55 protein-coding genes, 1 other RNA gene and 2 pseudogenes (2 of these 58 only partly in view) are annotated in these 56,612 nt (G+C 73.5%); 24 read left to right on the forward strand and 34 right to left on the reverse strand.

All coding sequences use genetic code 11. The annotated features are described in order from the left end of the window. A protein-coding gene (locus BCL65_RS07445) for a DUF4349 domain-containing protein (RefSeq protein ID WP_106286519.1) crosses the window boundary here: on the forward strand, nt 1-503 show its 3' portion. Its footprint begins 472 nt before the window's first position; the window shows 503 of its 975 coding nt (coding positions 473-975); its start codon lies beyond the left edge, outside the window; the stop codon is at nt 501-503. Nucleotides 504-508: 5 nt separating this feature from the next. Here the strand turns inward: BCL65_RS07445 and BCL65_RS07450 are convergent, their stop codons facing one another. The 13 genes and pseudogenes from BCL65_RS07450 to BCL65_RS07510 form a co-directional block, all read right to left on the reverse strand. Continuing rightward, entirely contained in the window at nt 509-925 is a 417-nt protein-coding gene (locus BCL65_RS07450) for a RidA family protein (protein WP_106266666.1), read from the reverse strand. Next, nucleotides 922-2,082 carry an alanine racemase gene (locus BCL65_RS07455; protein ID WP_106266668.1) on the reverse strand — a complete coding sequence of 387 codons (1,161 nt, stop codon included), beginning with the start codon at nt 2,080-2,082 and terminating at the stop codon, nt 922-924. The genes BCL65_RS07450 and BCL65_RS07455 overlap by 4 nt, the downstream gene beginning before the upstream one ends. Beyond that, a complete protein-coding gene (locus BCL65_RS07460) occupies nt 2,079-3,680 on the reverse strand; it encodes an N-acyl-D-amino-acid deacylase family protein (protein WP_106266670.1) in 1,602 nt (533 codons plus the stop codon). Before BCL65_RS07460 ends, BCL65_RS07455 begins: the two co-directional genes overlap by 4 nt. Then, entirely contained in the window at nt 3,677-5,455 is a 1,779-nt protein-coding gene (locus tag BCL65_RS07465; protein ID WP_106266672.1) for a beta-N-acetylhexosaminidase, read from the reverse strand. Before BCL65_RS07465 ends, BCL65_RS07460 begins: the two co-directional genes overlap by 4 nt. Before the next feature lie 37 nt (nt 5,456-5,492). Then, nucleotides 5,493-7,223 carry a BCCT family transporter gene (locus tag BCL65_RS07470; protein ID WP_106266674.1) on the reverse strand — a complete coding sequence of 577 codons (1,731 nt, stop codon included), beginning with the start codon at nt 7,221-7,223 and terminating at the stop codon, nt 5,493-5,495. Between the two features lie 126 nt (nt 7,224-7,349). Continuing rightward, entirely contained in the window at nt 7,350-9,905 is a 2,556-nt protein-coding gene (hrpB, locus tag BCL65_RS07475) for an ATP-dependent helicase HrpB (protein ID WP_106266676.1), read from the reverse strand. A 92-nt stretch (nt 9,906-9,997) separates the two neighbouring features. After that, nucleotides 9,998-10,364, reverse strand: a transfer-messenger RNA (tmRNA) gene (gene ssrA, locus BCL65_RS07480). Nucleotides 10,365-10,502: 138 nt separating this feature from the next. Further along, nucleotides 10,503-11,006 (reverse strand): SsrA-binding protein SmpB, encoded by a 504-nt coding sequence (smpB, locus tag BCL65_RS07485; protein WP_106266678.1) that lies wholly within the window; start codon nt 11,004-11,006, stop codon nt 10,503-10,505. 114 nt (nt 11,007-11,120) lie between these two features. Continuing rightward, nucleotides 11,121-12,602 (reverse strand): M23 family metallopeptidase, encoded by a 1,482-nt coding sequence (locus BCL65_RS07490; RefSeq protein ID WP_279340811.1) that lies wholly within the window; start codon nt 12,600-12,602, stop codon nt 11,121-11,123. 4 nt (nt 12,603-12,606) lie between these two features. After that, nucleotides 12,607-13,518, reverse strand: coding sequence for a permease-like cell division protein FtsX (ftsX, locus tag BCL65_RS07495; RefSeq protein ID WP_106266680.1), 912 nt, complete (start codon nt 13,516-13,518; stop codon nt 12,607-12,609). Between the two features lie 297 nt (nt 13,519-13,815). Then, a pseudogene (ftsE, locus tag BCL65_RS07500) lies at nt 13,816-14,493 on the reverse strand (cell division ATP-binding protein FtsE); the annotation flags it as partial. Between the two features lie 330 nt (nt 14,494-14,823). Continuing rightward, a complete protein-coding gene (gene prfB, locus BCL65_RS07505) occupies nt 14,824-15,933 on the reverse strand; it encodes a peptide chain release factor 2 (RefSeq protein ID WP_106266953.1) in 1,110 nt (369 codons plus the stop codon). Nucleotides 15,934-15,955: 22 nt separating this feature from the next. After that, on the reverse strand, nt 15,956-16,321 hold the full coding sequence (locus tag BCL65_RS07510) for an ankyrin repeat domain-containing protein (RefSeq protein WP_106266683.1): 366 nt from the start codon (nt 16,319-16,321) through the stop codon (nt 15,956-15,958). A gap of 116 nt (nt 16,322-16,437) precedes the next feature. Between BCL65_RS07510 and BCL65_RS18520 the strand changes: the two are divergent. Beyond that, a pseudogene (locus tag BCL65_RS18520) lies at nt 16,438-16,632 on the forward strand (transposase); the annotation flags it as partial. 91 nt (nt 16,633-16,723) lie between these two features. Here BCL65_RS18520 and BCL65_RS17785 read toward each other — a convergent pair. Continuing rightward, nucleotides 16,724-17,086: a hypothetical protein gene (locus tag BCL65_RS17785; protein WP_125206508.1), complete on the reverse strand. Its 363-nt coding sequence runs from the start codon at nt 17,084-17,086 to the stop codon at nt 16,724-16,726. Nucleotides 17,087-17,830: 744 nt separating this feature from the next. On the opposite strand from BCL65_RS17785, the gene BCL65_RS07520 reads away from it, so the two are divergent. Then, nucleotides 17,831-18,358 (forward strand): putative glycolipid-binding domain-containing protein, encoded by a 528-nt coding sequence (locus tag BCL65_RS07520; protein WP_106266685.1) that lies wholly within the window; start codon nt 17,831-17,833, stop codon nt 18,356-18,358. A 17-nt stretch (nt 18,359-18,375) separates the two neighbouring features. Here BCL65_RS07520 and BCL65_RS07525 read toward each other — a convergent pair whose 3' ends face one another. The 7 genes from BCL65_RS07525 to BCL65_RS07555 are packed head-to-tail and all read right to left on the reverse strand — an operon-like array spanning nt 18,376 to nt 22,974. Next, complete coding sequence (locus BCL65_RS07525; RefSeq protein WP_106266687.1) at nt 18,376-18,807, reverse strand: hypothetical protein; 432 nt, start codon at nt 18,805-18,807, stop codon at nt 18,376-18,378. A 29-nt stretch (nt 18,808-18,836) separates the two neighbouring features. Continuing rightward, on the reverse strand, nt 18,837-19,283 hold the full coding sequence (locus BCL65_RS07530) for a pilus assembly protein TadE (RefSeq protein WP_106266689.1): 447 nt from the start codon (nt 19,281-19,283) through the stop codon (nt 18,837-18,839). Continuing rightward, nucleotides 19,280-19,723, reverse strand: coding sequence for a TadE family protein (locus BCL65_RS07535; protein WP_106266691.1), 444 nt, complete (start codon nt 19,721-19,723; stop codon nt 19,280-19,282). Before BCL65_RS07535 ends, BCL65_RS07530 begins: the two co-directional genes overlap by 4 nt. Beyond that, nucleotides 19,695-19,907: a hypothetical protein gene (locus BCL65_RS07540; protein WP_106266693.1), complete on the reverse strand. Its 213-nt coding sequence runs from the start codon at nt 19,905-19,907 to the stop codon at nt 19,695-19,697. The genes BCL65_RS07535 and BCL65_RS07540 overlap by 29 nt, the downstream gene beginning before the upstream one ends. An 18-nt stretch (nt 19,908-19,925) precedes the next feature. After that, the gene (locus tag BCL65_RS07545; protein WP_106266695.1) at nt 19,926-20,858 is read right to left on the reverse strand and encodes a type II secretion system F family protein; all 933 of its coding nucleotides are present in this window, start codon (nt 20,856-20,858) and stop codon (nt 19,926-19,928) included. Further along, a complete protein-coding gene (locus BCL65_RS07550; protein WP_106266696.1) occupies nt 20,855-21,712 on the reverse strand; it encodes a type II secretion system F family protein in 858 nt (285 codons plus the stop codon). Before BCL65_RS07550 ends, BCL65_RS07545 begins: the two co-directional genes overlap by 4 nt. After that, complete coding sequence (locus BCL65_RS07555; protein WP_243400863.1) at nt 21,712-22,974, reverse strand: CpaF family protein; 1,263 nt, start codon at nt 22,972-22,974, stop codon at nt 21,712-21,714. Before BCL65_RS07555 ends, BCL65_RS07550 begins: the two co-directional genes overlap by 1 nt. A gap of 391 nt (nt 22,975-23,365) precedes the next feature. Between BCL65_RS07555 and BCL65_RS07560 the strand changes: the two genes are divergently transcribed. Next, nucleotides 23,366-23,923: a hypothetical protein gene (locus BCL65_RS07560; protein ID WP_106266698.1), complete on the forward strand. Its 558-nt coding sequence runs from the start codon at nt 23,366-23,368 to the stop codon at nt 23,921-23,923. A gap of 42 nt (nt 23,924-23,965) precedes the next feature. On the opposite strand, the gene BCL65_RS07565 is transcribed toward BCL65_RS07560, so the two are convergent. Further along, entirely contained in the window at nt 23,966-24,562 is a 597-nt protein-coding gene (locus BCL65_RS07565) for a DUF998 domain-containing protein (protein WP_106266700.1), read from the reverse strand. Nucleotides 24,563-24,630: 68 nt separating this feature from the next. Here BCL65_RS07565 and BCL65_RS07570 point away from each other — a divergent pair, with 68 nt between their 5' ends. Further along, nucleotides 24,631-25,842, forward strand: coding sequence for an aminotransferase class I/II-fold pyridoxal phosphate-dependent enzyme (locus BCL65_RS07570; protein WP_106266702.1), 1,212 nt, complete (start codon nt 24,631-24,633; stop codon nt 25,840-25,842). Nucleotides 25,843-25,989: 147 nt separating this feature from the next. Here BCL65_RS07570 and BCL65_RS07575 read toward each other — a convergent pair whose 3' ends face one another. After that, entirely contained in the window at nt 25,990-26,604 is a 615-nt protein-coding gene (locus BCL65_RS07575) for a LysE/ArgO family amino acid transporter (protein ID WP_106266704.1), read from the reverse strand. 73 nt (nt 26,605-26,677) lie between these two features. Between BCL65_RS07575 and BCL65_RS07580 the strand changes: the two genes are divergently transcribed. Then, nucleotides 26,678-27,607, forward strand: a complete 930-nt coding sequence (locus BCL65_RS07580; protein WP_106266706.1) for a LysR family transcriptional regulator ArgP — start codon at nt 26,678-26,680, stop codon at nt 27,605-27,607. Between the two features lie 10 nt (nt 27,608-27,617). On the opposite strand, the gene BCL65_RS07585 is transcribed toward BCL65_RS07580, so the two are convergent. From BCL65_RS07585 to BCL65_RS07595, 3 genes are all read right to left on the reverse strand, one after another. Continuing rightward, nucleotides 27,618-28,853, reverse strand: a complete 1,236-nt coding sequence (locus BCL65_RS07585; RefSeq protein WP_243400862.1) for an LCP family protein — start codon at nt 28,851-28,853, stop codon at nt 27,618-27,620. Between the two features lie 94 nt (nt 28,854-28,947). After that, entirely contained in the window at nt 28,948-31,227 is a 2,280-nt protein-coding gene (locus BCL65_RS07590; protein ID WP_106266708.1) for an esterase-like activity of phytase family protein, read from the reverse strand. Between the two features lie 77 nt (nt 31,228-31,304). Next, complete coding sequence (locus tag BCL65_RS07595) at nt 31,305-32,534, reverse strand: multidrug effflux MFS transporter (protein WP_106266959.1); 1,230 nt, start codon at nt 32,532-32,534, stop codon at nt 31,305-31,307. A 108-nt stretch (nt 32,535-32,642) separates the two neighbouring features. Here BCL65_RS07595 and BCL65_RS07600 point away from each other — a divergent pair, with 108 nt between their 5' ends. Then, a complete protein-coding gene (locus BCL65_RS07600; RefSeq protein WP_106266710.1) occupies nt 32,643-33,428 on the forward strand; it encodes an SOS response-associated peptidase in 786 nt (261 codons plus the stop codon). Between the two features lie 7 nt (nt 33,429-33,435). On the opposite strand, the gene BCL65_RS07605 is transcribed toward BCL65_RS07600, so the two are convergent. Then, the gene (locus tag BCL65_RS07605; RefSeq protein WP_106266712.1) at nt 33,436-34,176 is read right to left on the reverse strand and encodes a class I SAM-dependent methyltransferase; all 741 of its coding nucleotides are present in this window, start codon (nt 34,174-34,176) and stop codon (nt 33,436-33,438) included. A gap of 99 nt (nt 34,177-34,275) precedes the next feature. Between BCL65_RS07605 and BCL65_RS07610 the strand changes: the two genes are divergently transcribed. The 3 genes from BCL65_RS07610 to BCL65_RS07620 all read left to right on the forward strand — a co-directional run bounded on the left by BCL65_RS07610 (nt 34,276) and on the right by BCL65_RS07620 (nt 35,813). Next, nucleotides 34,276-34,536 carry a type II toxin-antitoxin system Phd/YefM family antitoxin gene (locus BCL65_RS07610; RefSeq protein ID WP_106266714.1) on the forward strand — a complete coding sequence of 87 codons (261 nt, stop codon included), beginning with the start codon at nt 34,276-34,278 and terminating at the stop codon, nt 34,534-34,536. Further along, nucleotides 34,533-34,940 carry a type II toxin-antitoxin system VapC family toxin gene (locus BCL65_RS07615; protein WP_106266716.1) on the forward strand — a complete coding sequence of 136 codons (408 nt, stop codon included), beginning with the start codon at nt 34,533-34,535 and terminating at the stop codon, nt 34,938-34,940. The genes BCL65_RS07610 and BCL65_RS07615 overlap by 4 nt, the downstream gene beginning before the upstream one ends. A gap of 63 nt (nt 34,941-35,003) precedes the next feature. Beyond that, nucleotides 35,004-35,813, forward strand: coding sequence for a crotonase/enoyl-CoA hydratase family protein (locus tag BCL65_RS07620; RefSeq protein WP_106266718.1), 810 nt, complete (start codon nt 35,004-35,006; stop codon nt 35,811-35,813). Here BCL65_RS07620 and BCL65_RS07625 read toward each other — a convergent pair. Continuing rightward, complete coding sequence (locus tag BCL65_RS07625; RefSeq protein ID WP_106266720.1) at nt 35,798-36,832, reverse strand: adenylate/guanylate cyclase domain-containing protein; 1,035 nt, start codon at nt 36,830-36,832, stop codon at nt 35,798-35,800. The two genes, BCL65_RS07620 and BCL65_RS07625, sit on opposite strands and share 16 nt — an antisense overlap. 19 nt (nt 36,833-36,851) lie before the next feature. After that, entirely contained in the window at nt 36,852-37,730 is an 879-nt protein-coding gene (locus BCL65_RS07630) for a biotin--[acetyl-CoA-carboxylase] ligase (RefSeq protein ID WP_106266961.1), read from the reverse strand. Nucleotides 37,731-37,860: 130 nt separating this feature from the next. On the opposite strand from BCL65_RS07630, the gene BCL65_RS07635 reads away from it, so the two are divergent. From BCL65_RS07635 to BCL65_RS07690, 12 genes are all read left to right on the forward strand, one after another. Next, nucleotides 37,861-39,438 (forward strand): acyl-CoA carboxylase subunit beta, encoded by a 1,578-nt coding sequence (locus BCL65_RS07635; RefSeq protein WP_243400861.1) that lies wholly within the window; start codon nt 37,861-37,863, stop codon nt 39,436-39,438. 20 nt (nt 39,439-39,458) lie between these two features. Next, a complete protein-coding gene (locus BCL65_RS07640; protein WP_106266722.1) occupies nt 39,459-40,004 on the forward strand; it encodes a hypothetical protein in 546 nt (181 codons plus the stop codon). Further along, complete coding sequence (locus tag BCL65_RS07645) at nt 40,001-40,240, forward strand: acyl-CoA carboxylase epsilon subunit (RefSeq protein WP_106266724.1); 240 nt, start codon at nt 40,001-40,003, stop codon at nt 40,238-40,240. Before BCL65_RS07640 ends, BCL65_RS07645 begins: the two co-directional genes overlap by 4 nt. Beyond that, nucleotides 40,237-40,797 (forward strand): hypothetical protein, encoded by a 561-nt coding sequence (locus BCL65_RS07650; protein ID WP_125206507.1) that lies wholly within the window; start codon nt 40,237-40,239, stop codon nt 40,795-40,797. Before BCL65_RS07645 ends, BCL65_RS07650 begins: the two co-directional genes overlap by 4 nt. Next, nucleotides 40,794-41,501: a phosphoribosylglycinamide formyltransferase gene (purN, locus tag BCL65_RS07655; protein WP_207767688.1), complete on the forward strand. Its 708-nt coding sequence runs from the start codon at nt 40,794-40,796 to the stop codon at nt 41,499-41,501. Before BCL65_RS07650 ends, purN begins: the two co-directional genes overlap by 4 nt. A gap of 65 nt (nt 41,502-41,566) precedes the next feature. After that, nucleotides 41,567-41,788 carry a DUF6458 family protein gene (locus BCL65_RS07660; RefSeq protein ID WP_106266728.1) on the forward strand — a complete coding sequence of 74 codons (222 nt, stop codon included), beginning with the start codon at nt 41,567-41,569 and terminating at the stop codon, nt 41,786-41,788. 105 nt (nt 41,789-41,893) lie between these two features. Then, a complete protein-coding gene (locus tag BCL65_RS07665) occupies nt 41,894-43,636 on the forward strand; it encodes a DUF885 domain-containing protein (RefSeq protein ID WP_243400860.1) in 1,743 nt (580 codons plus the stop codon). Nucleotide 43,637: 1 nt separating this feature from the next. Continuing rightward, complete coding sequence (locus BCL65_RS07670) at nt 43,638-44,561, forward strand: AEC family transporter (protein ID WP_106266730.1); 924 nt, start codon at nt 43,638-43,640, stop codon at nt 44,559-44,561. 88 nt (nt 44,562-44,649) lie between these two features. Next, the gene (locus BCL65_RS07675) at nt 44,650-45,282 is read left to right on the forward strand and encodes a YitT family protein (protein WP_106266732.1); all 633 of its coding nucleotides are present in this window, start codon (nt 44,650-44,652) and stop codon (nt 45,280-45,282) included. Between the two features lie 34 nt (nt 45,283-45,316). Continuing rightward, entirely contained in the window at nt 45,317-46,009 is a 693-nt protein-coding gene (locus BCL65_RS07680; RefSeq protein WP_243400859.1) for a Maf family protein, read from the forward strand. A 159-nt stretch (nt 46,010-46,168) separates the two neighbouring features. Then, nucleotides 46,169-47,959 (forward strand): acetyl/propionyl/methylcrotonyl-CoA carboxylase subunit alpha, encoded by a 1,791-nt coding sequence (locus BCL65_RS07685; RefSeq protein WP_106266737.1) that lies wholly within the window; start codon nt 46,169-46,171, stop codon nt 47,957-47,959. Next, nucleotides 47,956-48,477 (forward strand): NUDIX domain-containing protein, encoded by a 522-nt coding sequence (locus BCL65_RS07690; protein WP_374956674.1) that lies wholly within the window; start codon nt 47,956-47,958, stop codon nt 48,475-48,477. Before BCL65_RS07685 ends, BCL65_RS07690 begins: the two co-directional genes overlap by 4 nt. Before the next feature lie 46 nt (nt 48,478-48,523). On the opposite strand, the gene BCL65_RS07695 is transcribed toward BCL65_RS07690, so the two are convergent. Further along, nucleotides 48,524-50,032 (reverse strand): NAD(P)H-quinone dehydrogenase, encoded by a 1,509-nt coding sequence (locus BCL65_RS07695; RefSeq protein ID WP_106266741.1) that lies wholly within the window; start codon nt 50,030-50,032, stop codon nt 48,524-48,526. Here BCL65_RS07695 and BCL65_RS07700 point away from each other — a divergent pair. Further along, nucleotides 50,031-50,882, forward strand: a complete 852-nt coding sequence (locus tag BCL65_RS07700; protein ID WP_106266743.1) for a purine-nucleoside phosphorylase — start codon at nt 50,031-50,033, stop codon at nt 50,880-50,882. The genes BCL65_RS07695 and BCL65_RS07700 overlap by 2 nt on opposite strands. 13 nt (nt 50,883-50,895) lie before the next feature. Beyond that, the gene (locus BCL65_RS07705; protein ID WP_106266745.1) at nt 50,896-52,662 is read left to right on the forward strand and encodes a phospho-sugar mutase; all 1,767 of its coding nucleotides are present in this window, start codon (nt 50,896-50,898) and stop codon (nt 52,660-52,662) included. A 24-nt stretch (nt 52,663-52,686) separates the two neighbouring features. Here the strand turns inward: BCL65_RS07705 and BCL65_RS07710 are convergent, their stop codons facing one another. The 4 genes in view from BCL65_RS07710 to deoC are tightly spaced (at most 59 nt apart) and all read right to left on the reverse strand, a layout consistent with a single transcriptional unit that may run on beyond the window. After that, nucleotides 52,687-53,469 carry a siderophore-interacting protein gene (locus BCL65_RS07710; protein WP_106266747.1) on the reverse strand — a complete coding sequence of 261 codons (783 nt, stop codon included), beginning with the start codon at nt 53,467-53,469 and terminating at the stop codon, nt 52,687-52,689. A 25-nt stretch (nt 53,470-53,494) separates the two neighbouring features. Then, nucleotides 53,495-55,216, reverse strand: a complete 1,722-nt coding sequence (locus tag BCL65_RS07715) for a hypothetical protein (protein ID WP_106266749.1) — start codon at nt 55,214-55,216, stop codon at nt 53,495-53,497. Continuing rightward, nucleotides 55,213-55,875 (reverse strand): ABC transporter ATP-binding protein, encoded by a 663-nt coding sequence (locus tag BCL65_RS07720; protein WP_106266751.1) that lies wholly within the window; start codon nt 55,873-55,875, stop codon nt 55,213-55,215. Before BCL65_RS07720 ends, BCL65_RS07715 begins: the two co-directional genes overlap by 4 nt. A gap of 59 nt (nt 55,876-55,934) precedes the next feature. After that, nucleotides 55,935-56,612: the 3' portion of a deoxyribose-phosphate aldolase gene (gene deoC, locus BCL65_RS07725; protein WP_106266753.1), read on the reverse strand. The gene runs 42 nt beyond the window's last position; only the last 678 of its 720 coding nucleotides appear in the window; the start codon falls outside the window, past its right edge; the stop codon is at nt 55,935-55,937.

Consider the following 56,612-nt stretch of genomic DNA (forward strand, 5'->3'; position numbering starts at 1 on the left):
GCCAGGACCTCGACGCCCGCATCTCCGCCCTCACCACGTCCACCGACCGGCTCAGCGAGCTGCTGGCCTCGGCGGGGTCCACGGAGGACCTGCTCGAGGTGGAGCGCGAGCTCTCGCAGCGCCAGGCCGAGCTCGACTCGCTCGCGGCGCAGCGCGACGCCCTGAGCGACCAGGTCGCCATGTCCACGCTGTACGTGCGGATCGACGCCCCGGCGGCACAGCTCACCGCCCCCCGCGGCGGCTTCACCGGCGGACTGGCCACCGGGTGGAACACGCTGGTCGCCAGCGTGGAGACGATCGTGCTGGTGCTCGGGTTCCTCCTGCCGTGGCTGGTGGTCGCCGCCGTCGTCTTCACCGGGTACCGGCTGGTGCGCCGCCGGCGGCGCACCGACGCCCCGCCGAGCGGGCCCGCCGGGGGCACCGGCGGACCGGGCTCCGGACCCGACGGCGACACCGACGGGCCCACGAGCGAGTCGCGGCGCGAGCCCCAGCTGACGCGCTGACCCGGTCAGGCGCCCGCCGAGGTCACCGCCAAGGCATCGATCTCCACGAGCATCTCGGGTCGCGGCAGACCGACCATCACCGTGGTCCGGCTCGGGAGCACGCCCGACGGGCAGTGCTGCGTGACGAACGCGCCGTACGCCTCGTTCATCGCCGCGAAGTCCTCGCGCGACGTGAGGTAGACGCGCAGCATGACGACGTCGTCGAAGGTGGCGCCCGACGCCTCGACGATCGCGCGGACGTTCTCCAACGTCCGCGTCGTCTGTGCCGCGACGTCGCCGGGGTGCAGGTACTCCCCCGTCGCCGGGTCGACCGGTCCCTGGCCCGAGACCTGGACGAACGGCCCCTTGCGCACCCCCTGGTGGAAGGTGTGCGCCGGAGCGGGCGCGTCCGGCGTGCTGATCGCCGTCTTGGTGGTGGTCATCGATCCTCCGTGAGCTCGAACGTCAGGGTGCCGACGACGTCGTCGCCGTCGGTGAGCAGGCCCGTGCGGTACTTGTCGAACGTGGTGCACGGGTGCGAGATGCCGAACCCGACGACGTCGCCCGGAGCGAGATCGTCGTCGGAGACGTGCAGGTACGCGTGCTGGTCGTCCAGCGCGGTCACACGGGCGTCCAGCGCCCGCGCACGCCCGAGCCGGCCGACGGCGTCCGTCCCGCGGGCGACCAGCGGCAGGGGCAGGTCGAGGTCGAACGACACGTCCCGGCGCCCCATCCCGCACACCGCCAGGCCGGGCTCCGGCGCGGAGAGCACCGACGCCCACACGGTGATCGCGGGGCGCAGCGGCGCGACCCCGAGCCGGGTCCAGGGGTCGGCGTGCGCGTAGTGCCCGTGGTCGTGGGCGACGTAGGCACCCGAGCGGACCACGACGCGCGCCCCCGGCGCCGTGGTCAGCCGGCGCACCACGACGTCCGCGAAGGCGCTCCCCCCGGCCGACAGGACCACAGGGCCGTCGACCCGGTGCGCGACGGCGGCGCCCGCCTCCCGCAGCAGCCCGCACCAGCGGGCGACGGCGTCCAGCTCGGCCGGGGTGGTTCCCGACGCGACCGGCCCCTCGTAACCGCTGACGCCCACCAGCCGGAGCCCGGCGTCGGCGACGGCTGCCGCGAGCGCCGCCACCCCCTCGACCGTCCGGACCCCGGTGCGCCCGCCGTCGACCCCCAGCTCGACGAGCACGCCGAGCCGGCGGTGCGTGGTGCCGTCGAACGCGGCGGCCAGCACCTCGACGCCGCGGGGTGAGTCCACGCAGACCCAGACCTCGTCGGCCTCGCCCGCGTCGAGCGCGGTGCGCAGCCGTGCGGCGTCGCGCGGGTCGACGAGCTCGTTGGCCAGCAGCACGCGCCGCGCCGTGCCCCACCCCAGCACGGTGCGCAGCTGGGCCGGCGTCGCGACCGTCGCCCCCCACGCGCCCGCGGCGCGCTGGCGTTCCCAGAGCTCACGGGACATGTGCGTCTTGACGTGCGGGGCGTGCTCGACGCCGGCCGTGGCCAGCGCCGTCGCCACGGTGGCGACGTTGTGCTCGACGGCGGCACGGTCGAGCGTGAGCAGCGGCCAGGACAGGTGCGGGTCGTCGATCCTCATGGTGCTGTTCTCCCTCGGGTGGGCCGCAGGCCACGGCCGGGCCGGGCGCCGGTGAGCTCGCCACCGGCCAGGACGGGGACCCCGGCGACGACCACGTCGTCGATCCCGACGGCGGGCGTGCGCGGGGTGTCGTACGTCGCGGTGTCGGTCACGGTCGCGGGGTCGACGAGCACCAGGTCGGCGACGGCGCCCGGGGTGACCCGGCCGCGGTCGGCCAGCCCGAACCGGCGTGCGGCGCGGGCCGACAGGTGCTCGGCGGCGTCGTGCCACGTCCAGTCACCGGTGGCACGCACCTGCTGGGCGAGGAACCGGGCGAACGCGCCCCAGCCCCGCGGGTGCGGCCGTCCCTCGTCCGTGGCGGCGCCGACGGGCTGGTAGATCGCGTCCGAGCCCGCGAGGTGGGCGGGGTGCCCGGCCAGCAGGCGCACCGACTCGGCGGTCCCGGTGGGCGGCTGGGCGAACACGCAGCTCGCCCGCAGGCGGGAGGCCCGCAGGACCCGCAGCGCGGCCTGCGCGGGCGGCACCTGCCACCGGGCGGCCACGTCCACCAGCCCGTGGCCCGCCACGTCGCCCTCGTGCGGGTCGAGGCCGGGCGCCCAGGCGAGGGTGACGCGCGGCCACAGCTCGTCCAGGCCGGCGAGGTGGACGCGCAGCCGCTCGCCGTGCTCCGGGTCGTCGATCAGGGCGAGGGTCGCGTCCGGGTCGGCGAGCGGCAGCCACGTGGGCAGCGCGACCATCGCGAGGATCGAGCAGCCCCGCAGGTAGGGATAGGAGTCGAAGGTGACGTCGAGACCGTCGGCCCGGGCGGCATCGAGCGCGGCGACGATCGGCGCGGCGGGTCCGTGCAGGTGGGAGACGTGGGTGGCCACGCCCGTCGCGGCGGCCAGCCGGAACAGCTCGGCGAGCGCCGGACCGGCCTTGTCCTCGTAGCCGCGCATGTGCGAGACGTGCGGCAGCCCGTGCTCCGCGGCGACGGCGGCGAGCGCCACCAGCTCGGCCTCCTGCGCCCAGGCCGCCGGGACGTACTCCAGGCCCGTGGACAGCCCGACGGCCCCGTCGGCGAACCCCTGGCGCGCGAGCGCGACCATCTCCGCCGTCTCGGCGGCGGTCGCGGCGCGCTGCGCCGTGCCCATCACGGTGCGGCGCAGGGTGCCGTGCGGCACCAGCGCGGCCACGTTCACCGGGGTCGCGCCGTCGTAGGTGGCGAGCAGCTCGGCCATGCTGCCACCGTCGAACCCCGGGTGGGCCCCGTCGATCCCGGCGAAGTACCGGGCGGCCCACGCGGCACCCTCGGCGGACGACGGCGCGTACCCCACGCCGTCGGACCCGGTGACGATCGACGTGACGCCCTGGCGCAGCAGCGCGTGCTGCACGGCGGGGTCGAGCACGGCGCTGCCGCCGTGGACGTGCGCGTCGACGAACCCCGGCAGCGCGAGCCGGCCCCCGGCGTCGAGGACCTGACCCCCCACGTGCGCGGACGACGGCTCGACGGACCGCACCGCGCCGCCCTCCAGCAGCACGTCGTGCGGTCCGCTGAGGCTGCCGTCCGGGCGGGGCAGCAGCACCCCGCGCACGGCGTCGAGCGGCCCGTGGCTCATGCGGGAACCTCCGGCTCGGCGCCGTCGCGGCCGGCGACCCAGCCGCCCGCACCCTCCCAGCCCGCGGCCGCCCGTTCGGCCGCGAGGTCGCGGGCGTGCCCGGCGATCCCGGGGCGCGTCTGCCACGGGTGCGGGCCGCCCGGCGGACGGAACTCGACACCCGCGGCGGCGAGCCGCGGCAGGTGCGCGGACTCGAGGCGGGCGAGGAACGCGGTACCGGCCCGGCCACCCACGTCGCGTGGTGCCGGGTCGGTCGTCCACACCGCCTCGGCGAAGGCCGCCAGCCGCGGGAACGCCGCGTAGTCGATGCGGCGTGCGGAGTCCAGGTGCTCGGTCCACACCTGCGCCTGGGCGCCCAGCAGGCTGCCCGGCAGCTCCGCGGGCAGGTCGGGCCGGGCCTCGCGGGCGGCGGCTGGCAGCGGCTCGAACGCGTACACGTCGGCGGTGGTCCGCACGAACCCGACCGGGATCGGCTCGTCGGGTCCGTCGGCGGCGCGGTGGTCCAGGTAGACCTCCTGCTCGGGCGCCATCACGACGTCGTGCCCGGCGGCCATCGCGTCCAGCGCCACCGCGTGCCCGCGCCAGCACAGGACGACGGCGTCGCGCGGCAGGTCCGGGCCGAACGCCTCGTCCCACACCACCGCGCGGCGGCCCCGCGTGCGCAGGTGGTCCGCGAGACGGGCGACGAACCAGCCGTGCAGACGGGCGACGTCCGGGGTGCCGTCGTCGGCGACGAGGCCCAGCGACGCGGCACGGTCGACGATGTCGGGCCGCTCGCTCCAGGCGGTGGTCGGCACCTCGTCGCCGCCCAGCGCCACGAACGGCGCGTCGAAGATGCCGCAGACCTCGTCGAGGACGTGGCGGAAGAACTCCAGGGCGTGCTCGGACGGGTCCAGCACGTCGGCGCTGATCCCCCAGGTCGTGGAGACCTCGTGGGACCCGCGGCGGGCGGCCAGGTCGGGGTAGGCCGCGAGCGCGGCCTGGACGTGGCCGGGCACGTCGACCTCGGGGACCACCAGCACGCCGCGCTCGCGGGCGTAGGCGGCGATCTCGCGCAGGTCGTCGGCCGTGTAGTACCCGCCGTGCGGGCGACCGTCGGGGGTGCCCGTGCGCCAGGTGCCCACGGTGGACTCGCGCCGCCAGGCGCCCACCTCGGTGAGGCGCGGGTACCGATCGATCGCGAGGCGCCAGCCCTGGTCGTCGGTGAGGTGGAGCTGCAGCACGTTGAGGTGGTGCGCGGCGGCGAGGTCCACGAACCGCAGCACGTCCGCGGTGGGCAGGAAGTGGCGCGCGACGTCGAGGAGCACGCCGCGCCAGTGGTGACGGGGCGCGTCCTCGAGGTGCACGGCCGGCAGCACGAGCGGTGCGCCGGCCGACCGCCGGAACGCCTGGGCGCCGGCGAGCTGGCGCAGGGTCTGCGCGGCGGCGAAGGCACCGGGCAGGTCCGCGGCGCCGACCCGGACGACGGCGCCGCTCACGTCGAGCGAGTAGCCGCCTCTGGCCAGGGCGTCGTCGAGGGCGAAGCGGACGGCGGGTGCCGGGGCACCGTCGTCGCCGTCGTCGTGGTGCTCGCGGTCCGCGAGTGCCGTCGGGACGAGGTCGATGCCGAAGCTCTCCTCGGTGACCCTGCGCCACCAGCGCGCCGCCGGCGCGAGCGTGGGGTGGGCGGCCACGCAGGCGCCGTCCGGCAGGGCGAGCTCTCCCGGCCGCAGCAGGGCCGAGGCGGGGGCAGGAACGGTGGGGACCGTCGTCGTCGACGGTGCGTCGTACGGCACGCCGTCACCCTAGCCAATTGGAAAGCAGTCCTGACAATCAGGGCTGGCCGTTGGTCTCCTCGCCCGCCCCCTCCTCGACCGGCACCAGCGGCTCCTCGGCCGTCTCGCGGTTGCGGCCCCGGCCCGCCACCTTGGGCCTGCCCCGTTGCTCCGCACGGTCCCGCTTGGCCAGCACGCCCGCGAACTGAGCCTCGATCGCCGCGCGTCTCTCGGTCGACAGCGCCTTGATCATGCTGATCATCATGAGGAACACGAGGACGAAGATGGGCAGACCGATCACCGTGATGACCTGTTGGAGTGCTGCCAGGCCGTCGGCATCGGTGACACCCCCGAGGATGATGAGCGAGGCGGCGAGCGCACCCTCGCTCACGCCCCAGAAGACGCGCTGCCGGGTGGGCCCGGCGTCCGGGGTGCCGGCACAGAGCATGTCGACCACCAGGGACGCCGAGTCCGACGACGTCGCGAAGAACAGCGCGACCACCACCACGGCGATGCCCGAGACCAGGGTCGCCGCCGGGAACTGTTCGAAGAAGGTGAACATGGCCAGCGCGACGTCCTGCGAGACCGCCTCGGAGATCACGCCGCCCGACCCGCCGATGCCGTCGATCTCCATCGCCGACCAGCCGAAGACGACGAACCACACCACGGTGAACAACGTCGGCGCGAGCAGCACACCGGCCACGAACTGGCGGATGGTTCGCCCCCGGGAGATCCGGGCGAGGAACACGCCCATGAACGGCGCCCAGGTCACCGTCCAGGCCCAGTAGAAGACCGTCCAGTCACCCTGCCAGCCCCAGCCGCCGTCCTTGGTGAAGGGGGACATCGCGTCGTTCCAGAACGCCAGGCCGGTCAGGTCCTGCAGGTAGACGCCGATGCTCTGCGGGATCTGACGCAGCAGGAACACCGTGTCACCCGAGATGAGGATGAAGATCATCAGGCCCACGGCCATGAGGATGTTGATGTTCGACAGGCGCTTCACGCCCTTGTCCAGCCCCGCGACGATCGAGGTCACGGCCACCGCCGTGAGCACCGTGATGATGCCCACCTGGAGAAGGGTGCTGTTCTCGACGTTCGGCAGGAGGTGGTTGATGCCGGCGCCGATCTGCGAGGTGCCCAGGCCCAGCGACACCGCCAGACCGAACAGCGTGCCGAGCACCGCGAAGATGTCGATCGTCCGGCCGATCGGGCCGTAGATCCGTTCCTTGAGGAATGGGTAGAACACCGAGCTGACCCGCAGCGGCAGGTCGTGCCGGTACACGAAGTAGCCGAACGCCAGACCGGGCAGCGTGAAGATCGTCCAGGTGTGCAGACCCAGGTCGTACAACGAGACGGACATCGCGTCCTCGGCCGCTTCCGCCGAGTACGGCTCCACCCCGGCGAACGGCGGCGTCCCGAAGTGGGAGATCGGTTCGGCGACGCCCCAGAACATCAGCACCGTGCCGATGCCGCCGGCGAACAGCATCGCGAACCACGACAGGTTCCCGTACTCCGGCCGGGCGTCGTCCGGCCCGAGGCGCAGGTGGCCGTAGCGGCTCAGCGCCACCCAGACCAGGAACAGCAGCCACACGGTCACGCCGAGGATGAAGAACCAGCCCAGGTTGGTGACGATCCACTCGCGCGCGCTGCCGAACGCCGACCCGATCGGCGCAGGGAAGATCATCAGCACGACGAGGAACAGCACCATCAGTGCGGCAGAGACGAAGAAGATGATCGGGTCGGTCCGTAGCCCCAGCCGCCTCGCGACGACGTCGAGCTTTCCCTCGGCCATGGCTGCCTCTCCCCCTGTGATGGACGTGACGTCCACCTTGCCGACGTCGGTGGCGATAGTCCAGCATCCACCCATGCTCCGCGCGTCGCGAGGCGCAGAGCGACCTGTCGACCGCCTGCGGCGGCCTCAGCCGCGCGAGGCCTTCTTCGTCCGGGTCGTCGCAGCGGCGGCCGCAGGGTCCTCGGGCCACGGGTGCTTGGGGTAGCGCCCGCGCAGCTCGGACCGCACCTGCGGGTACCCGGTGCGCCAGAACCCGGCGAGGTCCGCGGTCACCGCGGCGGGCCGGTGCGCCGGCGAGAGCAGCTCCAGGACCAGCGGCACCCGACCGTCGGCCAGGGCGGGCGCCCCCTGCCAGCCGAAGACCTCCTGGAGACGTACGGCCAGCGTGGGCCGGTCCGGGTCGGCATAGTTCACGCGCACGGCCGAGCCGGTGGGAACGGTGACGCGCTCGGGGGCGAGCACGTCGAGCCGGGCGGCCTCGGGCCAGGGCAGCAGCCTGCGCAGCGCCGTCGTCGTGTCCAGGCGGCGCAGGTCCCGGCCGGTGCGCACCCCGTCGAGGTCCGGCCCGAGCCACGCGGGCACGCTGGCCTCCAGCGCCGCGTCGGACACGTCCGGCCACGGCTCGCCGAGGGCCTCGTGCAAGAAGGCCAGCCGGCGGCGCAGCGAGATCGCGGCCGGGGGCCACGGCACCAGGTCGAGCCCTTCGGTGCGCAGGCCGTCCTGGACGGCGGCGGCGACCAGGGCGGCTGGCGGGCGCGGCAACGGCTCCGCCGACAGCTCGATCGCGCCCAGCCGCACCACCCGGCGCGACACCAGCAGGCCGTCCCGCCACGCGACGTCGTCGGCCGTCCCCAGCAGGCTCGCACCCGCCTCACGGGCGGTGGCCTCGTCGATCGGGACCGCCGACCGGACGAGCGCGTCGGGCTGCCCGGGCGACCGGGTCGCCTCCGCGACGGCGAGCCACTCGCTGCCGGCGAGCGCGCCCCCGGGGAGCCGCGCCCCGGCTCCCCCGGCCATGAGATACCGGTCGGACCCGGGCCGCTTGCGGGCGATACGGTCGGGATGGGCCAACGCCGTCACGATCCCCACGGCAAGGTCGAGGCTGACCCCGTGCGTCGCGCCCGACGTCGCGCCCGACGCCGCGGCCCGCTCGTCGCGCGGGCTCTGGTCCCGTCGCGCGACGATCCGCCCCCAGCGGTCCGCCTCTCGCCGCCACGGGCTGCCCCGACCCGCGGTCGCGCGCCGGCGGCGCAGCGCCGCCGCCAGGTCGACGTCGTCCGGGCCGCCGTCGGCGGCGAGCATCGCGACCGTCTCGGCGGCGACCCGCGGGCCGACCGCCGCCGCGCCGTCCAGCAGGGCCCGCGCCAGCCGCGGGTCGGCCCCGATCTCCGCGATCGCCCGTCCCCGCGCGGTGACGGCACCGTCGGACGTCACGGCGCCGAGCTCCCCGAGGACGGCGAGCGCGGCCGCCGCGGCGGCGGGCGGGGGCGCGTCCAGCAGGGCCAGCCCCGCGCCGCCCGGCGCGCCCCACAGGGCGAGCTCGAGCATCGGGCCGGTCAGGTCGGCGGTGAGGATCTCCGGGCTGGGGTGGCGCGCCAGCCGGGCGTGCTCCGCCTCGGACCAGCACCGGTACACCGTCCCGGGACCCTGACGCCCGGCCCGGCCGGCGCGCTGCTCGGCGCCGGCCCGGCTCACGCTCCGGGTGACCAGCCCGGCCAGACCGCGGTGGTGGTCGGTGCGCGGCTCGCGCACGAGGCCGGCATCCACCACGACCCGCACCCCCGGGACGGTGAGCGAGGACTCCGCCACCGCCGTGGAGACGATGACCCGCCGGCTCGACGACGGCTGCAGTGCGCGGTCCTGCTCGGCCGCCGGGAGGCGACCGTGCAGCGGCAGCACGTCCACCCGGGGCCAGGCGGCGCGGGCGGGGCGCACCACGTCGTCGACCTCCCGCGCACCGGGGAGGAACACGAGGACGTCACCGGCCTGTTCCTGCAGAGCCCGTCCCAGGACGTCGGTGACGTGACCGAGGAACTCGCGGCTCGTGCCCGTCGGCGTCAGCCGCGGTGCGGTGCGCGGCTCCGGGCACCAGACGGTCGAGACCGGGTGCAGGGCCCCGGGGACCGTGACGACAGGGACGCTCGTCCCGAGCAGCTCGGCGACCCGGTCCGCCTCGACCGTGGCGGACATGGCCACGACGGCGAGGTCCTCGCGCAGTGCCGCGCGGGCCTCGACGAGCATGGCGAGCAGGAGGTCACCGTCGATCTGGCGCTCGTGGACCTCGTCGAGCACGACGGCGCTCACGCCGGGGAGCTCCGGGTCGTGCTGCAGGCGGCGCAGCAGCGTGCCGGCGGTGACGAACTCCACCAGGGTGTCCGGACCGGTCTGGCGGTCGCCGCGCACCGCGAAGCCCGCCGTGCGGCCCACCGGCTCGCCCAGCAGCCCGGCGAGCCGGCGCGCGGCGGCGCGGGCGGCGATCCGGCGCGGCTGCGTGACAACGACGCGTCCGCCGAGGGCGACCGCGAGGGCGGGGGGCACCAGGGTGGTCTTCCCGCTGCCCGGCGGGGACTGCAGCACCGCTGCGCCCGAGGTCCGGACCGCCGCGTCGAGCTCGGCGAGACCGGCGGCGACCGGCAGGGCCGGCGGGGCGGCGAGGAGATCGACGAGCGCGGCGTGGGACATGCGCTCCAGTGTGCCGTGCCCGGCCCGGAACGCCGACGAGGCCCGGACCCGTGCCGACGATGCTGCTGGCAAGGGTTCGGGCCTCGTGCGAGGTGTGGAGCTGCCGGGAATCGAACCCGGGTCCGGTGACGCTGTTCCAGGACTTCTCCGGGCGCAGTCTGCTGTGCTTTTCTCAGCCCCCACACTCACGCAGACAAGGTGTGGACGGGCTCAGTCGTCTGAGAGTCCCCGCAGCCCCGACGACGAAGGCTGCGAGCAGTGGCTCTCTAGATGACGTGAGCTACCGGGTCGAGAGCAATCCCGGGCTCACGGACTTCGAGACTCGCTCAGGCGGCGAGGGCGAAGTCGGTGCGCTTGTTATCGGCACCTATAGGTTTGCAGGCATCGTTCACGAGATGAGCCTGCCTCCTCGGCCCGCTTCTCCTGGAATCACGACCACCGTCGAAACCGATCAGCCCCTGTGGTGTTGTCAAGGCCCGCACCCTCACCTGCCCCGATGCTGCCGGGGCGTGGTGGGCCGGGTGCGACCAGTCTAGATCATCAACCCGGCGGGTCGGAGGTTTATTTCCGGCCCGGCCGACCTGGCGCGGCCGGCCGTCAGCTGAGGAGCTCCTTCTGGCGGATCGCCCGCTGCGCCTCGCGCATGTCCTGCTTCTCGCGCAGCGTCTGGCGCTTGTCGTACTCCTTCTTGCCGCGGGCCAGGGCGATCTCCACCTTGGCCCGGCCGTCCAGGAAGTACAGCCGGAGCGGCACGATCGTGTGCCCCTTCTCCCGCGACTTCACGCCCAGGCGGTCGATCTCGTCGCGGTGCAGCAGCAGCTTGCGCTTGCGGCGCGGCGTGTGGTTGTTCCACGTCCCCTGGAAGTACTCCGGGATGTGGACGTTCTCCAGCCACGCCTCGTCGTGGTCGATCGCGACATAGCCGTCCAGGAGCGACGCGCGCCCCATCCGCAGCGCCTTGACCTCGGTCCCCGACAGGACGATGCCCGCTTCGAAGACGTCCTCGATCACGTAGTCGTGGCGCGCCTTCTTGTTGTTCGCCACGACCTGGCGGGGGTCGTCGGACTTCTTCTTCTTGGCGCCCTTGGCCTTGCTGGACACGGCTGCCTCCTCCCCTGGTCGCGGACCGCAGCGTCCCAGGATACGCGGCCGACGACGGCGGTCCAGGCTATTTCCTCGCTCAGCGATCAGCGGGGTAATGCCCGGAGTGGCCCGTCAGTTCAGCCAGCCGCCCATCGGGTCCACCGTGCTGCCGTTGACGTAGACCTCGAAGTGCAGGTGGCACGCCGTCGAGCTGCCGGTGGTCCCGGAGTAGCCGATGATCTCGCCCTTGTCGACCTTCTCCCCCACCCGGACGACGTCGCGGGACAGGTGCAGGTAACGGCTCATCACGCTGTCGCCCTTGTGGCGGCCGTGGTTGATGAGCACGTTGTTGCCCGGTCCGCTGCCGTAGTACGCCTGCTCGACGTACCCGCTCTGGGCGGAGTAGATCGGGGTGCCGCAGTAGGAGCGGATGTCCGTGCCGGCGTGCAGCCGCCACGCGTTGTACAGCGGGTGGAACCGTTGCCCGTACGAGCTCGTCACCACGTGGTAGTTCGTCGGCCAGCCCAGGAACGGGCCCGACGAGGACGACCCACCGCCACCGCCGGAGCTCGATCCTCCGCCCCCGCCATCGCCACCGGAGCCGGAACCGCCGCCGGAGCTGGATCCACCACCGCCACCGCCACCGTTGTTGTTGTTCTCGGCGGCCTGGCGCTCGGCCTCCCGCTGCCGGCGCTCCTCGGCCTCGCGCTGCCGGCGTTCCTCGGCCTCGCGCCGCTTGCGCTCCTCCTCGAGCCGGCGGTCGCGTTCCTCCTGCTTGACGATGATCTGCTGGATCTCGTCCTCGAGCGTCGCGCGCTGCGCCTCGTTCTCCTCGAGCTCGGCGACGGTCTCCTCACGCCGGTCCTCGATGGTGGCCTTGAGCTGCTTCTGCTCCTCGATGAGCTGTTCGACCTCGGCCTTGCGCTCGGCCGCATCCTGCTCCGCCTGCTCGGCCACGACGACGTTCGCGTCCGCCTCCGCCTTGAGGTCGGCGATGGTCTCGCGGATCGCGGCGAGGCGGGCCTCCTGGTTCCGCGCGACGGTCTCCGCCTCCTGCAGCTCCGCGACGGCGCGTGACTGGCTGCGCGCGGCCGAGGAGTTCACGGCGACGTCCTCGAGGAACTCCTGCGTGGACTGCGCGCCCGTGACGAGCCCGAGCGTGCTGACGTCGTCCCCGCGGCGGTACGCCTCCCGCGCCATGGCCGCGACCTCGGTACGGGCTTCCTCGGCCTTGCCCTCGCCGGCGGCGATCTCCTCGGAGATCCGGGTCTCCTCGTCCTCGGCGTCGGCGAGGCGCTGCGCGAGCACCTCCGCCTTGCGGCGGGCCTCGGCGAGCGCGGCCTGCGCCTCGGCCAGCTCGGCCTGCGCCACGGGCAGGCGCGCCTCGACGGCGTTGAGGTCGAGCACCGCCTGGGCGAACTCGGCGTTCGTGTCCTCGAGGGCCACCTCGAGCTCTTTGCGCTCGGCGTCCTTCTCGGCCTTCTCCCGCTCGGCGGCTGCTCGCTGGTCGTCGATCTCGTCGGCGAGCGCCGGCGCGGACGGACCGAGCACGAGCAGGCCGACGACGGCGGCACCGACGATCCGGCGCAGGCGGGAGGCGGGACGGTGGGTCACGGGATCACACTCTCGTGTATCGGTGCAGGGTGACGACGGAGGACACCAGGGCGAGCGCGACGGCGACGCCCAGCAGCAAGGGAGCGATGGCGAGCACGTCGGCGGTGGAGACGTAGTCGACCCAGTCGACGGACTGGGCGAGCCAGTCGACCACGAGGTACTGCACGGCGAGCCAGAGCCCGCCCACGGCGAGCACGGCCCCGACCAGCGCGGCGATGGCGCCCTCCAGCATGAAGGGGAGCTGGACGAACAGGTTCGATGCACCCACGAGTCGCATGATGCCTGTTTCTCGCCGTCTCGACACGGCGGAGAGCCGGATCGTCGTCGTGATCAGCAGCGCGGCGGCCAGCAGCATGACGGCGGCGAGGCCGACGGCGACGAGGGAGGCGCGGTTCAGTGCGAGGAAGAGCGGTTCGAACGCGGCGCGCTGGTCCTCGACCACCTCGACGCCGTCGCGGCCGCTGAGGACGTCGTCGACCACCTGGTACTGCTCGGGGTCGGCGAGCTGGAGCCGGTAGGACGCCTGCATGTCGTCCTCGGTCAGCTGGGTGCCCTGGTAGCCGTCGGGGTAGCGGGCCTCGAACGCCTCGAAGGCCTCAGCCTTGGACTCGAAGTAGGTGGTGGCGACCACCTCGTCCAGCTCGGTCTCGATCGCCTGCTCGATCGTGGCGATCTGGTCCTCGGTGGCCTCGCCCTCCGCGCAGGTGGGCACGGTGGACCCGTCGGGGCACAGGAAGACGGACACCTCGACGAGGTCGTACCAGTCCCCCTTGAGCTTGGTGACCTGCGCCTGCAGCAGCGCGGCCGATCCCACGAAGGTGAGGGAGACGAAGGTGACGAGGATGACGGAGATCACCATGGTGGCGTTGCGTCGCAGACCCTGGAGGACCTCGACGAGGATGAACTGCAGCCGCACCGCTCAGGCCTCCTCGTGGCCGGTACCGGCCCCGGACATGGCGCGGCGGGCCCGCCGCGACGGGGGCTCGGCGGTGTGGGAGTCCACGGGGTCCTCGGCGAGCGGCGCCAGCTCCGGGGCGTCGTGCTCGAACGCGCCCTGCTCGACGGCGGCCTCTGCGGCCTGCTCGGCAGCGAGGTCGCCCGGCTCGGGCTGGACCACGATCCGGGGCGTCGGTGCACCGCGCCGCGGCACCCCACGTCCCGGGGCGTCGAGCACCGGGGCCGGACCGACCAGCGGCAGGATGTCCTCGCGGCGGCCGTACTCGGCGTCCGCCTCGTCGCGGACCACGTGCCCCGTCGAGAGCTCCACGACGCGACGGCGCATCTCGTTGACGATCTCGTCGTCGTGCGTCGCCATGACCACGGTGGTCCCGGTGCTGTTGATCCGGTCCAGGAGCCGCATGATGCCGAGCGACGTCGTCGGGTCGAGGTTGCCGGTGGGCTCGTCCGCGAGCAGGATCTGCGGGCGGTTGACGAACGCCCGGGCGATGGCGACGCGCTGCTGCTCGCCGCCGGAGAGCTCGTGGGGGCGGCGCTTCTCCTTGCCGTCCAGCCCCACCCACTCGAGGACCTCGGGCACGGTGGTCCGGATGGTGTGGCGCGGGCGGCCGATCACCTGGAGCGCGAAGGCCACGTTCTCGTAGACGTTCTTGTTGGGCAGCAGGCGGAAGTCCTGGAAGACCATGCCGATGCCGCGCCGCAGCGAGGGCACCTTCCACCCGGACAGCCGGGTCAGGTCGCGGCCGGCGACGTAGACGCGACCACCGGTGGGCCGCTCCTCGCGGAGCACCAGCCGCAGGAACGTCGACTTGCCGGAGCCGGACGCGCCGACGAGGAAGACGAACTCGCCGCGCTCGATGTCGACGGAGACCTCGTCGAGCGCCGGCCTCGCCCCCCTGGCGTAGACCTTCGAGACGTTCTCGAACCTGATCACTGCGTGCCCTCCCCCCGACGGGCACCACGGGACCACGGTGCTCGCCTGATCGAGAGTCGCACGACGGCGGTCCCCGCCCGCCGGAGGACACGCCGGTGTGTCGCGGGTCGATCAGTTGCTCGACGCAACACCGGACAAACAGCGGAAATCCGCCAAACCCCGAGGTAGTGCCCATTCCGCCGACGTAGTCCCGCTCGCGCCGAGGTAGTGCGCGGCTCGCCGAGGTAGTAGGCGGCTCGCCGAGGTAGTGGGCCCGGCGCCGAGGTAGTGGGCCCGGCGCCGAGGTAGTGCCCGGCTCCGCGAAGTAGTGCGGCGCCGTTCGGGCTCAGGTCAGCTCTCGCCGCCCGAACGACGCCAGCGGATGCCGGCCTCGATGAACTCGTCGATCGCGCCGTCGAACACGTTCTGCGTGCTGCCGGACTCGTGCTCGGTGCGCAGGTCCTTGACCATCTGGTACGGGTGCAGCACGTAGGAGCGCATCTGATCGCCCCAGGACGCCTTGATGTCCCCGGCCATCTCCTTCTTCTTCGCCGCCTCCTCCGCCTGGCGGATCAGCAGCAGGCGCGACTGCATGACGCGCAGCGCGGCGGCGCGGTTCTGGATCTGGGACTTCTCGTTCTGCATCGACACCACGGTGCCCGTGGGGATGTGAGTCATGCGCACGGCGGAGTCCGTGGTGTTCACGGACTGGCCACCCGGGCCCGAGGAGCGGAAGACGTCGATCTTGAGCTCGTTCTCCGGGATCTCGATCGAGTCCGTCTGCTCGATGAGCGGGATCACCTCGACGGCGGCGAAGGAGGTCTGCCGGCGGCCCTGGTTGTCGAACGGCGAGATGCGGACGAGGCGGTGCGTGCCGGCCTCGACCGACAGGTGCCCGAACGCGTACGGCGCGTCGACCTCGAACGTCGCGGACTTGAGCCCCGCCTCCTCGGCGTAGGACGTGTCCATGACCTTCGTGGGATAGCCGTGGCGCTCGGCCCAGCGCAGGTACATGCGCATGAGCATCTCGGCGAAGTCCGCCGCGTCGACGCCACCGGCGCCCGCGCGGATCGTCACGACCGCGGCGCGGGCGTCGTACTCACCGTTGAGCAGGGTGCGGACCTCCAGCGACTGCAGGTCCTTGCGGATCGCCTCGACCTCGGCCTGCGCCTCGTCCAGGGAGTCGGCGTCCTCCATCTCGTTGCCCAGCTCGACGAGGGTCTCGACGTCGTCGATCCGGCTGCCGAGACGCTTCACGCGCTCCAGCTCGCTCTGCGCGTGCGACAGCGCCGACGTGACCTTCTGCGCGTTGTCCTGGTCGTCCCACAGGTCGGGAGAGGCCGCCTGGTCGGACAGCATCTCGATCCGCTCCTGCAGGACAGCAGGGTCGCTCACCGACTCGATGGACGTGAGGGTGGAGCGGAGCGCCTTGATCTCGGCGGGAAAGTCGATGGTGGCCACGATGTTCAAGCCTACCTGCCGCTCAGGAGGCGCCCGGCAGGGTCCTCCCGAACATGGCAGCCGTCGCGCGGGCGCTCGGCTCGCCCGCGTCGACGTCGGCGCCGGCCTCGACCAGCGCTTCGATCACCGCAGGCTCACCCTTGAAGACGGCACCCGCGAGCGGTGACTGGCCGCGGGCGTTCAGGCGGTTCACGTCCGCACCGCGCTCTGCCAGGCCCCGGACGAGGCCTGCGTGCCCGTGGTACGCGGCGAGCATGAGGAGCGTGTTGCCCTGCGCGTCGGCGTGATCGGACGGGACCCCGGCGTCGACGAACTCGAGCAGGAGGTCCTCGCCGGCGCGGGCGAGGTCGAACATCTGGTTCAGGTCGACGGGGAGCTTGTCGTTCATGGGGGCCAGTATCGCGCGGGTGCTACGGCGACACCCACCCGCGCTCAGCACGGAGCCCGGACTACTGACGACACAGGCTGCTTGAACCCTAGCTACCCAAGAGGCAGAAGGGAGCCTGCCCGATCTCAGAGGTCGCCCGACTCGAACGAACCCTGAGCCGCTGGCGGCAGGCATTACCGGCCTACTTCACCACCGACCGAGCCAACAACGGCGGCCCCGAGACCACAAACAGCATCCTCGAACTCCACGGCCGCCTCGCCTGTGGCTACCGCAACCGCGACAACTACCGACTACCGGTTGCCCTCTCCGCGTGGGCCTCGACATCACACCTCGACGGGATGTCCCGTGAGCCACGGAAACGGCAGATTGCGAAAATCATGGTGGAGCTTATCTGCAGATACACTACGTCCGCGACTCTGCGCCATAAGTCCACCCGATTGCTTTTCTGTATGCATCGAACCCTGCGTCAGTAGTTTGATATCTAACCACAAACTCCCCAATTCTCCCCGGGCGCCAAGCGCGCGGATCCTGGAGCAAATCACGAACCTTCGACACATCAACAACCGCAGCGTTATCGAAATCGATCGATTCCGCGCCCTTAATCACTTCAATCATACCTGTTTGGGCCAAATTGACGACCGCATCGGCGACTTCCTCGAGACTGTACCCACCTTTCACCTCCGTGCTCCCGACCCTCTTCCACGGGGCCTCCCAGAGCCCTGCCTCGTCAGCCTCGTATCCAAGCCACAAGAGTTCAACTTCCAACTCGTTCATCATAACGCCGGATTCCCTGCGAGTAGTTTACGGTACGCCGGGATTCGGCCATTGCAAACCCGCAGATACGGGCCGCGATGCAACGGGTCGGCACCGCTCTGACCCGAGGTCTCGACGCGCGTACCCATCGGCAGAGGCATAAATCGTGCACCATTCGTATGCTGCAACATGACCTCGACGTCCGTACCGCACCCTTCCGCCGTTTGCACCGCGAGGTCTACGTCCGCCGTCGACGTTGAACACGAAACGTCAGCAGCAGACGCGCTACCCGCTGCGACGGCGACGCCCACCAATCCGCCGAGCAAACCAGCCCAGCACTGACAGCAACACCAGTGGTCCGCAGGACCAGCTTTTGACACAAAGCGTCATCCCTTAGGTAGGTTCATCACCCTTGGGCCCCTCTGTTCGATGAACGGCCAAAACCTACCCATGTTTCGGTGCTCTGCACAACCTTTTGCGATCATCACCTGAGCGCGGGCTGGACATCGGATACTGCGCCACCTGCATGGCCGTGCGAGCGACGTCGCGAACCGCAACCTCTGGCTCGACACAACACCGAGGCGCTCGGTACGCGGCACCTGCCCACGGCATGTCCGTCCCCGATGCAGCGACGCCCCGCATTCCTCGGATCCACGGGGCGATGCGGCCGTTGTGCTCCAGACGCGACACGAGCTACAGGTGCAGGCAGCCCCGCTGCCCGCGATCCTGGACGGGTCAGGGAAAGGAGGGCGGCTCATGGTGATGGTCGTGTGGCACGGCGTCGCATCCGACAGCGTGGAGCACCTGGACCTCACGGTGCGAGACGGCAGGCTGCGGGCGCGGTCGATCGTGGACCTCGGTCCGGAGCGGCTCGAGTACGCCGTCGAGCTCGACCCCGACTGGACCTTCGTCGCCCTCAGCCTGCGCTCGTCGGACGGACGCACCCTGGAGCTGGCGCACGACGACGGTGAGTGGCACGCGGACGGGTCGCCGCGCCCGGACCTGGTCGAGGCGGTGGACCTCGACCTGGCGTTCAGCCCGTTCACCAACACGCTGCCGATCCGGCGGCTGGGGCTGGCGGTCGGCGATGCGGCCGACATCGTGACGGCGTACGTGGACCACGAGTCCTTCACGGTCACGGCGGACCCGCAGCGCTACACCAGGCTCGGCTCTGAGCAGTACCTCTACGAGTCACGCGACAGCGACTTCCGGCGCGAGATCACGGTGGACGAGGACGGGCTCGTCGTCGACTACCCCGGGCTCTTCGCGCGCACACCGCGCTGACCGGCGGGTGCCGGCAGCTAGCCGGCCCGAGCGGCCGCCGTCGCGGTGACGGTGATGCCACCACCGAACGAGTCGGTGAACCAGCGGATCAACGGCGGGTGCGACGTCGCCACGAGGCGAACGCGCGCACCCCGACCGTCCGGGCTGACCGCCTCGACCACCCGGATGTCTCGCAGACCGGGCGCCGTCGACGCCGGCTGGAGAGCGAGATGCTCGGACACCGCACGCCGGACGTCGCCGTCGCTCAGGGTCAGCACACCGGCGGATCCTGGCTCGGCCACGCTCTCGAGGTCGTAGTACGTGGCTTCGAGCATCGAGTCGGCGCCGGCGACGGCAAGCGAGTCAGCGAGGTCGAACAGGTGCTTGCGGTCCAGGTGCACCGACGCCGCGGAGGCCACCATGCCGACCAGCATCAGCCCGACGGCCACGAAGCCGGCCGTGAGCAGCATGATCCGTCCGTGTTCTTCCCTGCCCTCGGTCACGGGCGCACCGCCACGTGCTCCTCGACGGTGGTCACATGGGCCGCCTCGACCGGCACCGCGAGCGGTACCCACCCTCTCAGGCCGGCAGGCACGAGCGGCAAGGGCACCTCGTAGCGCACCGACACGCCGATCGTCGCGCCCGGCGTCAGGCAGGGGTCGTCGGAGCACTCGACCGTCAACAGGTCACCCCCTTCGACGTCGAACCCTTGGTCGCCGAGTGCGATGCGGGTCGCCGCTGCTGCCCGCGCCACGCCCTGGGACGACGACTCGGCGGTGACCACTGCTCTCGAGGCCTCGCGCGCCGCCCCTTCGACGGCGAACGCCGCGGCGTGCACCTGCGACAGCGCCATGACGAGGTAGACGAGCGGCACCAGAAGAAGGACGCTCACGCCCAGGAACTCCACGACGGCCGCGCCGGACTCGGGATCGCGTCGCTCGCTCATGTCGACTCCTCCAGCGCGTGCCCGGACACCGTCATCACTCCGGACGGCCCCAGCACGCCGACCACGGGCAGCGGTGCGCGCACCGTCACCTCGACGACGGCGAGGCCGTCCTGCACGGTGTCCCGCGCCGCCACCTCGTCCGCATACCGGTCCCCGAGAGACGCCGTGAGCAGGTCCCGGGTGCGCTGAGCGCCCGACGCGAGGTCGCGGTCAGCGCGAGCCGCGACCCGCGCACCCTCGGCCGCGGCGTCGATCGTCAACGCGCGGACGTGCAGCGCGAGGGTCACCTGGACCACGCCGAGGAACAGGGCGAGCAGCAGGGCGGAGATCATCGCGAACTCGGCGACCGCCGACCCCCGCTCGACGTGCCGCGCGGAGGGCGGCTCGACCGGTGAATCGGCCGGAACGACCTCAGCGACCGGTGACACTCTGGATCGCATCGGTGAACGCGCCCTCGAGGAGCGGCCCGGCCAGTGCCCACAGCGCGACGACGAGTCCGGCGGTCATCAGCGTCACGAGCACCCAGCCGGGCACGTCGCCCCGCTCGGGATCGTCGGCTGCCGGACGCCGGTCCGGGAGCGGCGCTTCGTCCTGCGGTCGGTGAGCGAGGTGGTCGTGGGACATGGTCAACCTTTCGGTGGGTCAGAGGCCTATCTGCAGGGTGGCCAGGGACGGGAAGACGGCGAAGACGACGGTGATGGGCAGGATCAGGAAGACGACCGGCACGAGCATGACGACCTCCTTCTTTCCGCCGGCCTCCATCAGGGCGCGACGCCCCGACTCCCGGACGTCCTGCGCCTGTGCGCGCAGGACGTCGGCCAGCGGGGTGCCGCGCTCCAGCGCGACCGCCACCCCCTCGGCGAACCGGGTGAGGGACGGCAGGTTGGTGCGATCGGCCATCGCCGTCAGAGCGGCGGCGATCGGAGCGCCCGCACGAACGTCGGCGAGCATCGTGGAGATCTCACCGGAGAGCTCGCCGCGGGCGGTGGAGGCGACTCGTTCGAGGGCAGGCATGGGCCCCTCCCCCGCGGTGACCGCGAGCGCCAGCAGCTCGGCCACGGTCGGGAACTCGGCGAGCATCCGTTCCTCGCGCTGTTGTGCCAGGGTGCTGAGCCGGCGGTCGCACGCGACGAAACCGACCGTCCCCGCCAGGAGCACCAGGGCGACCAGCGGGATCACTGCCGATCCCCGGGTGGCTGCGAGGAGCACCGCGGCGGCCAGGCCCACCACGAGGCCGAGGACGGTCCACACGAGCTGGCGGGCACGGAACTGCTCCACGGTGTCTGCGCGGCCGGCGCGGTCGAGCCGGCGCTGGACATCCGCCCGGGAGGAGCCGAGCCGCTCGAACCAGTGGGCGGCGTCGGACACCCACGGGGAGAGGATCCGCTCGACCACGCCGAAAGGGCTGTGCACGGTGTGGTCGCGCAGCAGGCCCGAGGACGCGTCCCGAGGGCGCAGGGCAGGTGCGAGGCGCTCGTCGAGGGAGATGCGGCGGCCACGCAGGCCGGCGATCACGAGCAGGAGGCCGATTCCTCCGAGAAGGCCCAGCAGCGCACCGGTGACGGCGGGGCTCATCGCAGCACCCGGCTCTCCTCGGGCAGCCGCCCGATCCGTCGCATGACCTGGTAGGCCAGCACCGAGCAGGCGGCGCCGGCCGCGAGGACGGCCACGCCGGCGGCGGAGTCGTAGGCGCGCGCCGTCTCCGGGCGGGTCGCGAGAAACGCGAGCACCACCCAGGGTCCCGCGGCAGCCAGGCGGGCGCCGTTGATCGTCCAGGACTGCCGGGCCTCGAGCTCCCCTCGGGTGCGCGCGTCTTCACGGAGGAACTCGGAGAGGCTCTTGAGCAGCCGACCCAGGTCCGTGCCACCGACCTCGCGGGTCAGCCGCAGCGCCTCGACGATGCGGTCCGCCACCGGGTCGGCGAGCCGCGCCTTGAGCAGGTCCAAGCACTCCCCGAACCGTCCGGTGGCCCGGTAGTCGGCGGCGAAGCGGGCGAACGGCTCGCGCAGCTCTGCGGGGCCGCGTTCGCCGAGCTGCGCGACCGCCTCCGGCAGCGAGAGTCCGGCACGGACTCCCGAGGCGAGGTGGTCGACGGCGTCCGGCCACACGTCCCGCAGGCTCTCGCGCCGTCGTCGGGCCCGGACACGGAGCAGCACCTCCGGCGCCACGGTGGCCATCAGCGCGAAGCAGCCGGCGATGGCAGGAGAGCGGGTCAGGGCGAGGCCCACCAGCATCACGGTCAGACCCACCCCCGCGCTGAACGCGTAGAGCGCGCCCGGCCCGACGCGCGGGACGCCCGCCTGGACCAGGACGTCCTGCAACACCTGGTTGCGCCTGCTTCGACGCACCCGGGATCCCGTCGGCTCCCAGCAGGACAGCCACACGAGGACGAGACCCACACCGCCGACGAGGCCGATCAGCACGCCCATCAGCGGTCACCGGCCAGCAGGGCGTTGACGTCGATCCCGGCTCGCTCGAAGCGCTCGACCCCGGGCGGGAAGCCGTCGCCGCGGACGAGGTCGCCGCCCAGCGCAGCCGGCCGGCGCTGGAAGATCTGCGCCGTCTCGACGCGGCTCTCCTCGACCCGCCCGGTCACGGCGACGATCTCGCGGACCTGGCGGGCGCCGTCCGCCGACACCCCGAGGTGCACCACCAGGTCGATGGCCGAGGCGACGGTCGGCGTGACGAAACGTTCGGAGACGTTCTCCCCGGCGAGCAGCGGCAGCGTGCACATCTTGGTGATCGCCTCGCGGGCGGAGTTCGCGTGGATGGTGCAGGCGCCGGGAACGCCGGCGTTGAGCGCCACGAGCAGGTCGAGGCTCTCTGCCTCCCGCACCTCGCCGATGATGATGCGGTCAGGACGCATGCGCAGCGACTCCTTGACCAGTCGCCGCAACGGTATCTCGCCGGTGCCTTCGAGGCTCGGCTGACGGCACTGCATCGCGACGTGGTCACGGACGGGCAGCCGGAGCTCGAAGACCTCCTCGCAGGACACCACCCGCTGACCGGCCGGGATGGATCCGGCCAGCGCGTTGAGCATCGTGGTCTTGCCCGCCTGGGTGGCGCCGGCGACCAGGATGTTCAGCCCCGCGCGGACGGCGGCGTCGAGGAACCTTGCGGCGTGGGGCGTGAGGGCACCCAGGCGGGTCATGTGGTCCACGTGGTGGGCGCGCACCACGTGCTTGCGGATGTTGACCGCCATGTGCTCGCGCGTCACGTCCGGGATCACGACGTGCAGACGTTCCCCGCCGGGCAGCGTGGCGTCGACGAACGGGCTGCTCAGGTCGAGCCGTCGACCGCTGGACGTGAGCATGCGCTCGACGAGGTCCCGCACCTGCGACGCCGTGAGGAGCGTGGTGGTCAGCTCGCTGACTCCTCGGCGCGCGACGAAGACCTGGGCGGGTGAGTTGATCCAGATCTCCTCGACCTCGGGATCGTCGAGGTACGGCTGCAACGGGCCGAGCCCGCCGAGCGCGTCGGCCACCGCCCGGACCGAGGCAGAGGTATCGGCCAGCGGCGGCACGACGCCGAGCGACACGCGCTCGGCGTAGTCCGCCGCCGCCTCGACCACCAGCCGGTCGAGACCGGCACGGTCGCTCACGGGGTCGATGCCACGACGACGGATCAGCTCGCGGACCTCGTGATGCAGGATGCTCGTGGCGTCGTCGCGCAAGGGCACGTCGATGGTCACCGGCAGACCTCTCCCTCGGGGACAATCCGGACCTTCCACCTGGTGCGCCGAGAGTAGCGAACATCGCCACGGCCCCGCTGCCACCCTGTGGACGACCCGCGCCCCGGTGTCGCCGACCTGTCGCCGCTGCCTTCCCGGAAGGACAAGATCCCTGGTCAGCGCGCTCGATGTCGCATCTATGCGTCGTGCCCCCCCGACCCCGGACCGCGGTCCGAATCGTGGACATGCCAGGCAGCACCTGCTGCGACACGTCGCGGCGATCGCACGCAGGTCGCGGACCGGACCGCCGCCCCCGACGGCGGTCGACGCCCCAGGAACGATCGACGCTACGCTGGGCCGTTCCAGCTCTCGGTACCGGACCGGACCGGGACGGCGGCCTGCGAGGAGAACGATGTCGGACCAGCCTGCACAGCCCGTGCCGCACTCGTCCGCACCTGACCCGACCGGTCGCGGTGCAGCCGACGGCTTCGCGCCGCAGGCGGGCGCGTCGGGCCCGCAGCAGTGGGAAGCCGAGCTGCGCCGCTCCGGGCGCGTGGTCGTCCGGGCCCCGAGGACCTTGCGCACCGTCGCCATCGCCCTGACGGCCGGCACGATCGCGCTGTGCTTCGGTGCGGCCATCGGCCTGCCGATCGCGTTCGGGCCCGTGGCTCTGCTCGTGGCCACCGGCCCACTCGTCATCATCGCCGTGCTGGCCGGGGTCTTCCTCGCGATGCAGATCAGCTACCTCGGGCGTGATCTGGTGGTGACCGCGTGCGGGATCCAGGTGGGCCGCAGGGCCCCCGTGCCCTGGCACGAGCTCGCTGGTGTGTCCACGCACCGTGGCGCACTGCGGATCCACGTCCTGCGCTCGGGGCGCCCCGAGACGCTTCAGCTCGGCGACCTCCAGGCACCCTGCGAACAGCTCGTCCGGTGGCTGCAGCCCAAGGCGTTCCCCGCCGCGCTCCCCTAGGGCAGGGCCGGGCGCGCCGGACGCCCGTCCAGGAACGCCAGGTCACGCCGCCCGCACGAACAGCAGACCCACCCACAGCCACCCGACGGCGATGGTCGCCTTCTGGAGCAGCCCGGCCCGCCGGGAGTCCTCCTCCCACGCCTGGCCGAAGGCGAGGAGCCCACCGCCCGCGAGCGCCGCCGTCGTCCCCGAGTAGACCTTCCACCAGACCTCCGGCAGGGCGAACGCCGCGGCGAGGGCAGCCAACGGCACGGCGGCGAACGCGACGACGCCGGCGTGGTCGTGGAGCCGGTGGCGCCACGAGGTCTCCTCGGGCGTGGTGTCGGGCGTGCCGGGTGGATAGCCGCGCATGGGATCCATGGGGAACACGCCGGAGGCGACGAGCGCCAGGCCGAACACGCCGACGACGACGGCGAGCAGCCCGCTGCCCAGAGCCTCACGCCCCACGAGCGCCCCGGCCGCCACCGCCGTGCCGCACACGAGGAAGCTGGTGGTCTGCACCCAGCCGCGCCGGCCCAAGGCGAGCGCGCTCACCGGCTGGCGCACCCACGCGTACCCAGGCCGCGTCCACCCGTCCACGAGGAACACCACGACGAACGACCAGCAGCACACGGCCGCGACCCACAGCATCGGCATCATGCCGTCACCCTTCCCGGCGCGCCCCGTCCGGACAAGTGCCGGAGGTCACGGTCGGTAGGGTCGAGCGCATGACGTCCACCCCGCGCTGGCGCCAGGTCGCCGCAGCGACCGGCCTGCTCGCGCCGAGCGGCGCCGTCGGGCAGACGATCTTCGCCGAGATGACGGTGCTGGCGAACCGCACGGGCGCGATCAACCTGGGTCAGGGCTTCCCGGACGTGGACGGCCCCGACTACGTCAAGGAGGCCGCGAAGGCCGCCATCGACGCCGGCCGCAACCAGTACGCCCCGGGCGACGGCGTCCCCGAGCTGCGCCGCGCCGTCGCCGAGCACCAGCACCGCCACTACGGCCTGGACGTGGACCCGGACACCGAGGTCCTGGTCGCGACCGGGGCCACCGAGGCCCTGACGGCCGCGATCCTGGCGCTGACCGGCCCCGGCGACGAGGTCATCACCCTCGAACCGTTCTACGACTCCCACGCCGCCGCGATCGCGATGGCCGGCGCCACCCACGTGCCGGTCCCCCTGACCGCCGACCTGCGCCTCGACGCGGCGGCCCTGCGCGCCGCCGCCACGGACCGCACGCGTCTCATCCTCGTGAACACGCCGCACAACCCCACCGGCACCGTGCTGACCCGCGCCGAGCTCGAGGACGTCGCCGCCGTCGCCCGCGAGCGCGACACCGTCGTGCTCACCGACGAGGTCTACGAGCACCTCGTCTACGACGACGCGACGCACGTCCCGATGGCCACGCTGCCCGGCATGGCCGAGCGCACGCTCACGGTGTCGAGCTCGGGCAAGACGTTCAGCCTGACGGGCTGGAAGGTCGGGTGGCTGCACGGCCCGGCCGAGCTGGTCACGGCCGTGCGCACGGTCAAGCAGTTCATGACGTATACCTCGGGCTCGGCGTTCCAGCCGGCGATCGCGCTGGCGCTCGCCGACGACGAGACCCCGCGCGCCCTCGCCGCGTCCCTCGCCGCACGCCGCGACCTGCTGCGCGAGGGCCTCGAGGCGGCGGGCTTCGACGTCGTCGTCCCGCGCGGCACGTACTTCGTGGTGGCCGACGGCGCGGCGCACGTCGCACGACTCGGTCTCGAGGACGGCCACGACCTGTGCCTGCGCCTGCCGGAGCTCGCCGGGGTGGTGGGCGTCCCGGTCTCGGCGTTCTGCCGGCAGGGGTCGACGGCGGCACGAGCGCTGCGCTCGCGGGTGCGGTTCACGTTCGTCAAGCGTCCCGAGGTGCTGCGTGACGCCGTCGGGCGCCTCGCGACGCTCGGGCGGTAGCGGGCAGCGCGCCTGACCTTGCCCCACGCCGTGCTACCTCGCGCCGCACTGCACTACCTCGGCGACGACGGCACTACCTCGGCGCAGTAGGCGCTACCTCGTGCCGCGCCGCACTACCTCGGCGGGAACCGCTCTACCTCGGTGTGGTCAGCCAAGCAGGAGCGAGGCCGCCACCGCCAGCATGATGAGCGCGATCACGCCGTCGACCACCCGCCACGCGCCCGGGCGACGCAGCAGCGGCGCGAGGAACCGCGCCCCGTAGCCGAGGCCCACGAACCACAGCATGCTCGACACCACCGCGCCGGCCGTGAACAGCCAGCGGTCGTCGCCGTAGCCGGCGGCGATCGAGCCCTGCAGCACCACGGTGTCCAGGTACACGTGCGGGTTGAGCCAGGTGAGGGCGAGCGCGGTGAGCAGCACCGGTCGCAGCCGCCGTCCGGCGTCGGACCGGGCGACGTCCCGAGCGGCCTCAAGCTCCTCGCCGCCGCGCCACGCCCGGCGGGCGGCCAGCGCGCCGTACCCGAGGACGACGGCGGCGCCCGCCCAGCGGGCCACCTCGACCAGTCCCGGGTGCTGCTCGACGAGGGCGCCGAGGCCTGCACCACCCGCTGCGTACAGGACCGCGTCCGAGGCCGCGCAGACCAGGACCACGACGCCCACGTGCTCACGTCGCACGCCCTGGCGCAGCACGAAGGCGTTCTGGGCACCGATGGCGACGATGAGCGAGAGACCGAGGCCGAGCCCGGCGAGAAAGATGAGCACCCTTCGACGCTAGGCACGCCCCCGAATGAAGTCCAACGAAACTTTCTGACCCTGATGAAGCAATACTTCAGGTATGCGATGGGACTCCGGCCAGCTCGCGGCGCTCGCCGCCGTCATCACCGAGGGCTCGTTCGAGGCGGCGGCCCGGGCGCTGCACGTGACGCCGTCGGCCGTGAGCCAGCGCGTCCGGGCCCTGGAGAACGCCGCGGGCACGGTGCTGGTCCGGCGCACCCGGCCCGCCACCCCCACGGAGCCCGGCCGCACGCTGCTGCGTCTGGCACGGCAGGTGGAGCTGCTCGGCGCGGAGGCCGCGGCCGAGCTCGGCCCCATCGACGACGAGAGCACCGGCCGGCCCGTCACCGTGCCGATCGCGGTCAACGCCGACTCCCTCGCGACGTGGATCATGCCCGCGCTCTCCGCTGTCGACGGCGTCTGCTTCGACGTGCACGTCGCCGACCAGGACCGCACCGCCGAGCTGCTGCCGGCCGGCGTCGTCATGGCGGCGGTGACCTCGCAGCGCGAACCGGTCCAGGGCTGCACCTCGGTACCGCTCGGGGTGACCCGCTACCGGCCGGCGGCCACCCGCGACTTCGTGGCCCGCTGGTTCCCCGACAGCCCGACGCCCGGGGCGCTCGACATCGCCCCGATGGTCGTGTTCGCCCGCACGGACGACCTGCAGGACCGCTGGCTGCGCGCCGTCGCGCAGCAGGCGGGCAGCACCGTGCCCGACCCGCCGCGCCACCACGTGCCCTCGACCGCCGAGTTCCTCGCCGCGGTGCGCACGGGCATGGGATGGGGCATGTGGGGGCCTCTCCCCCGCGACGGCGCATGCTTCGACGTCCTCGCACCCGACGACGACGTCGTCCCGCTCGCCGCCGAGACCGTCGACGTCACGCTCCACCTCCAGCAGTGGCGCCTGCGGTCGACCGTGCTGGACCGCGTCACCGACGCGTTGCGCGAGCAGGCTCGCCGGGTCTTGCCGCCGGCAGGTACCGCGCGCTGAGCGGCGAGTCTCAGGCGCACACCCCGGCGCGCAGCGAGGGGCTGGGCGACGGCGAGGGCTTCTCCTCCCTGACCTCCTCGGCGTCCTCGCTTCCGTCGTCGCTCCCCTTGCCGCCGCCGTCCGACGGCGAGGTGCTCGGCTCCGGCTCGGGGACCAGCGACTCGTCCGCGGCGAACTTCTCCCACATCCCGGCGGCCTCCGACGTCCACACCACGCGGTTCGGGTCCGAGGGGGCGTCGACGACCGGGACCGACTCGAAGACGATGTCCGAGGGGTCCACGTTCCGCACGCTCCAGGCGAGGCCCGCGAGCGCCCGCGGGCTCGCCAGCTCGGGGCTCGTGGAGATGGCCCGCAGCGCGGCCTGGACCATCCGGTAGAGCGCCGGGGTGTCGGTGATGACGTTCTGGTCGAGGACCTCGCGCATCATCGAGTCGATGAACGCCTGCTGCCGCTCGATCCGTTGCAGGTCGCTGCCGAGCTCGAGGCCCATGCCCTCGCCCTTGCGCACGCGCAGGAACTGGATGGCTGTCTCGCCGTCGAGCACCTGGCGCCCCGCATCGAGAGCGAGGTCGCTGTAGCGCTCGTCGCCGACGACGGGCTCCGGCAGGCACATCGGCACGCCGCCGATGGCGTCGACGATGTCGACCACACCGTTCATCTTGACCACGACGTGGTCGTCGATGGTCAGACCGGTCAGGGCCTCCACGGTGAGGATGGTGCAGGCGGCCGCGGCCGTGATGTCGTGCTCGGGCCCCCCGCCGATGGCGAACGCGGAGTTGAACATCGCCCCGTACTGCGGCGAGGTCGTGCTGCCGTCCGGGCGGGGGCAGGCGGGGATGTCCACCAGGGAGTCGCGCGGGATCGAGATCGTCTCGATCCGGCTCCGGTCCCCGCTGATGTGCACCACGAGGGTGGTGTCGGAGTGGAACTCGTCCCCCGAGCCGGCCAGCTCGGCGTTCGCCGCGTCGCGGAAGTCCGTGCCCATCACCAGGATGTCGAGGGACTTCCCGGCGAACGGGTCGGTCGGGTCCTCGGGCTCGGAGGGCTCCGCCTGCGGCTCCGGAGCGCCGTCGCGCCCCAGCAGCGCGTCGACGTCGGACACCTCGATCTGGTTCTGCAGATCGATGTACGCCGCGACCGCCCCCGAGCCGACGAGAGCCAAGACGCCCGTCAGCCCGAGGGCCGTCCATCGCAGGACCCTGTGCCCGGCATGGGGTCCTGCGTGCCGGGGATTGGTGCTCTCCACACCGTCACCCTAAGCCGGTGGTCTTATCCAGGCCTACCGGGCGAGTCAGGACAACGCCCCTTTCACGGCATGTTCACGTGGCCGTCCGCCGCGCTCACGAGTGGCCGTGGCCGCCCAGGGCGGCCACCGCGAGGTCCGGGTGGTCGGCGAAGAGCCCGTCCAGGCCGGCGTCGAGGAACACCCGGATCTCACCCGCGAGGTCGCCGTGCTCGGCCGGGTCGCCGGAGGACCGGAACCCGGTGGGCAGGAACGTGTTCTCCGCGCGGAACGTCCAGGCGTGCACCTCGAGACCGGCACGGTGGGCGTCACGGATCACCGACGTCGGCTCGCCGAGCGTGCCGTCCGCCTCGCGCGGGATCAGCACGTCCTTGGCCGCGCCGATCCCGTCCGCGTACCCGGCGACCTGCCGCAGGCCGCGCCGGGTGACGAGGTCGGCGTACGTCGTCGACTCCCCGGCGGCGACCAGGTCGTACGGCGCGCCGCTCGCCGAGACGAGCTGCGCGATGCGTACGTCGGTCATCTCGTCGAGGTCGCGCAGGTTGCCGGTCTCGAACGACTGCAGGATCACCGGGTCGCGCCGCGAGTCGAGGCCGTTGGCCTCCAGCTCCGCGACCAGCGGCTCCTCGAGCGACAGGCCGACCGAGTCGAAGTACGTCGGGTGCTTGGTCTCGGGGTAGACGCCGACCTGGCGGCCGTCGCAGGTCTCGGAGCGGCGGGCGAGGTCGAGCACCTCGTCGAGGGTCGGCACCTGGTAGAGCCCGTCGAACGCGGCGCTGCCCGGACGCAGCTCGCCGAGGCGCTCCTGCGCGCGCAGGGTGCGCAGCTCCGCCAGCGTGAAGTCCTCGGTGAACCAGCCCGTGACCTCCCGGCCGTCGATGGTCTTGGTGGTGCGCCGGTCGGCGAACTCCGGGTGGTCCGCCACGTCGGTGGTGCCACCGATCTCGTTCTCGTGGCGCGCCACGAGCACCCCGTCCTTCGTCGCCACCACGTCCGGCTCGATGTAGTCGGCGCACTGCAGGATCGCCTGCTCGTAGGCCGCGAGGGTGTGTTCGGGCCGGTACCCGGACGCGCCGCGGTGCCCGACGACGGTGACGCCGTCGTCCCGCGTGCGCTGGCGCTCCAGGTCGACGACGACCATCTCCGTGTCGTCCGGCGTGCCGGGGACGCGGGCGTCGTTGCCGGGGTAGTTGTTGTCGTTGCCGATCAGGATGCGGCCGTCGCGCAGACGCAGGACCGTCTCGAAGGACTGCACCGGCAGGGCGAACGTCTCGCCGAGGCCGTAGCCCTCGCCGGCGTCGATGCCCCGCGGGTTGTCGATCTTCAGCGCGTCGAGCACCAGCTTCTTGGCCACGAAGCCCTCGTGGTCGGTGCGGCGCAGGTCCACCTCGTAGACGCGCTTGGTCACCGACGCGGCAGCGTCGAAGTTGTCCCGTTCGACGAACCAGAATCGACCCTTGCCCACGGTGAACGAGTCGCCGATCACGTTGCCCGGCAGGTCGGTCTGGTAGTCCCAGGTGCGGCCGGTGTACTCGCCGGAGCGGGTGTCGAGCTCGTAGACCACGCGGCGCCGCTCGTCGTCGGTGCCGACCAGGGCGTTCTCGATCACCGGGTACAGGTAGCGTCCGTTCGGCGAGGCGCTCATCGCCTCGAAGCCGCTGCTGGCCCGCACGCCGGGCGCCTCGCCGTCGGCCAGGTACGGGTTCTGCGGGGACTTCAGGCCGCCCGGCAGCGGGATCGGCTCCTCGAGGAGCGTGCCGCTGGCGTCGAAGTGCAGGACGAACGGCCCGAACTCCTCACCGACCCAGAACGAACCGTCCTGGGCGCGGACCACGGACTCGATGTCGAAGTCCGCCCCGGTGAGCAGGCGCTCGGTGGTGCCGGAGCGCACGATCGGGAAGTCCAGCACACCGTTCGCGTCGTTGTAGTCGATGCGGTCCAGGATCTCGATGTCGCCGGAGCCGGAGTGCCGCGCACCGGTGTCCCAGTCGGGCTCGACCAGATAGCTGCGCAGCAGGAAGTCGGCGCTGTTGCCCTGCGTGCCGAACCCGTTGTCCGGCTGGGCCCAGAAGGTGCCGTCGCCGTTGTCGACCATGGCGGAGAACCCGGGGATCACCTGGCCGTCCCAGGGTCCCTGGCGGCCGTTCGCGGGCGAGGCGTCGGCGCCCGACGGCGGCCCGTCGGCGAGGAAGTCGGCGCTGAGCGTGGCGCGTCCCTCCAGCACGGGCACCTCGTGGTGGTGGTGCCGCCCGGGACCGGGGCGGTCGGCGGTCGTGGCCGTGGCGGCGGTGGTCGTCAGGGCGGTGAGGAGGACCGTCGCGGCGGTGCCGGCCGCGACGGTACGGACGAAGGGTGCGGACCTCGCTGTTCTGCGCATGGCCCCATACCACTGAGCCTGGGCGTCGCCCGGCCCAACCCTGGGTGAAGCCTGGTGGGCGACCGGGTGAAGTGCGACTACGTGAGCTGCACCCAGCCGCCGCGCCGGAACGCGGGCGTGGCGATGGCCAGCACGCCGATGGCGCAGACCCAGGCCCCCAGCATCACGGCCGTCATGGCGACGGCGTCGCCCCCGAGCGCCCCGGCGAGCGGGGAGACGACGCCGGCCACGCCGGACTGCACGGCACCGATGACGGCGGCGGCGGTGCCGGCCCGCTCCCCGTGCCGCGACAGGGCGATGGCCGAGGCGTTGGCCGGGATGAGCCCGGTGAACGCGACGGTGACCCAGAGCGCCGCGAGCAGGCCGATCAGCCCGCCGGCACCGGTGAGCGCCACCACGAGGAGCGCCACCGCGGCGACGCCCTGCAGCACGAGCGACGTGCGCAGGATGCGGATCGGGGCCACCCGGCGCACCAGGCTGGCGTTGATCTGCGCCGAGCCGACCAGGCCCACGCCGTTGAGGGCGAACAGCAGGGAGAACTGCGCGTGGCTGAGCCCGTAGACCTCCTGGAACACGAACGGCGAGGTGACGACGTAGCTCATGAGCACGGCCATGCCGAGGCCGGGCAGCAGGGCGAGCGCCATGAAGTGCCGGTCCCGCAGCAGGTGGCGGTACCCGCCGACGACGGTCCGGGCACCGCCGACGCGCCGGCGAGACACCGGGTGGGTCTCGGGCAGGTACCGCCACACGACGAAGCCCATGGTGACGCCGATGATCGCGAGCACCCCGAAGACCCACCGCCAGGAGGCGACGCTCGCGACGAGCGAGCCGAACGTCGGTGCCAGCAGCGGCGCGATGCCGATGATGAGCATGAGCCGCGACAGGATGCGGGCGGCCTCGGAGCCGACGAACCGGTCGCGCACGATGGCCATGGCGGCCACGCCGCAGGCGGCGTTGAAGAAGCCCTGCAGCAGCCGCAGCCCGACCAGCACCGTGATGTTCGGCGCGAACGCGCACAGCAGCGAGGTGACGACGTGCATCGCCAGTCCCCACATGAGCGGGCGCCGCCGGCCGTACCGGTCGGACAGGGGACCGATGACGAGCTGGCCGGCCGCACCGCCGACGAGCATGATCGACACCGACAGCGCGGCGAACGAGGCGCTCGTGCCGAGGTCGGCGGCCACCTCCGGCAGCGACGGCAGATACATGTCGACCGTGAAGGCCGGGACCGCCGCGAGCGACCCGAGCATGACGACCCAGCGGAACGACGAGCGGGCGCGCGGCGGCGCGGTCGGGTTGTCGGGCATGGCCGCCATCGTATCGAAACGATTTGAGAAGGGCGATGGGAATCCCGGTGAGCCCGCTCACCACCGGCACCACCGGCGGCTGTCGGTGCCGTGCGCGACGATGGGCACATGTGCGGCAGGTATGCCTCGTTCACCGACTCCCAGGCCCTGGCGGACGACCTCGCGATCGCCGAGATCGCCGAGGACGCCCGCGTGCTCGGCCCGCGCTGGAACGTCGCGCCGACGGACGACGTCCGGATCGTCGTCGAGCGCCCACGCCGCGAACGCCTGGCGGACGGCAGCACGACGGCGGGCGAGATCACCCGGTCCCTGCAGGCGGCGCGGTGGGGACTCGTCCCGTCGTGGGCGAAGGACCCGGGCGTCGGTGCCCGCATGATCAACGCCCGCTCGGAGACCCTCCTCGACAAGCCGGCGTTCGCCAAGCCGCTGGGCGTGCGCCGCTGCCTCGTGCCGGCGGACGGCTACTACGAGTGGCGCAGGCTCGACCTGCCGACCGCCACCAAGAAGGTGCCCAAGCAGGCCTACTGGATCCACCCGGCCGACGACGGCGTCGTGGCGTTCGCCGGGCTCTACGAGTTCTGGCGCGACCGCAGCCGCGCCGACGACGACCCGGACCGGTGGCTGGTCTCGACCACGATCGTCACCCGGGCCGCCGCCGGCGAGCTGGCACGCATCCACGACCGCACTCCCGCGATCCTCCCTCGGTCCGCCTGGGACGCCTGGCTCGACCCGGCCGTCGGTGCCGAGGAGGCGTACGGCCTGCTGGACATGACGGAAGCACCGTTGGCCGTCCGTCCGATCTCGTCCCGCGTCGGCAACGTCCGCAACGACGACCCCGGTCTCATCGAGCCGGACCCCGCACCGCTCGACCCCGACGTCGTCCGCGTCGGTTGAGCACGGGTCAGCTGGCGCCGACCGGACTGCCCGACCCGCCTTCCCCGTCCGCCTCGAGGACGAAGAAGAGGAAGCTCAGGAACGCGGTCCGTTCGCCCGTCGCGATGCGCGGCGGGAGGAGCTCGGGCGGCGTCGTGGGCGACGGAGCCGGCTCGCTGACCACGCGGATGCGGAACCCCGCCGCGGTGAACGCGTCGGTCATCGCGTGCAGGGGGCGGTGCCAGAACGGGACGGTGACCGGCTCGCCGGCGAACTCGAAGTCCTCCGTGTACGGCCGCGTGGCGAAGTAGTCCTCGGTCGGGTGGTGGAAGGCCCGGACCGACGGATGGTTGACCGAGCAGATCAGCCGGCCACCCGGCCTCAGGACCCGGCGGATCTCGGCCAGGGGTCCGCCCCAGTCCTCGAGGTAGTGCAGCACGAGCGAGGCGACGACGTCGTCGAACGCCGCATCCGCGAACGGCAGGGGCGCCGCGAGGTCGGCGACGTGCAGCGGGACGTCGTCGCCCAGCTGTCGGCGAGCGATCTCGACCATGGCCGGGCTGCCGTCCAGGCCGGTCATCATCCCGCCCCGGGCACGCAGCTCCGCCGTCAGCGGGCCGGCGCCGCACCCGACGTCGAGGACCCGCCGGCCCCGCACGTCGCCGGCGAGGGCGATCATCGCCGGGCGCTCGTAGTGCGCGTTGAGCAGGCTCGACGCGTTCTCCCTGGCATAGCTGTCCGCGTAGTCGTCGTACAGGTCGGCCTGCATCGGTTCTCCTCGTCGGCGCCGTCGGTGTGCGGAACGCTACCGGCCCACCCCGCGGGACGGGCCGTCGGCAGATGTGCGCAAAGTGCTACGATCGCGCACATGACCACGATCGCCAGCCGCGACCTGCGGAACCACACCTCCGAGATCCTGCGACGGGTCGCCGGCGGTGATCACGTCACGGTCACGCAGCACGGCACCCCGGTCGCGGAGATCGGACCCGTGAGGTCGACCCGTCCGCGCTCGCTCCGGCGTGCCGAGCTCCTGGAGCTCCTCGGCACGGTCCAGGCCGATCCGGACCTGCGCAGCGAGCTGGCCGAGCTGGCAGGAGACACGACTGACGACCTCGGTCCGATCCGGTGACCGCCGCCGAGGCGCAAGGGCTGCTCGACACGAGTGTCTTCATCGCTTCCGCGTCCGGCCGTCGACTCGACGGCACCGCACTGCCGGAGGAGTCGTTCGTCTCGGTGATCACGCGGGCGGAGCTCCAGGCCGGTGTCCTGGTGGCCAAGGACTCCGAGACCCGCGCTCGCAGACTGACCACCCTGGACGCGATCTCGCCGCTCGCGCTGCTGCCGGTCGACGCAGCCGCTGCGTCGCACTGGGCTCGCCTGCGCGTCAGGCTCGCCGAGTCGGGACGCCGGGTCAACGTCAACGACCTCTGGATCGCCTCGATCGCCCTGGCCAACGACCTACCCGTCGTCACCCAGGACGACGACTTCTCGCCGTTGGCCGAGCTGGACGCGCTGCGAGTCGTCCGCGTCTGAACGCGGCCGTCGCTCCGCCCGGTCGGCTCCACGCCAGGGCGCCGGCGCTCTACGCTGACCGCCATGAGCCACGTGACCTGCACCGTGACCGACGGCGTCGCGGACGTCCGCCTCGACCGCCCGGACAAGCTCAACGCGCTGTCGCTGGCCATGGTGCACGACCTCGGCGCCACCGCCCGCCGCCTGCGTCGCGACCCGACGCTGCGCGCCGTCGTCCTCTCCGGCGCCGGGCGGGCCTTCTGCGCCGGGATGGACCTCGGCTCCGCCGCGCGGGACCCGCGCGGGACCGCCCGCGCGTTCGTGCCGACGTGGCGCGGCACCAACCCGCTGCAGGAGGCCTGCTGGGCCTGGCGTCGCCTGCCCGTCCCCGTCGTCGCGGCGACGCACGGCGCCGTGCTCGGGGCGGGACTGCAGCTCGCGCTCGCCGCGGACCTGCGCGTCACCGCGCCCGACGCGCGCTGGTGCGTCATGGAGACCGCCCGCGGACTGGTACCGGACATGACCGGGGTCCGGTCGCTCGTCCAGCTCGTCGGGATCGAGACCGCCAAGCGGCTCACCTTCACCGCCGACGAGGTCAGCGGCACCGACGCGGTCGCGCTAGGGCTCGCCGGCACGGCGTCGGACACCCCGTACGACGACGCGCACCACCTCGCGGCCCGGCTCGCCGAGCGGCGGCCCGAGGCGCTCGCGGCGGCGAAGCGGCTGTTCGACCGCCGGTGGTCGGCGGGTGACCGGCGTACCTTCGCCGCCGAACGGCGCGCGCAGCTCCGGCTGCTGCCGGGCGCGCTGGGAGCACTGAAGGGCATGCAGGGCGGCAGAGGCCCGCGGTCGGGCAGGACGGACGTCCCCCCGGCGCGTCAGGACGCCGTGTAGGCGCGGTGCAGGCGCACCGGGGTGATCTCGCCGATCCCCTGGACCTCCTGCGGTGCCTGCGCCGTGAGCGCGTACCGCGACGAGGACGCCAGCAGCGCCGCCGTGGGCGGGTCCACCAGCACGCTGGCCGGCTCGGCCAGCTCGGTGATGCGCGAGGCGAGGTTGACGTCGGGGCCGAACACGTCGCCGAATCGCGACAGCACCCGGCCCCACACGAACCCGACCCGTACGGGGATCTCCTGCTCCGTGGCGTGCGGCGCCGCGAGGCCGAGGGCGCACTCCGCGCCGGTCGTGACGTCGTCGGCCACGAACAGCACGGCATCGCCGATCGTCTTGACGACCCGGCCGCCCGCCTCGGTGATGACGTCGCGGGCCCGGGCCTCGAACTGCTGGACGAACTCCGAGAGCTCCTGCGAGCCGAGGCCGGCGGTGCGCTTGGTGAACGACACGATGTCGGCGAACCCGACCGCACGCCGCAGGGGCAGCTCGTCCGGCACGGGGCGTGCGCCCTGCGAGCCGCCGAACTCCGTGGCGAACCGGCCCATGAGCGCCGCGAGCTGCCGCCGCCAGGCGTGCTCCAGCTGGCGCGCCAGGATGTCGGCGAACCGGGGCACGCGCTCGAGCGCCGCGAGCCGGGCGCTCACGTCGTCCAGCTCGAACCGGCGGCCGATGTGCTCCACGAGCGCCTCGACCTGCCACAGCGCCAGCCGGTCGGCCGTGTGCCCCAGCGAGCGGACGAGCGTCATCTGCGCCTGCTCGTCGAGCTGGCCCTCGTCGATGAGCGCGCCGATCTCCCGCAGGGACTCCATGTCCGCGTCCGTGAACCGCGCCTCGTCCCCGCGCGTGACCGGCAGCCCGAGCCAGCGCCAGTACGACTCGACGAACTCTCGTGACAGGCCCGTGCCGTCCACGAGGTCGTCGAGGGTGTAGGTGCGCGGGCCGCCGAGGATCGCCTCGTCGACCCGTCCGGCGGCGTCGTCGACCGCCGGGGCGCTCTGGTGGGGGGTGTCGCTGGTCACGGGGCCACTGTAGCCAGCGTCACCTGGGCGCTCCCTGGACGTCCGGCGACGGGTGCGCCCGCAGGTGGTGCACGTCGCCCGCGGTGACCACCCGTTCGCCGCCGGGGGTCGCCAGGACGAGCGCGCCGTCGTCGGCCACCCGGTCCGCGGTGCCCACGACGACGTCGTCGCCGCCCGCGAGCTCGGCCCGCACCCTCGTGCCCAGCGTGGCCGACGCCGCGGCGTACTCCTGGGCGAGACCCGCAGCGGCCGCGTCGCCCGCGGCCGCTTCCAGGCGTCCGACGGCGGCGGTCAGCTCGTGCACCAGTCCCACCAGCAGCGCGGTGCGGTCGGCGGCGGCGCCGGCGAGGGCGAGGGACGTGGCCGTCGGCACCGGCAGCTCGTCGGCCCGCTGCGAGACGTTCGTGCCGATGCCCACGACGACGGCGGGCGGCTCGGTCGGGGCGCCGCCGTCGGGCACGACCTCCGCGAGGACCCCGGCGACCTTGCGGTGCGCGCCCAGCCCCTCGACGGGCGTGGCCGCCGGCAGCAGGACGTCGTTGGGCCACTTGAGCCGCGCGTCGCAGCCGAGCACGGCCAACGTCCTCACGACGGCCAGCCCGGCGACGAGCGGTACCCAGCCGAACGCCGTGCGCGGGATCTGCGGGCGCAGCAGGAACGACACCGTCAGCGCCGCGCGGGCCGGGGTCTGCCACGTCCGGCCGGCCCGGCCCCGGCCCGCCGTCTGGTGCTCGGCCGCCAGGGCTGCGGGCGACCGGGCCGAGCCTGCCCGGACGCGGTCGGCCAGGTCGGAGCTGGTGGAGGCGGTGGCCCCCACGACGTCGAGCCGCGCCAACGGGCCGGCGGGGCGGCAGAGGGTGCGGCGCAGGGACTCGACGTCGAGCGGTTCACGGTTCACCGGTCCATCGTCCCGGCTGTCGAGGGTCCACGCCACGGCGCGCTCGTTGTGCGGTCCCCACAAAGATCGTCGGGGTGCCAAGGCCTGTCGCGCATCGATTCGTCGCTTCCCACCATCTAGGGTCGCTTGCGTGAACACCACTGCCGCCAAGCTCGCCGAGCTCGAGCGCCGCCGCGCCGCCGCGATCACGGAGCCCGAGGAGACCGCCCGGACCAAGCAGCACGCACGCGGCAAGAAGACCGCCCGCGAGCGCATCGACGCGCTGCTCGACGAGGGCAGCTTCACCGAGCTGGACGCCCTGGCCACCCACCGCAGCCGCAACTTCGGCATGGACGCCAAGCGGCTGCCGGGCGACGGCGTCGTCGTCGGCCACGGCACCATCGACGGACGCCAGGTGTGCGTGTTCTCCCAGGACTTCACCGTGTTCGGCGGCTCGCTGGGCGAGGTGCACGGCGAGAAGATCGCCAAGGTGCAGGACCTGGCGCTGCGCACGGGCGTGCCGATCATCGGCATCTCCGACGGCGGCGGCGCCCGCATCCAGGAGGGCGTGGCCGCCCTGACGCAGTTCGCCGAGATGTTCCGGCGCAACGTGGCGGCGTCGGGCGTGGTGCCGCAGATCTCCCTGATCCTCGGCCCCAGCGCCGGCGGCGCCGTCTACTCCCCCGCGCTGACGGACTTCATCGTCATGGCCGACAAGACGTCGAACATGTTCATCACCGGCCCGGACGTCATCAAGACGGTCACGGGCGAGGACGTCGACTTCGAGACGCTCGGCGGCGGGCGCACCCACAACGCCACCTCGGGCGTGGCGCACTACCTCGGCGAGGACGAGGACGACGCGATCGACTACGTGCGCCACCTGGTCGGCTACCTGCCCCAGAACAACCTGTCGGACGCCCCGACGTTCCCGCCCGAGGAGGGCGGCGAGCTCGAGGTCACGGCCTCCGACGAGACCCTCGACGAGATCGTCCCCGACAGCGACAACCAGCCGTACGACATGCGCGCGGTCGTCGAGACGGTGCTCGACCCCGACTCGTTCCTCGAGGTGCAGCCGCTGTTCGCGCCGAACGTCCTGATCGGGTTCGGGCACGTCGAGGGCCAGAGCGTCGGCATCGTCGCGAACCAGCCGCTGTCCATGGCGGGCACGCTCGACATCGACGCGGCCGAGAAGGCCGCACGGTTCGTGCGCACCTGCGACGCCTTCAACGTCCCCGTCGTGACGTTCGTCGACGTGCCCGGGTTCCTGCCCGGCGTCGGCCAGGAGCACAGCGGCATCATCCGCCGCGGCGCCAAGCTCATCTACGCCTACGCCGAGGCCACGGTGCCGCTGGTCACGGTCATCACGCGCAAGGCCTACGGCGGCGCGTACATCGTCATGGGCTCCAAGCAGCTCGGCGCGGACGTCAACCTCGCCTGGCCGACGGCGCAGGTCGCCGTCATGGGGGCGTCCGGTGCGGTGAACATCCTGCAGCGGCGCGCGCTGAAGCAGGTCGCCGACGACGGCGGGGACGTCGAGACCGAGCGCCAGCGGCTCACCGACGAGTACACCGAGCGGATCGTCAACCCCTGGGACGCGGCCGAGCGCGGCTACGTCGACGCCGTGATCCGCCCCTCGGAGACCCGCGTGCAGATCGTGCGATCCCTGCGGGCGCTGCGCACCAAGCGCGCGAGCCTGCCCCCGAAGAAGCACGGCAACATCCCGCTGTGAACGTCTGAGAAGATCGACCGATGAGCCACGAGGACGCCACCCACGGCCCGGCACCGCTGGGAGACGTGGACCCTGAGCCGATGCACCGCGCCGTGGACGCCCTGACGGCCGCGCTGCACCAGTACGTGGACACCGCCGTCGGCGTCCGGGCGGAGTTCGGCGCGTCCGAGGCGGACGACGACCCGCGCATCCTCGCGCTGGAGAACCGCGTCGGCACGCTCAACGCGGCCGTGTTCGACCAGCTGCACGACGCGCTGGGGATGCACCCGGACCTGACGACGTCGGTGTGGGAACCCGGTCCGGACTCCGAGCACGACGACGCCGACGAGGACCTGCCCGAGGGCACCGTCCCGGCCGAGGCCTTCTACCTCGGCTTCGTGGTGGCGGACCCGCCCGCCGGGGCGTCGATGACCCTCGACGGCGTCATCGAGCAGCTGGACGAGGCCGGCCAGGAGGCCGCCTCGCGCCTCGTCGCCGGTGGCTACCACGTGCTGGAGTGGGCGGCGTCGCGCGGCCTCGCGCCCGCGTTCGGCGACGACCCCGACGACGAGGAGGACGACCTGTGAACGCCCAGTTCCGTGTGGTGCGGGGTGAGCCCGACGACGTCGAGGTGGCGGCGCTCGTCGCCGGCCTCGCCGCGGTCTCGGCCTCCGGCGACGAGCCGGACGACGTCGCTCCGGTCGACGAGTGGGCCAACCACGCCCGCAACCTCCGCGGCAACGGGGCCGCCACCGCCCGGAGCTTCGGCGGCCGCGCGGGCCGGCACAACGCCGACGCGTGGCGCTGGAGCCTGCGCTCGTGAGCGTGGTCTGGCAGCAGGTCGACACGCCGGGCGAGGTCGAGGCACCGCTCGGCGACGTGCCCGGCCCGGAGCGCCCGGGGCTGCTCCGCCGGTGGCTGTGGCTGCCCGCCCTGCTGGTCACGGTCGCGGTGTACGTGGCGCAGCGGCTGGTGGAGAACCCGTCCGGCGAGCTGGAGATGTGGCTGATGCTCGCCCTCATGGCCGGGCTGGCGGTCACCGCGGTGGCGGCCCTCGTCCGCTACCGCGACGACCAGCGCCACGCGACCGAGACGAGGGCCGCCGAGGCGCTGCGGAACGACGCCCGGGCGGTCACCGGGTCGGTCACCGTCTCCGAGCGCGAGCTCAAGGACGGCACGATGCTGCGCGGGCTGCTCACCTACCCGCGGGACTCCGAGACCGCGGAGGACACCTGGTCGCTGCTGGTGGCCGATGGCGATGCCCCCGGCCCGCGACCCGGCGACCCGGTCGCCGTGTGGTGGGCACCCGGCTCGGACGCCGTCGTCGTGCGCTACCACCGCGGCTGGGCCGACGACGTCCGCCGTTCGCAGCGTTCGTGACCGGCATCTGCCCGCCACCTCGCGGCCGCTTCGCCGTCGTCGGGTCGGGCACCGGCACGACGGCGTCCCGCCTGCTCGACGCCGTCGACGACGGCACGATCCCCGCGGACGTCGCCGTCGTGGTCGGCAACAACAGTCGGTCCGGGATCCTCACCCGTGCACGCGACCGCGGCGTCAGGACCTTTCACCTCAGCGGCAAGACCCACCCGGAACCAGACATGCTGGACGCCGCGATGCTGGATGCCCTCGATGCCGCGGGGACCGACCTCGTGGTGCTCGCCGGGTACATGAAGCTGCTCGGTCCGCGGGTCCTGGAACGGTTCAAGGGCGCGGTCCTCAACACCCACCCCGCGCTCCTGCCCGCCTACGGCGGAGTGGGTATGTACGGCGACCGGGTGCACGCGGCCGTCCTGGCTGACGGCGCGACGCGCACCGGCGCGACGGTCCACCAGGTCACCGCGGTGTATGACGAGGGACCGATCGTCGCCCAGCGGGAGGTCGAGATCCGGCCGGACGACGACGTCGAGCAGCTGCGTGCCCGCGTGCAGGCGGCGGAGAAGAGCCTTCTCGTCGACGTGGTCGCCGCCTGGTTCACCGACGCTGCGCCTCCAGCGAGCGGCGTAGCGGGAGATCAGGCATCCGGGCTCATGCGTGAGTCCCTGCGACGCGACCGGACGGCGTCTCCTCCCTCCGCACGTGCGTGATCAGGCCCTTCTAGTAATGATCGACGGGAACGGGCGCTAACGACGCCCGGGAACGGAGGACCCTGATGGGTATCGGAAGCGGCATCTTCCTCATCGTGGTGGGCGCGATCCTCGCCTTCGCGATCGCACCGGACACCTGGGAGGTCGTCAACCTCAACGTCGTCGGCTACATCTGCATCGCCGCGGGTGTGCTGGCACTGATCCTGGGTCTGGTCTACAACAGACAGCGCTCGCACACGAGCCACCGGGTGGAGCGGTACGACGACCGCACGCCCCCGCCGGCCTGACCTCCTCCGCCGCACGACCGCGAGCGTCTCTGTTCGTCAGGAGTCGAGGCTCGATCCCTGACGAACAGAGACGCTCGCAAGTCATGACGCGTTAACCTCGGGCGCGTGACTCACACCACCGCCGGCAGGGGCCGCGCGAACCGTGCCAGGACCGCGCTCGACGACGTCGCCGACGCCTACGTCCGCGACGTGGCGGCGCTGCAGCCCGACGCCGCCACCATGATGGGCCTGCCGGGACACGACCACGAGCTGCCCGACCTCTCCCCCGCCGGCCACGAGGCGCGCGCCGACGTCGACCGCGCCCTGCTGCGCCGCCTCGACGAGCTCGAGGCCGCCGGTCAGGCGCCCGCGGACGACGTCGACCGGGTCACCCTGGCCGCGATGCGCGAGCGGGTCGGGCTCGCCGTCGAGCAGCACGAGGCCGGCGACCCGCAGTCGTCCCTCAACAACATCGAGTCGCCGGTGCAGCAGCTCCGCGACCTGTTCGACGTGGTCCCCACCGGCACCGTCGAGGCGTGGGAGAACATCGCCGCGCGCCTGAACGCCGTCCCGCAGGCGCTCGCCGGGTACACCGAGTCCCTGACGTGGAGCGCGGAGCGGGGCCGCGTCGCCGCCGTCCGGCAGGTGCGCGCCGCCGTCGAGCAGGCCCGCGAGCTGGCGGGCGACGGCTCGACGTTCACGACGCTCGTGACCGGCGAGCAGGCCGCCGGCGTCCTGGACGACTCGTCGGCCTGCAGCCTCGTGCGCGCCGAGCTGGAGCGTGGCGCCGCGGCGGCGCGGCAGGCGTACGGCGAGCTCGCCGACTTCCTGGAGCGCGAGCTCGCTCCCCGGGCACCGCAGGCCGACGCCGTCGGCCGCGAGGCCTACTCCCGGTACTCGCGGGAGTTCCTGGGCGCGACCGTGGACCTCGACGAGACCTACGCGTGGGGACTCGAGGAGCTGGCCCGGATCGTGGCCGAGCAGGAGGAGCTCGCCCGCACGATCGCCGGTCCGGGCGCCACGGTCGCCGACGCCGTCGCCGCCCTGGACGCCGACCCGGCCCGCCGCCTCGAGGGCACCGCCGCCCTGCGCGCCTGGATGCAGGAGACGGCCGACGAGGCGGTCGCCGACCTCGCCGGCACGCACTTCGACATCGAGGGGCCGGTCCGCACGATCGAGTGCATGATCGCCCCGACCCAGACGGGGGGCATCTACTACACCCCGCCCAGCGACGACTTCTCCCGGCCCGGCCGCATGTGGTGGTCCGTCCCTCCGGGCGTCAGCGAGTTCAACACGTGGCGCGAGAAGACGACCGTCTACCACGAGGGCGTCCCGGGCCACCACCTGCAGTGCGCCGCCGCGGTCGCCGCCCGCGACACCCTGAACTCGTGGCGCCGGCTGGCCTGCTGGGTCTCCGGGCACGGCGAGGGCTGGGCGCTGTACGCCGAGCGCCTGATGGCCGACCTCGGCTACCTCGACGACGCCGGCGACCGGTTCGGCATGCTCGACGCCCAGCGGCTGCGCGCCGCGCGCGTGGTCCTCGACATCGGGGTGCACCTGGGCAAGGAGCTCCCCGCCGCGTGGGGCGGGACGGGCGAGACCTGGGACGCCGACAACGCCTGGCCGTTCCTGCTGGCGAACGTCAACATGCCCGCGGAGTTCGTCCGGTTCGAACTGGACCGCTACCTCGGCTGGCCGGGCCAGGCGCCGTCGTACAAGGTGGGGCAGCGGCTGTGGGAGCAGGCGCGCGACGAGGCCCGCGCCGCCGCCGGCGCCCGCGGCGAGGCGTTCGACCTGCGCGCGTTCCACGCCCGGGCGCTCGGTCTCGGCTCCGTCGGGCTGGACGTGCTGCGCGAGGCGCTCGCCTGACGTGCAGGGCATCCTCACCGGCTTCGCGATCATCGGCGTCGTCGTCGCCGCCGGGTACGTCGCCGGACGGCTCCGGCTCGGCGGCCCGGACGCGGGGACGACCCTCAACCGGATCGGGTTCTTCGTCGCCAGCCCGGCGCTGCTGTTCACCGTCGTGGCCGACGCCGACCTGGGCGAGCTGCTCGGCGCCCCGCTGCTGGTGCAGGCGGTCGCCGGCGCGAGCGCGGCCGCCGTCTTCGTCGTGGTCAACCTGCTGTGGTTCCGGCTGCGCGTCCCCGAGGCCACGATCGGCGCGCTCGGCGCCGGCTACGTCAACGCCGGCAACATCGGCCTGCCGGTGGCCGTCTACGTGCTCGACGACGCCACCGCCGTGGTGCCGGTCATCGGGCTGCAGCTGCTGGTCGTCTCGCCGCTCGTGCTGCTCCTGCTGGACTCCAGCACCAGCGAGAACCGTGTCTCCCTCGGGTTCGTGCTGAGCCAGCCCGTGCGCAACCCCATCATCCTCGGGGCCCTGGCCGGCGGGGCCGTGTCGTTGACCGGGGCGGGCGTCCCGGACGTCGTCCTGGCCCCCCTGGAGATCCTCGGCGGCGCGGCGATCCCGATGATCCTGCTGGCCTTCGGCATGTCGCTGCACGGGTCGAGGCCCTTGCGCGGCGAGGACGACCGCGCCCCTGTCGTCGTCGCCGCGGTGCTCAAGGCCGTGGTGATGCCGGCCGTCGCGTTCGTCGTGGCGCGCCACGGGTTCGGGCTCGACGACGCCGCGGTGGTCTCCGCGGTCACCCTCGCCGCGCTGCCCACGGCGCAGAACATCTACAACTACGCGGCACGCTTCCGCCGGGGCGAGGTGCTGGCGCGGGACACGATCCTGGTGACGACGCTCGCCTCGCCCGTCGTGCTGCTGGTCGCCGCCGCGCTGCTGACGTAGCCACCTCGCCGGCGTGTGACCATGGGCACGCCGTCGCACCACACCCCGGGACGACGGCGCCACCCGCCCCGACCCCGGAGGGACCTCGATGAGCACCGCACCACGCCAGTCCGACCTCAAGCCGGAGGGCGTCCGGCACAGCCTCCTGGAGGACGCCCTCGGGCTCCTGACCGGGACGTTCGTGGTGTCGCTCGGGCTCTTCCTGCTCCGGTCCGTCGAGGCGGTCACGGGTGGTACGGCCGGCCTGGCGCTGCTGGTCAGCTATGCCGTCGACATCCCGTTCGGATGGCTGTTCGCGCTCGTCAACCTGCCGTTCTTCGCCCTGGCGATCTGGAAGAAGGGCTGGGACTTCACCGTCCGCACCGGCCTCTCGATCGCCCTCGTCTCCCTGTTCAGCTCGCTGCAGGCCGCGATGTTCGGCACCGTCGACGTCCCGACCCTCTACGGCGTGCTCGGCGGCAACGTGCTGGCGGGGGTGGGCCTGCTCATCGTGTTCCGGCACCGCTCGAGCATCGGCGGGTTCAACATCGTCGCGCTCCTGGCGCAGGAGCGGCTGGGCTGGCGCGCCGGCTACGTGCAGATGGCCCTGGACACCGCCGTCGTGCTGCTCGCCCTCACCGTCGTCGAGCCGGTGACGGTGCTGGTCTCCGCCGTCGGCGCCGCGCTGCTCAACCTGGTGCTCGCGCTGAACCACCGGCCCGGCCGGTACATGGGCTACTGAGGACATGGCCACCGAGCCCGGTAGGGTCCTGCTCGTGCCGCACTCTCCCGTCCAGCTCGTCCTGGCCAGCCGGTCCCCCGCCCGTCTCGCGACCCTGCGCTCCGCCGGGGTCGAGCCGGCGGTGAGGGTCAGCCACGTGGACGAGGACGCCGTGCTCGCCGCGGCCCGCGAGCGCTACCCGGACCTGCCGCCGTCGGACGCCGTGCTGGTCCTCGCCCAGGCGAAGGCCGAGGAGGTCGCGCGCGTCCTCGACGGCGACCACGACGCCCCCGGCGCCCTCGTGCTCGGCTGCGACTCGATGCTCGAGATCGACGGCGAGATCGTCGGCAAGCCGGGCACCGCGGAGGTCGCCCGCGAGCGCTGGCGCAGCATGCGCGGCCGCTCGGGCGTGCTGCACAGCGGGCACTGGGTGGTCGACTGCCGGTCGCACGACGACGGCGGCACGGGCGCGACGCTCGGCGCCACGTCGTCGACCACGGTGCACTTCGCCGACCTCGACGACGCCGAGATCGACGCCTACGTGGCCACCGGCGAGCCGCTCGAGGTGGCCGGCGCGTTCACCATCGACGGGCTCGGCGGCCCGTACGTCGAACGGCTCGAGGGCGACCCGCACGGCGTGGTGGGCGTGAGCCTGCCGCTGCTGCGCGAGCTCCTCGCCGAGATCGACGTGCCGTTCCGCCACCTGCGGGACCACCGGCCCCCGCAGGACCACCAGCAGCAGGTCTGACGAAACCGCCAACGCACTCCCCCCGCCGGGCCCGGACGTCGCCCGGTCCATGTGGGATGTGTACAAACGCCCTCGATCCGCGTTGGCACCCGGCACAGACTTGCCGGGCCGGGCCGCGCGGAGTGGCGGAGCGGGGTACGCGGCACGTTACCGTGAGCCGTGCCCACCATCACGAAGGTCCTCGTCGCCAACCGCGGTGAGATCGCCGTCCGCATCGCCCGCGCCTGCGCCGACGCAGGCATCACCTCCGTCGCCGTCTACGCCGACACCGACCGCCAGGCGCTGCACGTCCAGCTCGCGGACGAGGCGTTCGCGCTCGACGGCGCCCGTGCCGCGGACACGTACCTGGACGTCGACAAGCTGCTCGACGTCGCCCGCCGGTCCGGCGCGGACGCCGTGCACCCGGGCTACGGGTTCCTGTCGGAGAACGCCGGGTTCGCCCAGGCGGTGATCGACGCCGGGCTGGTGTGGATCGGCCCGCCGCCGGCGGCGATCGAGTCCCTCGGCGACAAGGTGAGCGCCCGGCACATCGCGCAGCGCGCCGGGGCGCCCCTGGTGCCCGGCACCAAGGACCCGGTCGCGGACTCCTCCGAGGTGCGCGCGTTCGCCGCGGAGCACGGTCTGCCGATCGCGATCAAGGCGGCCTACGGCGGCGGTGGGCGCGGCCTGAAGGTGGCGCGTTCGCACGACGAGATCGACGAGCTGTACGACTCCGCGGTGCGCGAGGCCGTCGCGGCGTTCGGTCGGGGCGAGTGCTTCGTGGAGCGCTACCTCGACAAGCCGCGGCACGTGGAGACCCAGTGCCTGGCGGACTCCCACGGCAACGTCGTGGTGGTGTCCACCCGCGACTGCTCGCTGCAGCGCCGGCACCAGAAGCTCGTGGAGGAGGCGCCCGCGCCGTTCCTCAGCCCCGAGCAGGAGGCCGAGCTGGACCGCGCCTCACGGGCCATCCTCACCGAGGCCGGGTACGTCGGCGCCGGGACGTGCGAGTTCCTGGTCGGCACCGACGGCACCCTGTCCTTCCTCGAGGTCAACACCCGGCTGCAGGTCGAGCACCCCGTGACCGAGGAGGTCACCGGGATCGACCTCGTGCGCGAGCAGCTGCGCATCGCCGCGGGCGAGCCGCTCGGGTACGACACCACGACCGTGCGGGGGCACTCGCTCGAGTTCCGCATCAACGGCGAGGACCCCGCCGCCGGGTTCCTGCCCGCGCCGGGCACCGTGTCCACGCTGCGGTGGCCGTCCGGCCCGGGCGTGCGCGTCGACACGGGCGTGGTCGAGGGCGACACCGTCTCCGGCCTGTTCGACTCGATGATCGCCAAGCTGATCGTCACCGGCGCCACCCGCACCCAGGCCGTGGAGCGCGCCCGCCGCGCGCTGCGCGAGCTCGAGGTCGCCGGCATCCCCACCGTGGTGCCGTTCCACCGCGCCGTGCTGGAGTCCGAGGACTTCGTGCCGCGCAGCGCCGACGCCCCGTTCCGGGTGCACACCCGGTGGATCGAGACCGACTTCGCCGACGCCGTCGCCGCGCTCGGGCCGGCCGACCCGCCGATGGCCGAGGCCGCCGCCGAGGGACCCGAGGAGCCCCCGGAGCGGGTGGTCGTCGAGGTCGGCGGACGCCGGCTCGAGGTGGTCCTCCCGGCCGGTCTCGGCATGGGACGCGCCGGTGGTGCCGGCAAGTCGGCCCGCCGACCCGCACGCCGGACCGCCCGCGGCGGCGGCGGCCCGGCGGCGGGCGGCACCACGCTGGCGTCGCCCATGCAGGGCACCATCGTCAAGGTCGCCGTGGCCGAGGGCGACGAGGTGGCCGAGGGCGATCTCGTCGTCGTGCTGGAGGCCATGAAGATGGAGCAGCCGATCACCGCGCACCGCGCCGGGACGATCAAGAGCCTGACCCTCGCGGCGGGCGCCGGCGTCACCGCCGGCACCGCGATCTGCGAGATCGCCTGATCGAGGTGTCCGGCGGCGCTCACCACCGGCACCCAGGTGACGGCTGGGTGGAGTGCGGCGACCACCGCCACTGGGGGCTGCACGGCGCGGCCGGGCTGTTCCTCGTGCGCCGGGCCCCGGGCCCGCGGGACGGCGCGCTCGGTCCGGTGACCGACGTGGTCCTGCAGCACCGCGCGGCGTGGTCCCACCACGGCGGCACCTGGGGAATCCCGGGCGGCGCCGTCGCGCCCGATGAGACGCCCACCCAGGGCGCCCTGCGCGAGGCTGCCGAGGAGGCGGGCATCGACCCCGCCGCCGTCCGCGTGACCGGCCGGCACGTCCTGGACCACGGCGTGTGGACCTACACCACGGTGCTGGCCGAGACGGTCTCCGGGCGACGCGACCCGGTGGCGGCCACGGACCCGGAGAGCATCGAGGTGCGCTGGGTGCCGATCGACGACGTCGCCGGCCTGTCCCTGCACCCCGCGTTCGCCGACGCCCTGCCCCACCTCGAGCGCCTGCTGGAGGCCGGCGGGTGAGCACCGCCGCCTGACGGCGGGGCCGGGTAGGCCCCGCCGGCGGGTCTCAGCGCGGGGTGAGCTGGCCGTGCAGCACGCGCGCCGCCTCGCTGATCGTCCCGGACAACGACGGGTAGATCGTGAAGCTCTCCGCGACGTCGTCCACCGTGAGCCGGTGCGTGACGGCGAGCGTCACGGGGAAGATGAGCTCGCTGGCGCGCGGCCCGACGACGACGCCGCCCAGGACGATCCCCGCCTCGGGGTGCGCGAACAGCTTGACGAAGCCGTCGTGCACGCCGTGCATCTTCGCGCGCGGGTTCCGGGCGAGCGGCAGCGTCGTGGTCACGTACCGCGACCCTTGCGAGCGCAGCGCCTCCTCCGAGTACCCGACCGTCGCGATCTCGGGTGCGGTGAAGATGTTCGCCGCGACGTTGCCCAGGTGCAGCGGGGCGACGGCGTCGCCCAGCGCGTGCGCCATCGCGACGCGTCCCTGCATGGCGGCGACCGAGGCGAGCGGCAGCACGCCCGTGCAGTCTCCGGCGGCGTACACGCCCCGCACGGACGTCCGCGAGACGCGGTCGACCTCGATGTGCCCGGACTCCTTGAGCTGGACCCCGGCCTCCTCCAGGCCCAGCCCGGCGGTGTTCGGCACCCCGCCGACGGCGATGAGCACGTGGGAGCCCTCGACCACCCGGCCGTCGGCGAGCGTGACGGCGACGCCGTCCTCGGTGCGCTCGGCCGCAGCGGCCCGCGAGCGCGACATGACCGTCATCCCGCGGCTGCGGAACACGCCCTCGATGAGCTCGGCGGCGTCCTCGTCCTCCCCGGGGAGCACGCGGTCGCGCGAGGAGACGAGGACGACCTCGGCGCCGAGGGCGAGGTAGGCGCCGGCGAACTCCGCGCCGGTGACGCCGGAGCCGACGACGACGAGCTTCTCGGGCAGCTCCGCGAGGTTGTACAGCTGGGTCCAGGTCAGGATGCGCTCGCCGTCCGGCTCGGCGGTCGGCAGCGTGCGGGGTGTCGCACCGGTGGCGAGCAGCACGATGTCCGCGTCGAGCGTGATCTCGTCACCGCCGTCGGACGGCGTGACGAGGACGCGGCTGGGTCCGTCGAGGCGGCCGGTGCCGTCCACGATGGTGACGCCCTCGCGGTCCATGCGGGAGCGGATGTCGGCCGACTGCGCCGCGGCGAGCGCCAGCACCCGCTTGTTGACGGCCTGGAGGTCCACCAGGGAACGGCGCGCGTCGGGGTCGTCGCCCGGCGTCACGGTGCCACCCGTCCGGATGCCCAGCTCGGGCGCGGACTCGGCGATGGTCAGCCACTCGGCCGTGGCGATGAGCGTCTTGGAGGGGACGACGTCGGTCAGGACCGTCGCGCCGCCCAGGCCCGAGCGTTCGACGACGGTCACGTCGGCACCGGTGCGGCGGGCGACCAGGGCGGCCTCGTAGCCGCCGGGCCCGCCGCCGATGACGACGACGGAGCGGTTGGGTCCGGCAAGGATGCTGTTCTCGGCAGGCACGGTGCCATTGTGGCAGCACCGGCAGGTCCTCGCGGGCAGAGATAGTCTCTGGTCCATGAGCACCACACCTGCCACGATGCCGGACCTCGACGACCCGAGGACCGACCCGTTCGACGTCGCGCGAGCTGCCGCGGACCACATCGCCGAGGCGACCGGGGTCCCCGGGCACGACGTCGCCCTCGTCCTCGGCTCCGGGTGGGGCGGCGCGGCGGAGCTGGTCGGCGACGTGGTCGCCGAGCTGCCCACGCACGAGATCCCGGGCTTCGCCCGGGCCGCGGTGGTGGGCCACGCCTCGACGACGCGGTCGATCCGCGTCGAACGGCCGGACGGCTCCACCCGGCACGCGCTCGTCATCGGCGGCCGCACCCACCTGTACGAGGGCCGGGGCGTGCGGAGGGTGGTGCACGGCGTGCGGACGGCCGCGGCGACCGGCTGCGAGTCGGTGGTGCTGACGAACGGCTGCGGCGGCCTGCACATGGCGTGGCGGCCGGGGCAGCCGGTGCTGCTCCGTGACCACCTCAACCTCACCGCGACCTCCCCGCTCGAGGGCGCGACGTTCGTCGACCTGACCGACCTGTACTCCCCCCGGCTGCGCGAGCTGGCCCGGTCCGTCGACCCGGAGCTGCCGGAGGGCGTGTACGCCCAGTTCCCCGGACCCCACTACGAGACGCCCGCCGAGGTGCGGATGGCCGGCGTCCTGGGCGCCGACCTGGTCGGCATGTCGACCACCCTCGAGGCCATCGCGGCACGGCACGCGGGCATGGACGTCCTCGGCATCTCGCTCGTGACGAACCTCGCCGCCGGCATCTCGCCGCAGCCGCTCTCCCACGAGGAGGTCCTCGAGGCAGGGCAGGCGGCGGGCCCGCGGATCAGCGAGCTCCTCGCGAACATCGTCAAGGCTCTCTGAGGGGGGAGGCGTGATGACCGAGTCGACGGACATGCTGCTGGACCGCGTCGAGGAGTGGATGCGTCACGACGTCGACGACACCGACGTCGACGAGCTCACGCGGCTGGTCGGGTACGCCACGGCCGACGACGGCCGGCGGCACCCGACGGCGCTCGCGGAGCTGCGCGACCGCTTCGCCGGGACGCTGCAGTTCGGGACCGCCGGGCTGCGCGGCGCGATGGCGGCAGGCCCCAACCGGATGAACCGGTCGGTCGTGATCGCGGCGGCGGCCGGGCTGGGCGCCTACCTCACCGACGTGCTGGGTCCGGGTTCCGGGCCCCGCGTCGTCGTGGGCCACGACGCGCGGCACCGCTCGCAGGACTTCGCCCACGACACCGCCGCCGTGCTGTCCGCGGCCGGCGCCGAGGTGCTCCTCCTGCCGAAGCCGCTGCCCACCCCGGTGCTGGCCTTCGCCGTGCGGCACCTGGACGCCGACGCCGGCGTGATGGTCACCGCGAGCCACAACCCGGCCGCGGACAACGGCTACAAGGTCTACCTCGGCGGCCGGGTCGTGACCGACGCGGGTCAGGGTGCGCAGATCGTGCCGCCCCACGACGCGTCGATCGCCGAGCGGATCGCCGCCGTCGGGCACCCGGACGCCGTCCCCCGGGCCGAGGACGGCTGGACCGTGCTGGGCCGCGACGTCGTCGACGCCTACCTCGCCTCGGTGCGCGGCGTCACGACGAGCGACCCCGAGGCGGCCGACCGGCTGCGGATCGTCACGACGTCGCTGCACGGCGTGGGCGGCCGCACCCTGGCCCGGGCGCTCGCCGACGCGGGGTTCAGCCAGGTGGTGCCCGTCGAGGAGCAGTCCTTCCCGGACCCGGACTTCCCCTCGGTGTCCTTCCCCAACCCGGAGGAGGCCGGGGCCATGGACATGGCGCTCGGCCTGGCCGTCGACACCGGTGCCGACCTGGTGATCGCCAACGACCCCGACGCCGACCGCTGCGCCGTCGCCGTGCTCGACGTCACCCAGGGCACCCACCTCGGGGTGGAGACGGCCCGCTCGAGCGGCTGGCGCATGCTGCACGGCGACGAGGTGGGCGCGCTGCTCGGCGCCGAGGCCGTCCGGCGCGCGTCCGGCCGGACCGACGCCACGGTGGCGTGCTCCGTCGTCTCCTCCCGGCTGCTGGGCAGGCTCGCCGAGGACGCGGGCGTGGCGCACGCGACCACCCTGACCGGGTTCAAGTGGATCTCCCGCACGCCCGGGCTGGTGTTCGGCTACGAGGAGGCGCTCGGCTACTGCGTGGACCCCGCGCACGTGCGGGACAAGGACGGCATCAGCGCCGCCGTCGTCGTCGCCACGCTCGCGGCCCGGCTCAAGGTGTCGGGGGGCACGCTGGTCGACGCGCTCGACGACATCGCCCGCGCGCACGGCCTCTACGTGACCGACCAGCTCTCCGCACGGTTCGAGGACCTGGAGCAGATCCCCGGGACGATGGCCCGCCTGCGCTCGGCACCGCCGTCGACGCTCGGCGGGTCGCCGGTGCGCACGGTCGCGGACCTGTCCGACGGGTACGAGGGCCTGCCCCCCACGGACGGCATCCTGCTGCTGGCCGAGGACGGGACGCGGGTGATCGTCCGGCCCTCGGGCACCGAGCCGAAGGTCAAGTGCTACCTCGAGGTGGTCTCCGACGTCGCGCCCGACGCGTCCGCGCTGGACGTCGGCAAGGCGCGTGTCGCGGCGCACGAGCGGCTCGACGCGCTCAAGCGCGAGATGGCGAGCACCCTCGGGCTCTGACGCCGGACGGCGCCCCGCGAGGCCTCACCCGCGGGGCGCCGCGAGCTCGGCGTCGTCCTGCTCGACCTGGGCCTTCCACCGCGGCTTCGCGGCGCGCCACGCCTCGTCGTCGTCACCGCGGCGCCAGTACCCGGAGGCGGAGAGACGCTCCGTGCCGACGCCGAGCTCGGCGCGGACCCAGCGTCGCAGCTCTCGGACGCAGGAGGCCTCGCCGTGCAGGAACGCGTGCGGCGCGCCCGCGGGGAGCCGCCCCGCCGCGTGCGCCGCGCGCACGGTGTCGGCCAGCCCGGCGGTCCCGCGGTGGACCCAGGTGAGATGCAGGTCGGCGTCCGTGACGATCTCCTGCTCGTCCGCGGGGCCGGGAACCTCGACGACGGCGTGCGCGACCGTTCCCGCCGGCAGGGACTCGACGGCCGCGGCGATCGCGGGCAGCGCGGCGTCGTCCCCGACGAGGAGGTGCCACGGCGCCGCGAGGTCCGGGGCGTAGGTGCCGCCGGGGCCGAGGAACGCCACCTGCTCGCCCGGCCGGACCCGGGCGGCCCAGGGACCGGCGAGCCCGTCGTCGCCGTGCACCACGAAGTCCACGTCCCACTCGCCGTCGCGGACGGAACGGACCGTGTAGCTGCGCACCACGGGTCGGGACTCCGGCGTCGGCGGCTCCCCCACCACGAGCTTGATGTAGAGGTCCGTCGCGGCGGGCCGGTCGATCGCGTCCAGGGCGTCGCCGGCGAGCGTGAGGCGGACCATGTGCGGCGTGAGCCACCGCACGGCGGAGACGGTCGCGTGGTGCGGGGTACGTCGTGTCATCGTAGGCAAGCCTAACCTGCCTCGATCAGGTCCGGGCGAGGCGCCGCACCGCGGACCGGACGAACCAGGCGGCGGTCAGGAGGACCACCACCGCGACACCTCCCAGCACGCCCGAGCCGGCCTCGGCCGTGCGGTGCAGCGTCCACGCCAGACCGACGACCATCAACCAGCCACGCACGAACCACGCCAGGACGATCAGCGTCGAGGCGTCGCCGCCACCGGGCACGCTCACCGGCGTGAACAGCTCGGCCGGGACCGTCGTCGCCCCGCAGACCCAGCACCGCACGGCCAGCACGACCACGCCCGTGCACACCGCGACGAGCGCGGCCGCGGTACCGCCGTCCGGCAGACCGGCCTGGTGGGCCAGGGCCGCGAGCGCGAGGCCCACCCCCACCGCCAGGGCGGCGAGCGCCGCGGGGACCACGAGGTGCGCCGCCACCACGCGGCCGACGCCGCCGGGCAGCAGCCCGCCGGGTCTCGGCTGGGAAGCCATGTCGCGCAGACCGGCGGCCCAGGACGCCGACGCCGCGTACAGGATCGCGGCGCCCAGCACGACGCCGAACGCGGACCCGCGGACGCCCGGCGACGGGGTGGCCACCAGGACGAGGAACGTGCCACCGGCGCCCGCCACCACCGCGCCGAGGACCGTCCACACCCGCCGCCGCACCCCCAGCAGGTCCCGCGCCACGACCGGTGCCCGGCGCAGCAACGGGGGCCAGAGCGTCCGGCCGCGGCCCCCGAGCCGACGGGGGCCCAGCAGGTCCGCCAGCCCGCCGGCTTCCCCGGCGACCAGCGCCTGGGAGGTGGCCACCGTGGTGCGCTGGGCCGCCGCCGTCGCGTCGAGGTCGATCTCGGCAGGCAGCACGCGCACCGCCAGCCATACGCTGACGAGCGCCGCCGTGCCGGCGACGGTCAGCACCCCCACCCCGGGCCCCGTCGCCAGCGGGCACGCGACCGCGCTGCCGGCAGTGTCCAGGCAGGCCGGCACGACGGCGGCACGGACCTGTGGGGCGAGGATCTCCAGCGCGGGTGCGAGCACACCGAGGCCGAGCAGCACGCCCGCTGCCTGCCGCGCTGCTGTGCGCCGGCGCGGACCCTGGGCCGCCACCCCCAGCATCAACGGCACCTGGACGGCGCACGCCGCCGCCAGCGCCCACCCGACGACGTCTGCGGTGCCGGCGCCGTCCGCGGGCACCGCGTCCGCGCCCCCGACGAGGCCCAGCGCGCCGGCCGCGAGGGCGGACGCACCGAACGCGGCGACGACGCCGGTGCCGGCGGCGAGCACCACCAGCCGCCGCCAGAGCACCGTGACCGGCGCGAACTGACCGGACAGCGCGAACGTGACCTCCGGCGGGCTCGTCCACAGCGGCCCCCCGGCGCGGGCGACGCTGACGGCCAGGAGGCTGAGCAGCCCTCCCACGCAGAGGCCGACCACGACCAGGCCGTCGAACGCGCTCGAGCTCCACCGACCGGCCAGGACGGCGTCCTCGCCGGGCCTGCCCAGCGGGAGCCCCGTCTGGGCCAGCGCCACCCACAGCATCGGTCCGTAGACCAGCACGAGGAGGACGACGCCGTACGTGAGGTACACCCGGTCGCCCGGGTCGGCCCCGGCGGCGGCCGCGCGGGCCAGCGCCGACCGGCGCCGGAGCCGTCGCAGCCACCGACGCCACGGCGTGTACGGCACTCGCAGCGGGCCGGCGTCCGGACGGTCGGGGTCGCCGCTCCCGGTGCCCGGAGGGGCGCTCATCGCCGCCCCGGCTCGGCCAGCTCGAGCACCTGGCCACGGGCCGCGACGTCGTCGCGCAGGCCGCTGTCGTGGGTGGCGACCAGGACCGTGCGTCCTGCGTCGAGGGCGCGGCCCACGAGCCGGCGCGCGACAGTTCGCCACCGGGAGTCCAGGCGTTGCTCCGGCTCGTCGAGGAGCACCAGCCGCGCGGGCCGGTACAGCGTGGTCGCCAGCGCGAACAGCTGCCGCTCCCCCGAGGAGAGCTCGGCGGGGAACTGGTCGCGCACGCGGTCCAGCTCGGCCGCGGCCAGAGTCTCGGCCACACCGGCCAGGTCGTGGCGCCCCGCCCAGGCGGAGCTGACGAGCTGCAGGTGCTCCGCGACCGTCAGGTCACGGTACGTCGGCAGGCCGTCCAGCAGGAGCGTGACGTCCTCACGCCGGCGCAGCCGGGCACGCGCTGCGGGCAGGCCGAGCGTGCGCACGCTGCCCGACGTCGGCTCGTCAGCCCCTGCCACGAGGCGCAGCAACGTGGACTTGCCGCTGCCGTTCGGGCCCACCACCGCGGCGGCCCCACCGGCGTGGAGAGTCAGGGAGGTCGGGGCGAGCACCTGCACGCTGCCGTGCGTGCGCGTCGCGGCGCGCAGCTCGACGACCGGTGCGCTCGCATCGGTGCTGGTCATGGCGCCGACGCTAGGTCGTTTTGCGGAGATCGTCCGGGAGGCGCGCGGCAGCGGGCAGGTCAGTACCCGCCGTCGGCCGCCGTGCCGGCCGCACCGTCGTCGAAGCCCGCGAGGACCGCCGCCGTGCCGGACAGGCCCAGCCGGGTGGCGCCCGCGGCGATCATCGCCTGGGCGTCGGCGAGCGTGCGCACGCCGCCGGAGGCCTTGATCCCGAGCCGGCCGCCCACCGTCCGTGCCATCAGCTCCACGGCGTTCACCGAGGCGCCGCCCGTGGGGTGGAACCCGGTGGAGGTCTTCACGAAGTCGGCGCCCGCGGCCTCCGCGGCCCGGCACACCGCGACGATCTCGTCGTCGCTCAGCGCGGCGGACTCGATGATGACCTTGAGCACCTTGTCGGCGGGCACGGCGGCGCGCACCGCGGCGACGTCCGCCTGGACCAGGTCGAACCCGCCGGCCTTCGCGACGCCGACGTCGATGACCATGTCCACCTCGTCCGCGCCGTCGAGCACCGACCGCGCGGCCTCGGCGGCCTTGATGTCGCTCGCGTGCTTCCCGGACGGGAAGCCGCAGACCGTCGCCACCGCCAGCCGCCCGGCCGCGACCTCGACGGCGTGCGGCACGAACGTGGGCGACACGCACACGGAGAAGACCCCGAGCTCGGCCCCCTCCTCCACGAGCGCCGTGACGTCGGCGGAGGTCGCCTCCGGCTTGAGCAGCGTGTGGTCGACGTACCGGGC

The sequence above is a fragment of the Isoptericola halotolerans genome (assembly GCF_003003075.1).
Classification (GTDB): Bacteria; Actinomycetota; Actinomycetes; order Actinomycetales; family Cellulomonadaceae; genus Isoptericola; species Isoptericola halotolerans_A.

Coding starts and splice junctions, on each gene's coding strand:
- BCL65_RS07450 (WP_106266666.1), bottom strand. CDS start 925: ATGACCACCACCAAGACGGCGATCAGCACGCCGGACGCGCCCGCTCCG.
- BCL65_RS07455 (WP_106266668.1), bottom strand. CDS start 2,082: ATGAGGATCGACGACCCGCACCTGTCCTGGCCGCTGCTCACGCTCGAC.
- BCL65_RS07460 (WP_106266670.1), bottom strand. CDS start 3,680: ATGAGCCACGGGCCGCTCGACGCCGTGCGCGGGGTGCTGCTGCCCCGC.
- BCL65_RS07470 (WP_106266674.1), bottom strand. CDS start 7,223: ATGGCCGAGGGAAAGCTCGACGTCGTCGCGAGGCGGCTGGGGCTACGG.
- hrpB (WP_106266676.1), bottom strand. CDS start 9,905: ATGTCCCACGCCGCGCTCGTCGATCTCCTCGCCGCCCCGCCGGCCCTG.
- BCL65_RS07510 (WP_106266683.1), bottom strand. CDS start 16,321: ATGAACGACAAGCTCCCCGTCGACCTGAACCAGATGTTCGACCTCGCC.
- BCL65_RS07520 (WP_106266685.1), top strand. CDS start 17,831: ATGGTGATGGTCGTGTGGCACGGCGTCGCATCCGACAGCGTGGAGCAC.
- BCL65_RS07525 (WP_106266687.1), bottom strand. CDS start 18,807: ATGCTGCTCACGGCCGGCTTCGTGGCCGTCGGGCTGATGCTGGTCGGC.
- BCL65_RS07530 (WP_106266689.1), bottom strand. CDS start 19,283: ATGAGCGAGCGACGCGATCCCGAGTCCGGCGCGGCCGTCGTGGAGTTC.
- BCL65_RS07535 (WP_106266691.1), bottom strand. CDS start 19,723: ATGCGATCCAGAGTGTCACCGGTCGCTGAGGTCGTTCCGGCCGATTCA.
- BCL65_RS07540 (WP_106266693.1), bottom strand. CDS start 19,907: ATGTCCCACGACCACCTCGCTCACCGACCGCAGGACGAAGCGCCGCTC.
- BCL65_RS07545 (WP_106266695.1), bottom strand. CDS start 20,858: ATGAGCCCCGCCGTCACCGGTGCGCTGCTGGGCCTTCTCGGAGGAATC.
- BCL65_RS07550 (WP_106266696.1), bottom strand. CDS start 21,712: ATGGGCGTGCTGATCGGCCTCGTCGGCGGTGTGGGTCTCGTCCTCGTG.
- BCL65_RS07560 (WP_106266698.1), top strand. CDS start 23,366: ATGTCGGACCAGCCTGCACAGCCCGTGCCGCACTCGTCCGCACCTGAC.
- BCL65_RS07565 (WP_106266700.1), bottom strand. CDS start 24,562: ATGATGCCGATGCTGTGGGTCGCGGCCGTGTGCTGCTGGTCGTTCGTC.
- BCL65_RS07570 (WP_106266702.1), top strand. CDS start 24,631: ATGACGTCCACCCCGCGCTGGCGCCAGGTCGCCGCAGCGACCGGCCTG.
- BCL65_RS07580 (WP_106266706.1), top strand. CDS start 26,678: ATGCGATGGGACTCCGGCCAGCTCGCGGCGCTCGCCGCCGTCATCACC.
- BCL65_RS07590 (WP_106266708.1), bottom strand. CDS start 31,227: ATGCGCAGAACAGCGAGGTCCGCACCCTTCGTCCGTACCGTCGCGGCC.
- BCL65_RS07595 (WP_106266959.1), bottom strand. CDS start 32,534: ATGCCCGACAACCCGACCGCGCCGCCGCGCGCCCGCTCGTCGTTCCGC.
- BCL65_RS07600 (WP_106266710.1), top strand. CDS start 32,643: ATGTGCGGCAGGTATGCCTCGTTCACCGACTCCCAGGCCCTGGCGGAC.
- BCL65_RS07605 (WP_106266712.1), bottom strand. CDS start 34,176: ATGCAGGCCGACCTGTACGACGACTACGCGGACAGCTATGCCAGGGAG.
- BCL65_RS07610 (WP_106266714.1), top strand. CDS start 34,276: ATGACCACGATCGCCAGCCGCGACCTGCGGAACCACACCTCCGAGATC.
- BCL65_RS07620 (WP_106266718.1), top strand. CDS start 35,004: ATGAGCCACGTGACCTGCACCGTGACCGACGGCGTCGCGGACGTCCGC.
- BCL65_RS07640 (WP_106266722.1), top strand. CDS start 39,459: ATGAGCCACGAGGACGCCACCCACGGCCCGGCACCGCTGGGAGACGTG.
- BCL65_RS07660 (WP_106266728.1), top strand. CDS start 41,567: ATGGGTATCGGAAGCGGCATCTTCCTCATCGTGGTGGGCGCGATCCTC.
- BCL65_RS07675 (WP_106266732.1), top strand. CDS start 44,650: ATGAGCACCGCACCACGCCAGTCCGACCTCAAGCCGGAGGGCGTCCGG.
- BCL65_RS07700 (WP_106266743.1), top strand. CDS start 50,031: ATGAGCACCACACCTGCCACGATGCCGGACCTCGACGACCCGAGGACC.
- BCL65_RS07695 (WP_106266741.1), bottom strand. CDS start 50,032: ATGGACCAGAGACTATCTCTGCCCGCGAGGACCTGCCGGTGCTGCCAC.
- BCL65_RS07705 (WP_106266745.1), top strand. CDS start 50,896: ATGACCGAGTCGACGGACATGCTGCTGGACCGCGTCGAGGAGTGGATG.
- BCL65_RS07710 (WP_106266747.1), bottom strand. CDS start 53,469: ATGACACGACGTACCCCGCACCACGCGACCGTCTCCGCCGTGCGGTGG.
- BCL65_RS07715 (WP_106266749.1), bottom strand. CDS start 55,216: ATGAGCGCCCCTCCGGGCACCGGGAGCGGCGACCCCGACCGTCCGGAC.
- BCL65_RS07720 (WP_106266751.1), bottom strand. CDS start 55,875: ATGACCAGCACCGATGCGAGCGCACCGGTCGTCGAGCTGCGCGCCGCG.